General features: G+C 67.6%; 53 protein-coding genes and 1 pseudogene (2 of these 54 running past the window's edge). 27 read left to right on the top strand and 27 right to left on the bottom strand.

Translation table 11 applies throughout. From position 1 onward, the window contains the following. From ABIC21_RS11600 to coaE, 4 genes are all read right to left on the bottom strand, one after another. A protein-coding gene (locus tag ABIC21_RS11600; protein WP_354350551.1) for an MFS transporter crosses the window boundary here: on the bottom strand, positions 1–442 show its beginning. 968 nt of this gene lie to the left of the window's left edge; only the first 442 of its 1410 coding nucleotides appear in the window; it begins with the start codon at positions 440–442; the stop codon falls past the left edge of the window. A gap of 27 nt (positions 443–469) precedes the next feature. Then, entirely contained in the window at positions 470–1498 is a 1029-nt protein-coding gene (locus tag ABIC21_RS11595) for a TerC family protein (protein WP_354350550.1), read from the bottom strand. Positions 1499–1681: 183 nt separating this feature from the next. Further along, on the bottom strand, positions 1682–3763 hold the full coding sequence (gene uvrB / locus ABIC21_RS11590) for an excinuclease ABC subunit UvrB (RefSeq protein ID WP_354350549.1): 2082 nt from the start codon (positions 3761–3763) through the stop codon (positions 1682–1684). A gap of 40 nt (positions 3764–3803) precedes the next feature. Continuing rightward, a complete protein-coding gene (gene coaE / locus ABIC21_RS11585) occupies positions 3804–5069 on the bottom strand; it encodes a dephospho-CoA kinase (RefSeq protein WP_354350548.1) in 1266 nt (421 codons plus the stop codon). Between the two features lie 22 nt (positions 5070–5091). Here coaE and ABIC21_RS11580 point away from each other — a divergent pair, with 22 nt between their 5' ends. Together ABIC21_RS11580 and ABIC21_RS11575 are read left to right on the top strand one after the other, a co-directional pair. Further along, on the top strand, positions 5092–5793 hold the full coding sequence (locus ABIC21_RS11580; protein ID WP_354350547.1) for an IMPACT family protein: 702 nt from the start codon (positions 5092–5094) through the stop codon (positions 5791–5793). Further along, entirely contained in the window at positions 5777–6301 is a 525-nt protein-coding gene (locus ABIC21_RS11575) for a GNAT family N-acetyltransferase (RefSeq protein ID WP_354350546.1), read from the top strand. The genes ABIC21_RS11580 and ABIC21_RS11575 overlap by 17 nt, the downstream gene beginning before the upstream one ends. Before the next feature lie 747 nt (positions 6302–7048). On the opposite strand, the gene ABIC21_RS11570 is transcribed toward ABIC21_RS11575, so the two are convergent. The 4 genes from ABIC21_RS11570 to polA form a co-directional block, all read right to left on the bottom strand. Continuing rightward, complete coding sequence (locus tag ABIC21_RS11570; protein ID WP_354350545.1) at positions 7049–7447, bottom strand: nucleotidyltransferase domain-containing protein; 399 nt, start codon at positions 7445–7447, stop codon at positions 7049–7051. 423 nt (positions 7448–7870) lie between these two features. Beyond that, positions 7871–9352 (bottom strand): 30S ribosomal protein S1, encoded by a 1482-nt coding sequence (gene rpsA / locus ABIC21_RS11565; protein ID WP_024367487.1) that lies wholly within the window; start codon positions 9350–9352, stop codon positions 7871–7873. A gap of 199 nt (positions 9353–9551) precedes the next feature. After that, positions 9552–10841: a GNAT family N-acetyltransferase gene (locus ABIC21_RS11560; RefSeq protein ID WP_354350544.1), complete on the bottom strand. Its 1290-nt coding sequence runs from the start codon at positions 10839–10841 to the stop codon at positions 9552–9554. Positions 10842–10914: 73 nt separating this feature from the next. Next, positions 10915–13560 (bottom strand): DNA polymerase I, encoded by a 2646-nt coding sequence (gene polA, locus ABIC21_RS11555; RefSeq protein WP_502935989.1) that lies wholly within the window; start codon positions 13558–13560, stop codon positions 10915–10917. Positions 13561–13783: 223 nt separating this feature from the next. Here polA and ABIC21_RS11550 point away from each other — a divergent pair, with 223 nt between their 5' ends. After that, complete coding sequence (locus ABIC21_RS11550) at positions 13784–14248, top strand: hotdog fold thioesterase (protein WP_354350542.1); 465 nt, start codon at positions 13784–13786, stop codon at positions 14246–14248. A 52-nt stretch (positions 14249–14300) separates the two neighbouring features. Here ABIC21_RS11550 and ABIC21_RS11545 read toward each other — a convergent pair whose 3' ends face one another. From ABIC21_RS11545 to ABIC21_RS11515, 7 genes are all read right to left on the bottom strand, one after another. Beyond that, complete coding sequence (locus ABIC21_RS11545) at positions 14301–14852, bottom strand: dihydrofolate reductase family protein (protein WP_354350541.1); 552 nt, start codon at positions 14850–14852, stop codon at positions 14301–14303. 79 nt (positions 14853–14931) lie between these two features. Further along, positions 14932–15153, bottom strand: coding sequence for a hypothetical protein (locus tag ABIC21_RS11540; protein ID WP_307464053.1), 222 nt, complete (start codon positions 15151–15153; stop codon positions 14932–14934). Next, on the bottom strand, positions 15154–16362 hold the full coding sequence (locus tag ABIC21_RS11535) for an inorganic phosphate transporter (protein WP_354350540.1): 1209 nt from the start codon (positions 16360–16362) through the stop codon (positions 15154–15156). It abuts the gene before it with no gap. Positions 16363–16550: 188 nt separating this feature from the next. Beyond that, on the bottom strand, positions 16551–17234 hold the full coding sequence (locus ABIC21_RS11530; RefSeq protein WP_354350539.1) for a hypothetical protein: 684 nt from the start codon (positions 17232–17234) through the stop codon (positions 16551–16553). Between the two features lie 103 nt (positions 17235–17337). Continuing rightward, entirely contained in the window at positions 17338–18207 is an 870-nt protein-coding gene (locus ABIC21_RS11525) for a universal stress protein (protein WP_354350538.1), read from the bottom strand. 202 nt (positions 18208–18409) lie between these two features. Continuing rightward, positions 18410–19723 carry an erythromycin esterase family protein gene (locus ABIC21_RS11520; protein WP_354350537.1) on the bottom strand — a complete coding sequence of 438 codons (1314 nt, stop codon included), beginning with the start codon at positions 19721–19723 and terminating at the stop codon, positions 18410–18412. Then, positions 19720–21102 carry an MBL fold metallo-hydrolase RNA specificity domain-containing protein gene (locus tag ABIC21_RS11515; RefSeq protein WP_354350536.1) on the bottom strand — a complete coding sequence of 461 codons (1383 nt, stop codon included), beginning with the start codon at positions 21100–21102 and terminating at the stop codon, positions 19720–19722. Before ABIC21_RS11515 ends, ABIC21_RS11520 begins: the two co-directional genes overlap by 4 nt. A 253-nt stretch (positions 21103–21355) precedes the next feature. Here ABIC21_RS11515 and ABIC21_RS11510 point away from each other — a divergent pair, with 253 nt between their 5' ends. Then, complete coding sequence (locus ABIC21_RS11510) at positions 21356–23155, top strand: long-chain-fatty-acid--CoA ligase (protein ID WP_354350535.1); 1800 nt, start codon at positions 21356–21358, stop codon at positions 23153–23155. Between the two features lie 30 nt (positions 23156–23185). On the opposite strand, the gene ABIC21_RS11505 is transcribed toward ABIC21_RS11510, so the two are convergent. Next, the gene (locus ABIC21_RS11505) at positions 23186–23710 is read right to left on the bottom strand and encodes a TspO/MBR family protein (protein WP_354350534.1); all 525 of its coding nucleotides are present in this window, start codon (positions 23708–23710) and stop codon (positions 23186–23188) included. Then, a complete protein-coding gene (locus ABIC21_RS11500) occupies positions 23707–24549 on the bottom strand; it encodes a dienelactone hydrolase family protein (protein WP_354350533.1) in 843 nt (280 codons plus the stop codon). Before ABIC21_RS11500 ends, ABIC21_RS11505 begins: the two co-directional genes overlap by 4 nt. 213 nt (positions 24550–24762) lie before the next feature. Between ABIC21_RS11500 and ABIC21_RS11495 the strand changes: the two genes are divergently transcribed. Beyond that, a complete protein-coding gene (locus ABIC21_RS11495) occupies positions 24763–27114 on the top strand; it encodes an FdhF/YdeP family oxidoreductase (RefSeq protein WP_354350532.1) in 2352 nt (783 codons plus the stop codon). Between the two features lie 235 nt (positions 27115–27349). Here the strand turns inward: ABIC21_RS11495 and ABIC21_RS11490 are convergent, their stop codons facing one another. Continuing rightward, positions 27350–27667 (bottom strand): DUF6457 domain-containing protein, encoded by a 318-nt coding sequence (locus ABIC21_RS11490; protein WP_354350531.1) that lies wholly within the window; start codon positions 27665–27667, stop codon positions 27350–27352. Between the two features lie 118 nt (positions 27668–27785). Then, a complete protein-coding gene (locus ABIC21_RS11485; RefSeq protein WP_354350587.1) occupies positions 27786–28766 on the bottom strand; it encodes a LysR family transcriptional regulator in 981 nt (326 codons plus the stop codon). Between the two features lie 120 nt (positions 28767–28886). On the opposite strand from ABIC21_RS11485, the gene ABIC21_RS11480 reads away from it, so the two are divergent. The 11 genes from ABIC21_RS11480 to ABIC21_RS11430 are packed head-to-tail and all read left to right on the top strand — an operon-like array spanning position 28887 to position 39360. Then, positions 28887–29765 (top strand): FAD binding domain-containing protein, encoded by an 879-nt coding sequence (locus tag ABIC21_RS11480; RefSeq protein ID WP_354350530.1) that lies wholly within the window; start codon positions 28887–28889, stop codon positions 29763–29765. Positions 29766–29770: 5 nt separating this feature from the next. Beyond that, on the top strand, positions 29771–30331 hold the full coding sequence (locus tag ABIC21_RS11475; RefSeq protein WP_354350529.1) for a (2Fe-2S)-binding protein: 561 nt from the start codon (positions 29771–29773) through the stop codon (positions 30329–30331). After that, positions 30328–32721: an aerobic carbon-monoxide dehydrogenase large subunit gene (locus tag ABIC21_RS11470; protein WP_354350528.1), complete on the top strand. Its 2394-nt coding sequence runs from the start codon at positions 30328–30330 to the stop codon at positions 32719–32721. Before ABIC21_RS11475 ends, ABIC21_RS11470 begins: the two co-directional genes overlap by 4 nt. 1 nt (position 32722) lies before the next feature. After that, on the top strand, positions 32723–33685 hold the full coding sequence (locus ABIC21_RS11465) for an XdhC family protein (RefSeq protein WP_354350527.1): 963 nt from the start codon (positions 32723–32725) through the stop codon (positions 33683–33685). Continuing rightward, positions 33669–34349: a nucleotidyltransferase family protein gene (locus ABIC21_RS11460; protein ID WP_354350526.1), complete on the top strand. Its 681-nt coding sequence runs from the start codon at positions 33669–33671 to the stop codon at positions 34347–34349. Before ABIC21_RS11465 ends, ABIC21_RS11460 begins: the two co-directional genes overlap by 17 nt. Continuing rightward, complete coding sequence (locus tag ABIC21_RS11455) at positions 34346–35269, top strand: AAA family ATPase (protein ID WP_354350525.1); 924 nt, start codon at positions 34346–34348, stop codon at positions 35267–35269. The genes ABIC21_RS11460 and ABIC21_RS11455 overlap by 4 nt, the downstream gene beginning before the upstream one ends. Positions 35270–35274: 5 nt before the next feature. After that, on the top strand, positions 35275–36531 hold the full coding sequence (locus ABIC21_RS11450) for a vWA domain-containing protein (RefSeq protein WP_354350524.1): 1257 nt from the start codon (positions 35275–35277) through the stop codon (positions 36529–36531). Further along, the gene (locus tag ABIC21_RS11445; protein ID WP_354350523.1) at positions 36531–37364 is read left to right on the top strand and encodes an SRPBCC family protein; all 834 of its coding nucleotides are present in this window, start codon (positions 36531–36533) and stop codon (positions 37362–37364) included. The genes ABIC21_RS11450 and ABIC21_RS11445 overlap by 1 nt, the downstream gene beginning before the upstream one ends. After that, entirely contained in the window at positions 37357–38484 is a 1128-nt protein-coding gene (locus ABIC21_RS11440) for an XdhC family protein (protein ID WP_354350522.1), read from the top strand. The genes ABIC21_RS11445 and ABIC21_RS11440 overlap by 8 nt, the downstream gene beginning before the upstream one ends. 9 nt (positions 38485–38493) lie before the next feature. Beyond that, positions 38494–38730 (top strand): DUF5134 domain-containing protein, encoded by a 237-nt coding sequence (locus tag ABIC21_RS11435; protein WP_354350521.1) that lies wholly within the window; start codon positions 38494–38496, stop codon positions 38728–38730. Between the two features lie 9 nt (positions 38731–38739). Then, the gene (locus ABIC21_RS11430) at positions 38740–39360 is read left to right on the top strand and encodes an L-threonylcarbamoyladenylate synthase (protein ID WP_354350520.1); all 621 of its coding nucleotides are present in this window, start codon (positions 38740–38742) and stop codon (positions 39358–39360) included. Between the two features lie 15 nt (positions 39361–39375). Here ABIC21_RS11430 and ABIC21_RS11425 read toward each other — a convergent pair whose 3' ends face one another. Next, complete coding sequence (locus ABIC21_RS11425; RefSeq protein ID WP_354350519.1) at positions 39376–39666, bottom strand: hypothetical protein; 291 nt, start codon at positions 39664–39666, stop codon at positions 39376–39378. A 323-nt stretch (positions 39667–39989) separates the two neighbouring features. On the opposite strand from ABIC21_RS11425, the pseudogene ABIC21_RS11420 reads away from it, so the two are divergent. From ABIC21_RS11420 to ABIC21_RS11390, 7 genes and pseudogenes are all read left to right on the top strand, one after another. Next, positions 39990–40760: pseudogene (locus ABIC21_RS11420) on the top strand (aldo/keto reductase); the annotation flags it as partial. Positions 40761–40875: 115 nt separating this feature from the next. Continuing rightward, positions 40876–41277 carry a flavodoxin gene (locus ABIC21_RS11415; RefSeq protein WP_354350586.1) on the top strand — a complete coding sequence of 134 codons (402 nt, stop codon included), beginning with the start codon at positions 40876–40878 and terminating at the stop codon, positions 41275–41277. A gap of 142 nt (positions 41278–41419) precedes the next feature. Beyond that, complete coding sequence (locus tag ABIC21_RS11410; protein WP_354350518.1) at positions 41420–41761, top strand: carboxymuconolactone decarboxylase family protein; 342 nt, start codon at positions 41420–41422, stop codon at positions 41759–41761. Between the two features lie 80 nt (positions 41762–41841). Continuing rightward, positions 41842–42183 (top strand): hypothetical protein, encoded by a 342-nt coding sequence (locus tag ABIC21_RS11405; protein ID WP_354350517.1) that lies wholly within the window; start codon positions 41842–41844, stop codon positions 42181–42183. 115 nt (positions 42184–42298) lie between these two features. Further along, positions 42299–42889 carry a dihydrofolate reductase family protein gene (locus ABIC21_RS11400; protein ID WP_354350516.1) on the top strand — a complete coding sequence of 197 codons (591 nt, stop codon included), beginning with the start codon at positions 42299–42301 and terminating at the stop codon, positions 42887–42889. A gap of 1314 nt (positions 42890–44203) precedes the next feature. Further along, positions 44204–44635, top strand: coding sequence for a LexA family protein (locus ABIC21_RS11395; RefSeq protein WP_354350515.1), 432 nt, complete (start codon positions 44204–44206; stop codon positions 44633–44635). Then, positions 44628–45920, top strand: a complete 1293-nt coding sequence (locus tag ABIC21_RS11390) for a Y-family DNA polymerase (RefSeq protein WP_354350514.1) — start codon at positions 44628–44630, stop codon at positions 45918–45920. Before ABIC21_RS11395 ends, ABIC21_RS11390 begins: the two co-directional genes overlap by 8 nt. 40 nt (positions 45921–45960) lie before the next feature. Here the strand turns inward: ABIC21_RS11390 and ABIC21_RS11385 are convergent, their stop codons facing one another. Together ABIC21_RS11385 and ABIC21_RS11380 are read right to left on the bottom strand one after the other, a co-directional pair. Further along, the gene (locus ABIC21_RS11385) at positions 45961–46824 is read right to left on the bottom strand and encodes an AfsR/SARP family transcriptional regulator (protein WP_354350513.1); all 864 of its coding nucleotides are present in this window, start codon (positions 46822–46824) and stop codon (positions 45961–45963) included. 469 nt (positions 46825–47293) lie between these two features. After that, positions 47294–48274, bottom strand: a complete 981-nt coding sequence (locus ABIC21_RS11380) for a S1C family serine protease (protein WP_354350512.1) — start codon at positions 48272–48274, stop codon at positions 47294–47296. Between the two features lie 182 nt (positions 48275–48456). On the opposite strand from ABIC21_RS11380, the gene ABIC21_RS11375 reads away from it, so the two are divergent. Next, positions 48457–48960, top strand: coding sequence for an HtaA domain-containing protein (locus ABIC21_RS11375; protein ID WP_354350511.1), 504 nt, complete (start codon positions 48457–48459; stop codon positions 48958–48960). Between the two features lie 36 nt (positions 48961–48996). Here the strand turns inward: ABIC21_RS11375 and ABIC21_RS11370 are convergent, their stop codons facing one another. Continuing rightward, positions 48997–49263: a hypothetical protein gene (locus ABIC21_RS11370; protein WP_354350510.1), complete on the bottom strand. Its 267-nt coding sequence runs from the start codon at positions 49261–49263 to the stop codon at positions 48997–48999. A 259-nt stretch (positions 49264–49522) separates the two neighbouring features. Between ABIC21_RS11370 and ABIC21_RS11365 the strand changes: the two genes are divergently transcribed. Then, positions 49523–49825, top strand: a complete 303-nt coding sequence (locus tag ABIC21_RS11365) for a DUF4193 domain-containing protein (protein ID WP_056426952.1) — start codon at positions 49523–49525, stop codon at positions 49823–49825. Between the two features lie 119 nt (positions 49826–49944). Continuing rightward, positions 49945–52179, top strand: a complete 2235-nt coding sequence (locus ABIC21_RS11360) for a putative bifunctional diguanylate cyclase/phosphodiesterase (protein ID WP_354350509.1) — start codon at positions 49945–49947, stop codon at positions 52177–52179. Between the two features lie 20 nt (positions 52180–52199). Here the strand turns inward: ABIC21_RS11360 and ABIC21_RS11355 are convergent, their stop codons facing one another. The 3 genes from ABIC21_RS11355 to ABIC21_RS11345 all read right to left on the bottom strand — a co-directional run bounded on the left by ABIC21_RS11355 (position 52200) and on the right by ABIC21_RS11345 (position 55549). Next, positions 52200–54065, bottom strand: a complete 1866-nt coding sequence (locus ABIC21_RS11355) for a glycoside hydrolase family 15 protein (protein WP_354350508.1) — start codon at positions 54063–54065, stop codon at positions 52200–52202. A gap of 69 nt (positions 54066–54134) precedes the next feature. After that, on the bottom strand, positions 54135–54482 hold the full coding sequence (locus ABIC21_RS11350; RefSeq protein ID WP_354350507.1) for a GNAT family N-acetyltransferase: 348 nt from the start codon (positions 54480–54482) through the stop codon (positions 54135–54137). Between the two features lie 68 nt (positions 54483–54550). After that, on the bottom strand, positions 54551–55549 hold the full coding sequence (locus ABIC21_RS11345; protein WP_354350506.1) for a pirin family protein: 999 nt from the start codon (positions 55547–55549) through the stop codon (positions 54551–54553). A 61-nt stretch (positions 55550–55610) separates the two neighbouring features. On the opposite strand from ABIC21_RS11345, the gene ABIC21_RS11340 reads away from it, so the two are divergent. Continuing rightward, entirely contained in the window at positions 55611–56282 is a 672-nt protein-coding gene (locus tag ABIC21_RS11340) for an alpha/beta hydrolase family protein (RefSeq protein ID WP_354350505.1), read from the top strand. A 13-nt stretch (positions 56283–56295) separates the two neighbouring features. On the opposite strand, the gene ABIC21_RS11335 is transcribed toward ABIC21_RS11340, so the two are convergent. Then, positions 56296–56784: the end of a class I SAM-dependent methyltransferase gene (locus ABIC21_RS11335; protein ID WP_354350504.1), read on the bottom strand. Its footprint extends 795 nt past the window's final position; the window shows 489 of its 1284 coding nt (coding positions 796–1284); its start codon lies off the right edge, out of view — the gene reads right to left on this strand; its stop codon occupies positions 56296–56298.

The raw sequence follows: 56784 nt of genomic DNA, 5'->3' as shown, positions 1-56784 counted from the left end.
GGCCGCGGTGCTCCGGGGCGGCGAGGTCGACGGCGGCGAAGCGGGCCTGCAGGTTGGCGGCCGTCCCGAGGCCCAGGAAGGCCGCGGCCAGTAACAGCACCGGGAAGCTGCCTGTCACCGTGGACACGATCACCAGCACCGCCCCGGCCATGGCGGCGAGCAAGCCCGTGACCAGGGACACCCGCCGGCCCCGCCGTCCGGCCAGTCCGGCGAGGGGCAGGGCGGCCGCCGCGGCTCCGAGGGTCATGGCGGTGGTGACCGAGCCGGCCCAGGCGTTCGAGCCGGAGAGCTGGACGGCCAGCAGGGACCCGACGGAGAGGCTGGCGCCGCTGCCCACGCCGCTGAGGAGCTGCGCGGTGCTCAACACCCAAACGGTACGGCGCTGGACCCGTTGCGGATCCAGCGCCGTACCGTTTGCTGCTGCAGTGTCGAAGATTTTCACGGTCCGAGCTTAGCCGAACCGTGGGGGCTACTCGGCGTCGGTGAGGCTCTTGCGGGAGTCCTCTTCGAGCCGGGCATCAAGCTTCGACTGTGTGGCCTTGGAGCTGACCAGGCTGGCGATCACGGCGACGATGATGGTGCCGATGATCACCCCGAGCGAGACGAAGGTCGGGATCTCGGGGGCCCACTCGATGTGCTGGCCTCCGTTGATGAAGGGCAGCTCGTTGACGTGCATGGCGTGCAGGACCAGCTTGACGCCGATGAACGCGAGGATCACAGAGAGTGCGTGCTTGAGGTAGATCAGTCGGGTCATCAGGCCGCCGAGCAGGAAGTACAGCTGCCGCAGGCCCATCAGGGCGAAGATGTTGGCTGTGAAAACGATAAATGCGCTCTGGGTCAGGCCGAAGATGGCCGGGATGGAGTCCACCGCGAAGAGCAGGTCCGTCAGGCCGATGGTGACAAAGACGATCAGCATCGGGGTGAAGACCTTCTTGCCGTCGACCACCGTGCGGAGCTTACCGCCGTCGAACTTCTCCGACATCGGCAGGACCTTGCGGATCCGCGCGATGAGCGGGTTTTCCTTGTCCTCCTCGTCCTCACCGTCGTCCTGGGCCTGCTTCCACGCGGTCCACAGCAGGAAGACGCCGAAGATGTAGAAGACCCAGCTGAACTGCTCGATCACGATGGCGCCGAGCAGGATGAAGATGCCGCGGAGGATCAGCGCGATGATGATGCCGACCATGAGGACTTCCTGCTGGTACTTACGGGGTACCGAGAAGCGGGCCATGATGATGATGAAGACGAAGAGGTTGTCGATGCTGAGGCTGTATTCCGTCACCCAGCCGGCGAGGAACTGCCCGCCGTATTCCGGGCCGGTGAAGGCGAACATGGCACCGGCGAAGAGCAAAGCGAGGGCAATGTAGAAGGACACCCACAGGCCGGCTTCCTTCATGGAGGGCTCGTGGGGTCGTTTGAGGACCAGCAGCAGGTCAATGGCGAGGATGATGCCGAGAACGACAAAGGAGCCGATCTCAAACCAGACGGGAAGTTCGGGCACGAAGATACCTTTCGCAGGGTGTGACGGTGCGGTGTAAGTCTCTCCGACTGGCCTGGCTCCGGTACTGAGGTACCTGGTACTTGGTACTGCCTGGCTGCCCGCTACGCCCGGCAGGGCATCTGTGCCGTGCGTGTTGACGATCGTAGCGCTTGGGATACTCCCCTACGTCCGCCCAACATTACCCTAGGCGTGGCCCGCGGACTGCATCTGGCGCAACTCCTTCTTGAGCTCCCCCACCTCGTCGCGGAGCCGGGCGGCGAGCTCGAACTGCAGCTCCCCGGCGGCGGCGTGCATCTGTTCGGTGAGCTGCTCGATCAGCCCCACCAGGTCCTCGGCCGGCGCGGCGGCCAGACCGTCCGCGCGGATCTTCGCGGCGCCCTTGCCCTTGCCGCGGGCCTTGCCGGCGCTGGCGAGGAGTTCGCGGGTGTCGGCGTCCTCCTTGGCGATCTGGTCCGTGATGTCGGCGATCTTCTTCCGCAGCGGCTGCGGGTCGATGCCCTTTTCGGTGTTGTACGCAACCTGGATCGCGCGGCGGCGGTTGGTCTCGTCGATGGCGTGGGCCATGGAATCGGTGATCCGGTCCGCGTACATGTGCACCTGGCCGGAGACATTGCGGGCGGCGCGGCCGATGGTCTGGATCAGCGAGGTGGACGAGCGCAGGAACCCTTCCTTGTCCGCATCCAGGATGCTCACCAGCGATACTTCGGGCAGGTCCAGGCCTTCCCGGAGCAGGTTGATGCCGACCAGCACGTCGAAGACCCCCATCCGGAGCTCCCGGAGCAGCTCCACCCGGCGGAGCGTGTCCACGTCGGAATGCAGGTATTCGACCTTCACGCCGTGGCCCAGCAGGTAGTCGGTGAGGTCCTCGGCCATCCGCTTGGTCAGCGTGGTGACCAGGACGCGCTCGTTCTTGGCGGTGCGGGTCCTGATCTCACCGAGCAGGTCATCGATCTGGCCCTTCGTGGGCTTGACGATCACCTCGGGGTCAATGAGGCCGGTGGGCCGGATGATCTGCTGGACGTAGCCGTCGGCCTTGCCGAGTTCGTACTTGCCCGGGGTCGCGGACAGGTAGACCGTCTGGCCCACGCGCTCGAGGAACTCGTCCCACTTCAGCGGCCGGTTGTCCATCGCCGAGGGCAGCCGGAATCCGTGGTCCACGAGGGTGCGCTTGCGGGACATGTCGCCCTCATACATGGCGCCGATCTGCGGAACGGTCACGTGGGACTCGTCGATCACCAGTAGGAAGTCATCCGGGAAATAGTCGATGAGGCAGTGCGGCGCCGTTCCGCCGGCCCGGCCGTCGATGTGCCGGGAATAGTTTTCGATGCCGTTGCAGAACCCCATCTGCTGCATCATCTCAAGGTCGTAGGTGGTGCGCATCCGCAGGCGCTGGGCCTCGACGAGCTTGTTTTGGCTTTCCAGGACCTGGAGCCGCTCGGCGAGCTCGTCCTCGATCTTCGTGATGGCGCGGCCCATCCGCTCCGGACCGGCGACGTAGTGCGAGGCGGGGAAGACGTACATTTCGGTCTCATCCCGGATGACTTCACCGGTCAGCGGGTGCAGGGTGTAGATGTTCTCGATCTCGTCGCCGAAGAACTCGATCCGGATCGCCAGCTCCTCATACATCGGAATGATTTCCACGGTGTCGCCGCGGACCCGGAACGTGCCGCGGTGGAAGTCCATGTCGTTGCGGGTGTACTGCATGGAGACGAATTTGCGCAGCAGGTCATCGCGGTTCATTTCGGCGCCCTTGCGGAGCGTCACCATGCCGGCGATGTACTCTTCCGGGGTGCCGAGGCCGTAGATGCAGGACACCGTGGCCACCACAATCACGTCCCGTCGGGTCAGCAGCGCGTTGGTGGCGGAGTGCCGGAGCCGCTCGACTTCCTCATTGACCGAGGAGTCCTTCTCGATGAAGGTGTCCGTCTGCGGCACGTAGGCCTCGGGCTGGTAGTAGTCGTAGTAGGAGACGAAGTATTCCACAGCGTTGTTCGGCAGCAGCTCCCGGAACTCGTTGGCCAGCTGCGCGGCGAGGGTCTTGTTCTGCACCATCACCAGGGTGGGCCGCTGGACCTGCTCGATCAGCCACGCCGTCGTCGCGCTCTTACCGGTACCGGTGGCGCCGAGCAGCACCACGTCCTTCTCGCCGTTGTTGATGCGCTCGGTCAGTTCCGCGATGGCGGCCGGCTGGTCGCCCGCCGGCTGGAATTCGCTGATGACCTCGAAGGGCGCCACGACACGGTTGATCTGCTGGGCAAGACTCATGTAACTAATCTACCGCCGGCCCCCGACGCCGTGTCCTGATTCAGCTTTGGGCGGTACCGGCGGCGGCAGGGCCCGGCCCGGTCCCCGGCCCGGGGCTGGTGTACGACGGCGGGTGCCAGCCGGTGCGCTGCACCCACTCCTCCATCCGCGGGGCCGCGTGCCCGCTGAACCAGGCTTCCTTGTCGGCGGCGTAGCGCGCGGTGGATTTGTCCACGCCGTGCAGCTTGGCGACCCGGCGCTTCTCGGCGAGGTAGTCGGCCCGGGCGGTCTCGTCGCCGCGCAGCCAGTCCCGGAAGCAGAGAGCGAACAGCCAGCCCGGGGACCCCACGGCGCGGACGTGGAGGTTGACCGGGCGGCCGGGGTCCGCGTTGCCGTGCAGCCGTTTCGGCCAGTCCGATGGGTCCGGGTGGGAGGGCTTGGGATTGTCGGAGACGATGCCGGGCCAGGCGGGGAAGCCGGCGTCGGCCAGCAGCGGCGCGATCCGCTCCGCGGCAGCCATGTCCTCGACGCCGAGCTGGAGGTCCAGGATGTCCTTCGCGGGGAGCCCGGGGACGGCTGTGGACCCGACGTGGTCGAGGGCCAGAATGTCCCCGGGGGCGGCCGCCTGCAGGCGCGCGATGAGGCGGGCGGCCTGCGCGGGCCAGTCCGGGTTGGCGGGCGCCAGCACCGGCCCGCCGGTCCGCGGTGCGAGGCGGTGCCTGCTCAGGTTCATGGCGAACGGTGCCAGCCGGAACTTCCAGAGCCGGTCCACCGCGTCCCGCAGTTCCTCCTTGGCGCCTGAGTTGTCCAGGACGGCGTCGGCCGCTGCCAGACGGTCGGCCCTGCCGGCCTGGGCGGCCATCCGGGCCCGTGCGTCCTCGGCGGTCATGTGCCGGTGCTGCACCATGCGCTGCACCCGGACGTCGTCCGGGGCGTCCACCACGACGACCAGGTGGAAGTTGGCGCCCTGGCCGGTCTCGACGAGGAGCGGAATGTCCTGGACGACGACGGCGCCCTTCGGGGCGGCGGCGGCCAGCGCGGCGGCGCGCTCCCTGACGAGGGGGTGGATGATGCCGTTGAGCACCGCGAGGCGTTCCGGGTTGCCGAAAACGAGGGCGCCGAGCTTCGGCCGGTCCAGGCCGCCGTCGGGCGCCAGGATGGTCTTGCTGAAGGCGGCCACGACGTGCGCGAGTCCCGGCGTTCCGGGTTCCACCACCTCCCGGGCCAGGGCATCGGCGTCGATCACCACGGCCCCGAGTTCGCGCAGTCGTGCGGCGGCCACTGACTTCCCTGAGGCGATGCCGCCCGTCAACCCGATTTTCAGCACCCCTCCAGACTAAACTGATCCGGTGGCTGAAGATGCGGATTACCCGGAAAGCAGGGCCACCGTGTACACCACACTGGCAGCCGGGCCGGAGTTCCGCCACGAGATCGAAGTAAAGCGCTCCCGCTTCATCACCGTGCTGCAGCGCACGGAAAACGAGGAGGGTGCCCGCGCCGTCGTCGCCGGGTTGCGCAAGGAATTCCACGATGCACGGCATCACTGCTCAGCGTTCGTGCTCGGTCCTGACCGGGCTGTGCAGCGCTCCAACGACGACGGCGAGCCGTCCGGCACTGCGGGCCTTCCGATGCTCGATGCGCTGCTGAAACGCGAAACCGCGCCGGGTGTGGCGGACCTCAGCGATGTGACCGCCGTCGTTGTCCGCTATTTCGGTGGGATCCTGCTAGGGGCCGGCGGACTGGTCCGGGCCTACTCCGAATCCGTGTCCGCGGCCCTGGACCGGGCACCGCTTGTGCAGCGCCGCCGGCTGCGGATCTGCGCGGTGAGCGTCCCGCACACGGCGGCCGGCCGGCTGGAGAACGAGCTGCGCGCCGCGGGCTATGTGATGGCCGAAACCAGTTATGAGGCGCAGACTACTGTCCTGAGGCTTGCCCTGCCGGATGATCCGGCGGGTCTGGCCCGGGCGGGGGAACGTGTTGCTGCCCTGTCCGCTGGAACCGCCGGGTTGCTGCCCGGAGAAACGGAGTGGATCGATGTCCCCCTCGGCTGAACCTTCCCCTGCAGCCGTCCGGCTCGTGGACGTCTCCGAGCCGGTCCTGGAGCAGCTCCTGACCGTCGCAATCCAGGACGCCGACCCGGACGAGGTGACCCCTCCCCTGGGCAGCGCCTCCGGCTGGAATTCGGAGCGGATCAGCTGGTTCCGCGAGTACCACCACGCGGCCGCCGGGCTCGACGGGCCCGCGCAGCAGAAAAGCTGGGCGATCAGCTCCGACGGGAAACTGGCAGGATCCATCCGGCTCAAGCGGACCGGCGCGGACTCGCTGGAAACGGGAATCTGGCTGGGCCGCAGTTTCCGCGGCTACGGCATCGCACGGGAGGCCTTGCGTCTCGTGATTGACCGGGCCGCAGCGTCCGGGGCTGCCGTGCTGGAAGCCGACACCACAGCGGGCAACGCCGCGGCGCTGGTCCTCCTGCGCTCGGCCGGGGCAGAGTTTGAGCAGGGTGAAGCCTCCGGCGCCGGAGCGGTCCCGGTCAAGGCCAGGATCCTGCTGCGCTGAGCCCACCCCCCCGGCTGGACATGCCCCACCCTGGCCGCAACCACAGGACGTAATCCCATGGTGCCCATCCGCGCGGGCCAGGACTGGACATGCCCTATTTCCGGGCCCAGCGGCCACCGTTGGACATGCCCCACCTTGGCCGCAGTCGCTGGACACAATGCCCTTGTGTCCACTCGAAGGGCCCGCGGATGGACATGCCCCACGCGTGGTCACCCAACCTCATGGGGAAATGTCCCGCGCTGGCTGCAGCCCGTGGACATAATGCCATTGTGACCATCCGCGCGTGCCAGGACTGGACATGTCCAACCGTTGGCTAGGAGTGCACTGCCGCAAGTTTCCACATGCGGCCGACGTCATCGACCTCGATCTCCTGGCAGAAACGCTGGCCGCGGCGGCGTCACGGATTCCGGCGCGGACCTGCCGGAGTCGCCGAAGACTGCTCAGGGCGACGACGTGAACCACGAAAGAAACCCTCCATCAGGTATCCCCCGCTCCGCGCAAGCACCTTGGCCGCGACCTGGATGAGCTGCTCCGGGCTGCGCTCCGGGGAAGCTGCCCAGCCCCGTAGCTCTGCTGCACACTCATCCCCCGGAAGCTGGTCCAGCCGCCGGATCGCCCATTTGCCCTTGCCCAGCCACTTTCCGTGCTGCAGGAGCAGAAGCTCAACCGACTGCCGAAAGACGTCTGTGGCGATGGCGAACGTTTCGGCCGCAACTGTGGATCCCTGCAGGTCGTCGAGGGAACTGCTCAGCTCGTACCGGCGCAGGCCTCGGTCCTGGTCAGTCGCGGCTTGGGCCCGTGGTCCATGTACAACTGCGCCTCGCGTTGCCACGCTTCCTCCGGCCCGCGGTCGGTAAGCAGAACTCCCTGAGCACACAGGTCGCCGAGGACGGCGCAGCGGGCGTCACGCTCCCGTGCGTACCAGATCGCCAGGCTGGCCGGGGTGTGGATGAATGCTTCAACAATCCACCCTGCATAGCGGGTGGTTTCGGCATAGTTCTCCGCGCCGTCACGGTACAGGACCACGATGTCCAGATCCGAGGTGGGAGTACTGCGGCCCAGGGCGGCGCTCCCGCCGAGGATGGCCGCGTCGGCGTCCGGGTGTCTTTCCGCCACGAAGGCGCGGGCTGCACTGGCTGGATCCATCAGGCCATCATGCCGGAGCGTGTTCCTCGCAGCCTGACGCCACACTCCGAGGCGCCCGCGGTTTCGCAGGCAGGGGCATGCCCCGCGCCCAGGGCTGGACGTAATGCCAGTATGTCCACGCTGCCGCGGGACGAGTGGGCATGTCCCGCGGGACCCCGGGGCTCGGATGCTGGAGCATGCCCCGCGCACAGGCCCATGACTGGGCAGAGTGCCCATATGTCCAGCGGCCGCGGCCAGGACTGGGCATGTCCTCCCGGGCTGATCGCGCACCACTGGGCATGTCCCCGGGGATAAGCACCCGCGGGGCATGTCCCGCACGCAAAAAAGGTGGCCGCCCCCGTAGGGACGGCCACCTTCACGGTGCTACATCAAGCAACCAACTGCCAGGACCCAGGGAGCGGACTCCCCGGGGGCCAAGGGCAATTAGTTGCCGGTCAGCTTCTCGCGCAGTGCTGCAAGAGCCTCGTCGGAAGCGAGCGTGCCGCCACCGGTGTTGGACTCGGCTGCAGCCGGCTCGGAGGAGTAGCTGGTGGTGCCGGAGTCGCTCTCACCGGACGTTGCAGCTGCAGCGTCGTCGGCAGCGTGCTGGGCAACCTGCTTCTTGTGGGCTTCCCAGCGGGTCTGGGCGTCAGCGTACTGCTGCTCCCAGGCGGCGCGCTGCGTCTCGTAGCCTTCAAGCCACTCGTTGGACTCCGGATCGAAGCCCTCCGGGTACTTGTAGTTGCCCTCTTCGTCGTACTCTGCGGCCATGCCGTAGAGAGCCGGATCGAATTCGGTGGACTCGGCGTCGACGCCCTCGTTGGCCTGCTTGAGGGACAGCGAGATGCGGCGGCGTTCGAGGTCGATGTCGATGACCTTGACGAACAGTTCGTCGCCAACGGAGACAACCTGCTCGGCCAGCTCAACGTGGCGCACTGCGAGCTCGGAGATGTGGACCAGGCCTTCGATGCCGTCTTCAACGCGAACGAACGCGCCGAACGGAACCAGCTTGGTGACCTTACCCGGAACAACCTGCCCGAGGGCGTGGGTGCGGGCGAAGGTCTGCCACGGATCTTCCTGCGTAGCCTTGAGCGACAGGGAAACACGCTCGCGGTCCAGGTCGACCTCGAGAACCTCGACGGTGACTTCCTGGCCAACTTCGACAACCTCGGACGGGTGGTCGATGTGCTTCCAGGACAGCTCGGAAACGTGAACCAGGCCGTCTACGCCGCCCAGGTCCACGAAGGCACCGAAGTTGACGATGGAGGAAACGACGCCGGGACGAACCTGGCCCTTTTCCAGCTTGTTGAGGAACGTGGAGCGGACCTCGGACTGGGTCTGCTCGAGCCACGCACGGCGGGACAGCACAACGTTGTTGCGGTTCTTGTCCAGCTCGATGATTTTGGCTTCGATCTTCTGACCGATGTACGGAGCGAGGTCGCGCACACGGCGCATCTCGACGAGGGATGCGGGCAGGAAGCCGCGCAGACCGATGTCGAGGATAAGACCACCCTTGACAACCTCGATGACGGTACCGGTGACGACACCGTCTTCTTCCTTGACCTTCTCGATGTCGCCCCAGGCACGCTCGTACTGCGCGCGCTTCTTGGAGAGGATCAGGCGGCCTTCTTTGTCTTCCTTGGTGAGCACCAGGGCTTCGACGAGATCGCCAACGGAGACGACGTCTCCGGGATCAACATCGTGCTTGATGGACAGCTCGCGGGAGGGAATGACACCTTCGGTCTTGTAACCGATGTCGAGCAGGACTTCGTCGCGGTCGACCTTGACGACGGTACCTTCGACGAGGTCTCCGTCGTTGAAGTACTTGATGGTGGCGTCGACTGCTGCGAGGAAGTCCTCAGCGGTACCGATGTCGTTAATCGCGACTACGGGGGTACCGGGCTTCTCGGTGGAGGTGATGGTCATGTAGTAGGGGCTCCGTTGTGGATAGTTAGTCGGTCAGGCAAACCGCTGCGCCCGCGTCGGCGACACGGGCACAGAACACGGCATAACGCCGGGTCATCCTGATTTGTGGATTGTAGATGCGCGCACGTAGTACACGCCCGTTTAGTCTAGTCGTATACGGGAACGCCGGTCAAAGCGCAACGGGTGGGCCGGGACCCGCCTAGAAATGCGTCAGGCAGTGCGGTGCGCGCTCGACGGCGAACATCAGTCGCGCTGTCAGCGCCGCCCCGGGAGCGTGTTCGGTGATCCGACCGGCGGCGGCCAGGGTCACCGGGCAGACGGCGCCAAGATAGATCGACCCGAGTTCCGCGACGTCGAGGGTCAGCTCCGGGTCGGCGCCGGCCGGGGCCGCCGCAACGCTTGTTTCGCCGCCACTGACGTCCAGGGTGAAGACGCCGGCCGCGAAACCCAGGGTGTCGGTCACGCGCAGCACCAGGCGTCCGTCGGCGGAGTAGCGGCGCGCGCCCAGGGCCTTGACCGTGTCCAGGATCCGGAGCCAGAGCATGTCGGCGTTTTCGCTTGACGCGATGCAGCGCGGGTCCTCCAGCGCCCACGTCAGGGGGTCGTCCACGGGCGCTTCGGCCCAGGTGACCCGATCGATGAGGTCGAGGCTGCCGAGGAACTGCCACAGTTCCAGGTAGCCGGACTCGGTGGCCGCCACGAGGTCGATGACTTCCATGGTGTAGGGCTTGGTGTCCCAGCCGGAGAACTTGTAGGCGACATAGCCGTCGACGGCGCCGTCGGCGTCGTAGTGCAGGGCGCACCGGATCGATTCGTCCTCCGCGCCGTCGCGGCCGAGGGTTCCCGAGCTGCGCTGCCGGTACGCGTCCTGCCGCACGAGGGAGCCCGGGGTGGCCCGGTGGACGCGTTCGAACACGACCGGCGCCAGTTCCAGCAGGACCTTCCGGTCGGCGATCTCCACCGAGCCGGTCGGGCTGTGCCGCAGCCGGAACCGCGGGCCGGTGTCCACCTTGATCCTGCGCTCAAACGTTGCGACGCCGAAGCCGAACCGGCCGTAGATGGAGGCCTCCGATGCCGTCAGGGCGGCCATCGCCAGGCCGTCCGCCCGCGATGCGGCGAGGTCCTCGGTCATCATCCGGCGCAGGAGCCCCTGCCGGCGGTGGGTTCCGCGGACGGTCACGGCGGTGATCAGCTGCGCCTCGAGCTGCCGGCCGTAACCGACATTGAGGTGTTTGCGGAGGGTCCCGAAGGTGGCCACCGGGATATCGGCCGCCAGGGAGTGCGCGGCGACGGCGCCGGTCTGGTAGACCCCGGTCATCTCACGGTTGTCCGTCCGGTACATGGCCATGACCTTGTCCACGAACTCGTCCTTGTGCCGCTCGTCGTAGAACCCGACGCCGACTCCGCGCAGCCAGGAAACCCCCAGCGCGTAGTCCGGTTCGCCCTTTTCGGCCGCGCGGAACCGCCGGATTTCATACTTCTCTGCCACGTGCGCTCCCCCTGAGAATCCTGCGGCGCCGGAACCCCCGGAGGGGACACCCGGCACCGCGCTGGCTGGATGACTAGTGCCCGGCCTCGTACCAGCTGGAGCCGATGCCGATCTGGACGTCGAGCGGAACGGTCAGCCTGGCGGCCGAGCCCATCTGCTCGGTCACGAGCTTCTCCACGGCTTCGCGCTCGCCATGGGCCACTTCGAGGACCAGTTCATCATGGACCTGCAGCAGCATCCGGGATTTCAGGCCCTGTTCGGCCAGTGCGCCGGAGACGCCCAGCATGGCCCGCTTGATGATGTCCGCGGCCGATCCCTGGATGGGCGAGTTCAGCGCAATGCGCTCCGCGTTCTCGCGCAGCTGGCGGTCGGTGCTGGTGAGGTCCGGGAGGTACCGGCGGCGCCCTTCGATGGTGGCGGTGTAGCCGTCGATCCTGGCCTGCTCCACCACGCCGCGGAGGTAATCGCGGACGGCGCCGAACCGGTCGAAGTAGTCCTTCATCAGGGTCCGCGCCTCGTCGACGGAAATCTCGAGCTGCTTGGAGAGGCCGAACGAGGTCAGACCGTAGGCAAGGCCATAGGACATGGCCTTGACCTTCGACCGCATCGCACTGGTCACCTGGTCGGTGGGCACGTGGAAGATGTTGGAGCCCACGAACCGGTGCAGGTCTTCGCCGTCCTTGTAGGCCTGGATCAGGCCGGCGTCCCCCGAGAGGTGCGCCATGATGCGCATTTCGATCTGCGAATAGTCCGCGGACAGCAGGCAGTCATAGCCTTCGCTGACCACGAAGATGCCGCGGACGCGCCGGCCTTCCTCGCTGCGGATGGGGATGTTCTGCAGGTTCGGGTTGTTGGAGGAGATCCGGCCCGTGGCTGCGACGTTCTGCGCGTAGGTGGTGTGGATCCTGCCGTCCTCGGTGACGGACTTCTTGAGCGATTCCAGCATCTGGCGCAACTTCGAGGACTCGCGGTGCGCCATGAGCTGGACCAGGAATTCGTGCCCGGTCTTTTCCAGCAGGTTCTTGAGCGACGCGGCGTCGGTGGTGTAGCCGGACTTGATCTTCTTGGTCTTCGGCAGGCCCAACTCCTCGAAGAGCACGGTCTGCAGCTGCTTGGGTGACCCGAGGTTCACCTCGTGGCCAATCGCGGCGAAGGCAAGCTCCTGGGCGTTGTCGATCACCTTGGCGAGATCGGCCATCTGCTCGTCGATGCGCGGCATGTCGACGGCGATTCCCGCGAGTTCCATGTCGGCGAGGACGCGGCTGACCGGCAGTTCCAGGCTGGTCAGCAGCTCCTGCGCCTTGCGGACCTTCAGCTCCGTTTCAAAGTGGTGGCTCAGGGCATGCACGACGGCGGCCCGCTGGACGAGCGCGCCGGCGGCGGCGCCGTCGTCGTCCTCTCCCCCGAAGGCAAGCTCCAGCTGCCCGGTCTTCGCGGCCTCCGTGGAGACCGCCATCTTCAGGTGGTGCTGCGCGAGCTCGGCGAGTTCGTAGCTGCGGCGGTCCGGCTGGATCAGGTAGCCCGAAATCGACGTGTCGTCCACGACACCGTCGAGGCCGAGGCCGCGGGCGGTGAAGGCCTTCAGCGCGGACTTGAAGCCGTGGGTGACCTTGGCCGCCTCCGGGTCCAGCAGCCAGCCGGCGAGCACCGACTCGGCCGCCGCATCCAGCGCCGTCAGGTCGATGTAGGCCGCCGCGTCCTTGCGGAGTACTGCGATGGCGGGGGCGTCGTCGACGATGCGGCCGGGGGCGAAGTCCACGGCCAATGCCGAACGGTGGCCCTTACCGGCGTCGAAGAATGACTTGAGCCCGGCCGCGTCGCTCAGGGTCGAGAACTCCGGGACCTCGATGCTGTCCTGCTCAGCCTCAGCGGCCTCGTTGCCGTAGAGCGCGAACAGCCGGGTGCGGAGCGTTTTGAACTCCAGCCGGTCAAAGATCTCCTCGATGGCGTCGTGGTCCGGGCGGGGATCCTCCAGTTCCTTCAGCGAAACCGGCAGTTCCAGATCGGTCAGGAGCCGGTTCAGCCGGCGGTTCCGCTTGACGGAGTCAATGTGTTCCCGGAGCGCACCGCCGACCTTGCCGCCGATCGAGTCGAGGTTCTCCAGGATGCCTTCGAGGCCGCCGTACTGGTTGATCCACTTCGCTGCGGTCTTGGGTCCGACGCCGGGCACGCCGGGAAGGTTGTCCGCCGACTCCCCGACGAGCGCGGCGAGGTCAGAATACTGCGGGGGCGTGACGAAGTACTTGGTTTCGATGGCTTCGGCGTCCATCCGCGGAATGTTGCTCACGCCCGTCTTCGGGTAAAGGACGAAGACGTTGTCGGTGATGAGCTGGAAGGTGTCACGGTCGCCGGAGACCAGCAGGACCTCGAAACCAGCCTCGTCACCCTGGGCCGCGAGGGTGGCAAGAATGTCGTCCGCCTCGAAGCCGGGCATCTTGATGGTCTTGATGCCCCAGGCGGTCATGACCTTTTCGATGAGGTCGATCTGCCCGCTGAACTCGCGCGGCGTCTCGTTCCGGCCGGCCTTGTAGCCGTCGTATTCGGCTTTGCGGAACGTGGTGTCGTCGGAGACGTCAAAGGCGACGGCGACGTGTGTGGGCTTCTGTTCCTTGATGAGGTTGATCAGCATCGACGTGAACCCGTGGACCGCGTTGGTGTGCTGGCCCGTCGACGTGGCGAAATTTTCGGCCGGCAGGGCGTAGAACGCCCGGAAGGCCATGGAGTGGCCGTCGAGGACCAGCAGGCGGGGCTGGTCCGTGATGGGCACGACCGGCGCCTCGGTGGCGGAGACCTCCGCGACGGTGCGGCGGGTCTTCTTGGCAGGCCCGGCGACGAGCACGGACCCGGCTCCGGCAGCGGTGGCCGGGTCTGTTGCGGTGTCTGCAGAAGGAGGGGAAGGGGCCGGTTTGGTAGTTTCGCTCACAGGTGCCAGCCTAGTTCCCATGAAGGACAATTTCACGCCGGGCCCGTTCGCGGCCGAACTGGCGGCCGCCGGGGTTCCCGAGGAAATGCACGACTGGCTGGGGCAATACGGAGTGGGGGCCCTGGTGGTGAAGATGGGGATCCATTTCCTGGAGATGAGTCCGGAGCGCACGGTCGGCACCATGCCGGTGGAAGGCAACACCCAGGTGGCCGGGATTCTGCACGGCGGCGCCCATGTGGTCCTGGCAGAGACGCTGGGCTCGTTTGCCGCCGGTATGCACGCCGGGCCGAAGAGGCAGGCACTGGGGATTGACGTCAGCGCGACCCACCACCGGGCCATTACCACGGGCACCGTGACCGGCACGTGCACGGCAATCCACCTTGGCCGCACCCTGACCACGCACGAGGTCGTCATGACGGACGAGCAGGGCCGGCGGCTGTCCACGGCGCGCATCACCAACCTGATCCGCGACATCGCCGGTTAGGCACCGCACCGACGAGGCACCGCCCCGGCGAGTCGTTGCCCCGTGGCGGGGTCTACGCCGGGGCGCGTCCGAACCGGTACCGCAGCTCCACGATGCCCCGCCCCATGGTGTGCGAGGACAGCAGCTCCAGCGGCGCCGTCGGGCCCGTCATGGGAAGCACCGCCTTGCCGCTGCCCAGGACCACGGGAATGATCGAGATGATGATCTCGTCGAGCGCTCCCGCGTCCGCGAACTGGGCAGCGAGGATACCTCCGCCGACGATCCAGACGTTGCGTCCCGCCGCTGCGGACCTGAGGTCCTCGACGAATTCGGCCACTGGGCCGCGGACGAACGTCACGTCCGCGCCATGGGGGGCGGAGAGCTCGTGGTGCGTGAACACCCAGCACGGAGTATCGGGGTACGGCCAGTTCCCAGGTTCGTGTTTCCGCAGCCAGGCGTAAGTGTCGCCCCCCATGACGATGCAGCCGACGTCGCCCATGAAGGCGTCGTAACTGTCCTTGCCGCCGGCGAACCCGTCGAACTGGAGCAGCCAGTCGAGCTGGTCATCGGCGGTGGCGATGAATCCGTCCAGCGAGGACGCGACAAAATACTGGAATCCAGACATGGCCCCAGCCTAGCCAATCCCGCCCGGGGTGCCCATCCTCCGGGGCGTGCAACCGGGGCCCGGTCGGGGCCCCCGCCGGCTACTTGCTGAAGTAAGGAATGATCAGGTAGAGCCCGAACAGCACGGCCAGGCCGCACAGGGCGAAGCACACGTAGGCGAGCGGCCGCAGCCAGGCGGGCTTTCTTTCGCTGACGTCGCCGGCGATCGCCGTGAGACGGACCCCCAGGGAGTACAGGACCACAACGGTCACTGCCGAGACAAGCGTTGCGCCCGCCACTTGAACGAGTTCCAGCCACTTCATTTACAGGTCGTCCTTCGGCTTGTTGTTGGCGCGGCTGACGGCAAGCGCCTTCTTCTTGCGGAAGCGGACGGCCGCGCCGGCTTCCTCGACCTCGACGGCGTTGTGGTGTCCGACGTGCGACTTCTTGGAGTGGAGGAACATGTACAGCACCGCACCCGTGCCGGCCACGGCGGCAATGACAACGCCCACGACGCCGGTCTGCACCAGCATGGCGGTGAGGGCCCCCACGATCCCGGCGGCCGGGAGGGTGAAGAGCCAGCCGATGGCAATTTTTCCCGCGGTCCCCCAGCGGACGGTGGTGCCGCGGCGGCCCATGCCCGAACCGATCACGGAGCCCGAGGCCACCTGGGTGGTGGACAGCGCGAACCCCAGATGCGAGGACGCCAGGATGGCGGACGCCGTGCTGCTTTCGGCGGCGAAACCCTGGGCGGGCTTCACGTCGGTGAGTCCGGATCCCATGGTGCGGATGATCCGCCAGCCTCCGGAGTACGTGCCCAGCGCAATGGCGAAAGCGCAGGAGGCGATGACCCAGAACTGCGGTCCGGAGCCGGGCTGCTGGGTGCCGGCGGCGATCAGCACGAGGGTGATGATGCCCATGGTTTTCTGTGCGTCATTGGTGCCGTGCGCCAGGGCAACGAGGCTGGACGTGAAGATCTGGCCGTTGCGGAAGCCGCCGCGCTTCTGCGTGAGCTTGCTGCCGGTCTCCGGGTCGTGGCGGGAGGTCAGCGCGTAGGCCAGTTTGGTGCAGAGGTATGCCACGCCGCCGGCGATGATCGGCGCGAAGATCGCGGGCAGGATCACCTTCTGCATGAGGCTTTCGAAGTTGATCGAGTGGATGCCGATACCGGCGATGGCCGCACCGATCAGGCCGCCGAAGAGAGCGTGCGAGGAACTCGACGGAAGGCCTTTCAGCCAGGTGATCATGTTCCACAGGATGGCGCCCATCAGCCCGGCAAAGATGATGTCCGGCGTGATCTGGATCCCGTCGCCCTCCTTGATGATGCCGCCCGACACGGTCTTCGCCACTTCCGTGGACAGAAATGCCCCCACCAGGTTCAGCACCGCCGCAAGGGCGACGGCCGTTTTAGGTTTGATGGCACCGGTCGCGATGGGCGTGGCCATCGCATTGGCCGTGTCATGAAATCCGTTGGTGAAGTCAAAAAAAAGCGCCAGTGCAATTACCAGCGCCACCATGATGGTGATTTCCACCTGTTGCCCAATCTGCAGAGTCGACGGTCAGCAGTTTCATTCCCCGTTGCCGCAAAATTCATCCGGGATTCACCGGGAGGGAGTGCAGCGTTCAGCAAAGTAGCTTGACGGCTTAAATCGTACGGGGGAAAGAGGGCAGGTCAAAAACGGCCGGCAACCCCGCCGCCCACTGAGTTTGTGCACTTCCGTCAGCCCTGGTGGACGTCGGGTTTTCTGCCGGCGCCGATCATGCCGGCGATCTTCTCCTCAAGCGCGGCCAGTGTCGCGTCCGGCAGCACTATCAGTCCGTCCAGTTCCCGCCGCGCACGTTTGTAAGCGGTCTGCCGCTCCGCCGGGGTCGCCGCGGCGTCCGAGGCGATCCGCAGCAGTTTCCGGGCGGTGGCGAGGCGATCCCGCTCCGGTCCGGTGAAGTTGCTGTCCTTGATCCGCCGGGCTTCCCGCTCGGCGACGTCGAAGGCCAGCTCGAAGCTGTGGACTGCTTCGCGGTACTCCCCCAGCTGCGCCGCCGTCGTGATGTCCTCCGGGGTTCCCGGCCGCAGGCCGTCGGCCGTGCGCTTGGCCCGCAGGAACGCCACGGTCAGTGGTTCACGGACATCGGTCATGACCGGGAAATCGATGAGTTTCCCCACGTCAAGCTCGTAGTCGAGCCAGCGCCGGTTGACCGCGTCGTGGCTGTCCATGAGCTGCCGGACCTGGTCCCGGCTGGCCTTCTCCTGCGCTGCCGCCTGGTTACGGAGCTTATAGAGCTCCACCCGGCGCCGGTGCCGGCGTTCGCTGGCCCTGGACCACGAGCGTGCCCAGCCGCCGAACAGTCCGCTCAGGGGGAAGATGAGCCACCAGAAGTGGCCGACAAAATCCAAGATGGGCTCCACGGCATCATCCTCCCATCCGTCCCGGGCGGGCTCAAGGGCCGCGACGCAGGACAGCCCCCTTGCTCAAGGGGACTGTCCTGCTGCGGACTGACTGCCCCGCTGCTCAGTCCTCGTGCTTGACCTTATGCACCCGGGTGACGATGGTCGGGCACGGCACATTGAGGAGGACGGCATGGGCTGTGGACCCGAGAACCATCCGGGAGAAACCGCCGCGGCCGCGGCTGCCGATCACCAGGAGGCGGGCGTCCTTGGCCGCCTCGACCAGGGCCTTGGCGGGTTCGGTGTCGGGCTCAAGCTTCTGGTGGACGACGATGTCCGGATATTTGTCGCCCAGCCCGGCCACGGATTCGGCCAGGACGATCCGGTCCTCCTCGAGGATGGTCTCGGCGAGCCCGCTCTTTGGCAGCTGGTTTTCGATCCAGCGGGCGGGCCTGCGGAAGGCGAGGACAACGGTCAACTCGTCACCGCCCCGGTCTGCCTCAGCGGCGGCGAAGTCGACCGCCTGCAGGGATTCCTCGGAGCCGTCCACGCCAACCACGACGCCGTGGTTGCCCGCGCCGCGCTTCAACGGGATCACCGCCGCGGGGATTTCCGAGGCGGAGACGATCTGCAGGGCCCGGTCTGTCAGCGGACCGCCGTCCATCCAATGCTTGTCGTGCTCGCCGACGACCACGATGGAGGCTTCCTTCGAGACCTCGCGCAGCACGGAGCCGCCGCTGCCGTGACGCAGCTGGACCTCCACCTTCACATCGGGCGCCTGCTCGGCGGCGCTCTCCTGCGCCTTTTGGAGCAACTCCATGCCCGATTGCCTGATGAGCTCGTGGTACTGAAAATCCGGGGACATCCAGCGGTCATCCACGGCGTGAATGATGATGACCGGAAGCTTGTAGGTGCCCGCCCGCTCAAGGGCCCACGTCAGCGCGGCCTCGCTGCCGGCTGATCCGTTGAATCCCACGACAATTGGTTTATTCATTCTGAATCCTGCTCTTTTCCATGGCACGGTCTGTTCTGCATGGCATGATCCGGGCGGCAGCCCAGGCGTCCGCCGACACTTCAGTGTGCGCCGGGCCCTGACCCCCGGTTAGGGCCTTAAGCCCCGCACTGCCCAGGGCCGCCCTTGTTCCGGCCGCCGTCGTGATGCTGCGACGGTCCGATGCCCCCTCGCGGGCAGCGGCTTAGAAGCCGGTCGGTTCCGTCTCGAATTCCGGTTCCCGCGGGCGTCCTTCATGGTGCACCGGCCGCAGGGCGCGGGTGTGCTCGAACCAGATCAGCGCGTCGTAGCGCTCGCCGATGCGGGTCGGAACGTAGTTCCCGAGCTCCCGCTCGGGATGGTAGACCACCCCGATGGCCCGGTGGCCAAGCCAGGTGGAGAGCCACGGTCCGGACCTGTCCTCACCGAACTCCAGGACCGACGGCACACCCAAGGCCTCGTGCAGGAAATCCTCGTGGCTGCCCCGGCGGGCCGGCGGAACGCTCAGGATCCGCTCCGGGCTGCCCCAGGCGTCCGCCGCGATCACCTCGCCCCGGTGGGAGGCAAGGCCCACCAGCATGACGCCTTCCGCGGCGTGCCGCTCGCGCAGCAGCTGCCCCACGTTGACGAGTCCGTCCTGGGCCATATCGGTGGCCCGGGCATCCCCCACGTGGGTGTTGTGCTCCCAGATGAGGCCCTTCGAGTCGGGCCCCAGGTGCCTGCTGAGCCGGTCGATTGTGTCGGCCATATGGTGGTCCCGGACGTTCCAGGACTGCCGGTCGCCGCGGACCATGATCCGGTAATAGTGCTCGGCGTTAGCAGCCACTTCGGCGTTCTGCACCGCGTCGAAGGCGGCCTCGTCGTGCCCGCCCGGGGCGGACACGCGGCTCCTGACCTCGGTGAGGAGGGCGATGACGTCAGCCTCGCAGGACTGCGGCACCAGCCGCGTGCTCCAGGCGTACTTGTGCGGGTCCTCGCGGTGCGGCAGGAAGCACTGCCAGGCGCGCAGGGCGGCCGGGACGGCGTCGGGAACATTGCCCTCCAGCCAGCCGATGATCTCGCGCAGCGAATCCCAGAGCGAATACACATCGAGTCCGTAGAAGCCGACGCGCTGGCTCATCGGGCGGCCGAGATTCCAGGTGCGCAGCCAATCCAGGAACGCGGCAACCTCCTCGTTCGCCCACATCCACGTGGGCCAGCGTTCGAAGCCGGCGAGCAGGGCATGAACGCCCTGCCCCTGCCCCGTCTCGCCCCGCACCCAGTTGTTGATCCGCCAGCAATCGGGCCAGTCCCCCTCCACCCCGATCCAGTTGTAGCCCTCTTCTTCGATGAGGCGCCGGCTGAGGGTGTCACGCCAGGTATAGAACTCGTGCGTGCCGTGGGAGGCTTCACCGATCGCGACGAACCGGCAGCCCGCTGCCCGCCGGACGAGGCCGTTGAGGTCCCGGTCCGTCTTCAGCGGCCTGGCCAGTGAATGGATTTCGGCCAAAACTGCGGATTTGGCGACGCCGGAAGTCATCGGGGCTCCTCAATCGAGATTTGTTCCAGGTGTTCGGGGACCCGCGCGCGCCAGCCGAGCTCATGTTTGATCCGGATGCGCAGGGCATCCGAGGCGTCCGGTTCGCCGTGGGCGATATAGGTCATCCGGGGTTCCCGTTCCGCGGCCTGCATCCACGCGATGATGCCGTCCGCGTCGGCATGCGCGGACAGGCTTTCCATCTGGATCACTTCGGCCCGGACCTTGACGTCCTCACCGTAGATCCGGAGTTCGCGTTCGCCGGCGGCCAGCGTGGCGCCACGCGTGCCCCCGGCCTGGTAGCCGCTGAGGATCACCGCGTTCTTCGGGTCCGGCCCGTAGGCGGCAAGGTGGTGCAGGATCCTGCCGCCGGTGAGCATTCCGCTGGCGGAGATGATGATCATCGGGCCGCCGCGGAGGTTCAGCAGCTTGGACTCATCGACCGAGCGGGTGAGCTTGGCGACCTTGTACATGTTCATGTATTCCTGCTCCTTGAGCCGGTGCTCCTCAGGGTGCCGCTGGTACATCCCGGATGCGTCGATGGCCATCGGGCTGTTGAGGTACACCGGGATGTCCGGGATCAGGTGCTTGCTGCGGAGGCGGGACAGGTACAGCATCAGGGTTTCCGCCCGGCCGACGGCGAACGCGGCGAACAGCACAACGCCGCCGCGCTTCGCGACCCGGTTGATGATGTCCCCGAGTTGCTGTTCAGGGTCCACGGTGGAGTGCTTCCGGTTCCCGTAGGTGGACTCCGTGACCAGCACATCGGTCGCGACGAGCGGCCGGGGCGGGTACATCAGCGGGTCATCGGCCCGGCCCAGGTCGCCGGTGAAGTGCACCGAATGTGAGCCGATCCGGACGTGGACCTGGGCCGCGCCCAGGATGTGGCCAGCCGGCAGGAACGTCAGTTCCATCCCCCCGCCGAGGTCCCGCGGATCGTCGAAATCCTGGATCTCGAAGCTGTTGAGGGACTTCACCGCCTCGGCCGCGGTGTAGAGCGGAAGGGCCGGACTGTGCCGGGACGATCCCCGGTGGGTGGCGTACCGGGCTTCCTCCTCCTGCAGGTAGCCGCTGTCGGGGAGGAGCAGCTTGCACAGGTCCGTGGTGCCGTCGGTGGCGATGACCGGCCCGGTGAACCCGTCCCGCACCAGCGCGGGCACGTAGCCGGTGTGGTCCAGGTGCGCATGGGTCAGGACGACGGCGTCGATCGATCCCGGCCGGACCGGGAACGGCATCCGGTTCCGGTCGCGGGTGCGTTTGTAGCCCTGGAAGAGCCCGCAGTCCACCAGCACGCGCTTCCCGCCGGCCTCGAGCAGGTACCTGGAACCGGTGACAGTGTCGGTGGCTCCGAGGAAACGGAGGGTGGGCTGCTGGTGTTTCATAGTGCTCCCGATCCCGGATGTCCGGCCTGGACTGCCCCGCATCGTCACGAAACGGCACGGCTGATCCGCGCAGGCGATGTACCTAGCTTCCGCCCGGGCCCGGCCCGCCCCTAGGGCCAAAAGTCACGAGCCGCAACGCCGCCGCTCAGGCTCCGGCCGGGGCCCGGCACAGGCCCTGGCCCGGGCACCGGTAGGATTTTCCGGCGGGCCCTTTTGCCCGCGGACACCCGGCGGATTCCAGCGGCAAGGACAAATGATGAAGAAGAAATCCACGCGGACGACGCCCCACGGAAGGGCTTCGGACGGTACCGCCCGGGACCACGGGCAGCCCGGGCAGCCCTGGCGTGACCGCCCCTGGACCGGTTCCTACGGGCCGGGTGTTCCGGCGGACCTGGTGCTCCCCGAGGGATCGCTCGTGGACCTCATGGACAGCTCCGTGCGCCGCTACGGGTCGAAGACCGCGCTGGAATTCTTCGGCGCCCGCACCAGCTACCGCGAACTCGGCGCGCTGATCAGCCGGGCCGCCGCCGGGCTGGAGAAACTCGGCGTCAAGGCCGGCGACCGGGTTGCCCTGGTGATGCCGAACTGCCCGCAGCACATCATCGCCTTCCATGCCGTGCTGCGCCTCGGCGCCGTCGTCGTCGAGCACAATCCCCTGTACACGGACCGGGAACTGCGCCACCAGTTCGAGGACCACGGGGCCACCGTCGCCATTGTCTGGGACAAGGCGGTGGAACGGGTCCGCCAACTGCCGGCCGACGTCGGGCTCCGCAGCATCGTCTCAGTGGAACTCATCCCCGCGATGCCGCTGCTGCAGCGGCTGGCGCTGCGGCTGCCGGTTCCCGCGGCCCGCAAGGCCCGGTCAGCCCTCACCGTCGGCAGGGACGAGCCGAAGGGCCGGACGGCTCCCGCCCCGCGGCCCGTGCTGCCCTGGCGGAAGCTCCTCGACGCCGGAGAGCTCAAGAGGAAACATCCCCGCCCCGCGGCCACGGACCTCGCCGTCCTCCAGTACACCTCCGGCACCACGGGACTCCCCAAGGCCGCCATGCTCAGCCACGCCAATCTGCAGGCCAACGCCGCGCAGGGCCGGGCGTGGGTGCCGGGGCTCAAGGACGGCCGGGAGACCGTGTACGCGGTCCTGCCGATGTTCCACGCCTATGGTCTGACGCTGTGCATGACGTTCGCCCTGAGCATCGGCGCGAAGCTGGTCCTGTTCCCGAAGTTCGACGTCGACCTCGTGCTGAAGGCGCTCAAGAAGTCCCCGGCGACCTTCCTGCCCGCCGTGCCCCCGATTTATGACCGGATCGCCGCCGCCGCAGCGGAACGCGGCATCGGGCTGCAAAGCATCCGCTTCTCCATCTCCGGCGCCATGAACCTGCCGGCGGCTACGGTGGAGACTTGGGAGAAGGCGACCGGCGGCTACCTGATTGAGGGCTACGGGCTGACCGAAACGTCCCCGATCGCGATCGGCAACCCCTTCGGCCCCAGCCGCAAGCCGGGCACCGTCGGGGTGCCGTTCCCGCTGACCGACATCCGGGTGGTGGATCCCCGGAACGTCGCGCTCGACCGTGCCCCGGGCGAGGAAGGGGAACTCCTGATCCGCGGCCCCCAGGTGTTCTCCGGCTACTGGAACCGCCCGGAGGAGACCGAGGAGGCGCTGCTCGACGGCGGCTGGTTCCGCACCGGCGACATCGTCTCCGTCGACGACGACTACTTCGTGACGATCCGGGACCGGATCAAGGAGCTGATCATTACGGGGGGATTCAACGTCTCCCCCAGCGAGGTGGAGGACGTCCTGGCCACGTTCTCCGGCGTGTCGGAAGTCTCCGTGGTCGGGCTGCCGCGCCCCGGTGGGGGCGAGGACGTGGTCGCCGCCGTGGTGCCGATCCCGGGCACCACCATCGATCCTGCCGCGCTCCTGGCCTTTGCCCGGAAACACCTGACCGCATACAAGGTGCCGCGCCGGGTGGTGGTGCTCGATTCCCTGCCCCGCTCGCTCATCGGCAAGGTCCTCCGCCGTGAAATCCGGGACACCCTCATGGCAGGGCACTGAACTGAGGGACCGCTGGCGCCCGGGGTCCGGTTAGCGCCCGCGGCCCGGTCCGGGATTAAGCCGCGCAATCGCCGCCGACAGGACGGTGGCGAAACCGCACCACAGGGCGTAGGGGGCAAGGGACACGCCGGCGCTGCGGTTCAAATGGTACGTCCGCCGCACCAGGTCGGCGCTGCTCGCCGTCAACACGGCACACTCCACTGCGGCCAGCCACGGCCGGCGGGCGCGCCAGAAGAGCCAGCTCCACGCCGCATTCAGCACGAGGTTGGCGGCCAGGGCGCCCCGGTAGGCGGCCAGCTCCCGCCGCCGGGTGCTGCCGCCCGGGCTTTCGGGGGTGTCCGCGGCTGCGCCGCCGCTGTCCAGTGCCACGGCGGAACTCACGGCCAGGTCCGCGTAAAGCGCTGTCCACACCACGGGAAAAGCGATAGCGGGCGGCTGCCAGTCCGGTTTGTGCAGCCGCCGGTACCAGCGGCTGTCCGGATCCGTCGCTATCCCGCCGACCGCCGCCGTTGCCGCGGTCGCAGCTGCCGTCCACACTACTGTCCTGAGTTTCATTTCTGCTCCTCTGTTGCCGCCGCCGCCGTGTCCGGCCGCAGGCGCTCGTCGATAAACTCGATGGTCCGCTCCAGCGCCGCCTTCGTCGGGTGTCCCGGGGTGTCCACCAGGTCCACCGTCAGGACGCAGTGCGCGGTCGGGGCGATGCCGTACGGGTTGCCCGGCGACGAATCGACCTCGATGCCCTCGAAGCTCTCACCGAATTCCCGCCGCAGGGTGACGAAGCGCTCCGCCGGACACCCCCGGTCGTTACTGAACCGCAAGCCGAGCAGCCGAAGTCCCTGCCTGGTCCGCGCCTTCACCCGCGCCAGTTCGTCGTCGTCCAGCCCGACGGCGGCCCGCTTCCGGGCGGTCAGGCCCGCCGGCAGCGCGGGCTGGCTCATCACCGGCGCCAGGACTGCGGGTTCCAGGGCCATCGCGAGGGCGAAGCTCCCCGTCATGCACATGCCGATCGCCCCGACACCGGGGCCGCCGCACTCCTGGTGCGCCTGGGCGGCGAGGGCACGCAGCCAACCCGTGGCCGGGCTGCTCCGGTTCGCCAGCACGGCGAATTCGCGCGAAATGCACACCTTCGCGATGGACTTCACGATTCCCTTGCCCGCTTTTCCACCGGGCCGCCCGAACATCGAGGGAAGGTAGACGGTGAAGCCCCGGCCGATCAGCCGGCGCCCGAGATCCAGCACGCCCGGGTGGATCCCGGGAACCTCGTGGATCAGGATCACGGCCGGGCCCGCCCCGGCCCGAAAGACCTGGTGGCGGATGCCGCCGTGGCTGAAGGTCGATTCGGTGAAGCCCTCCAGCGTTTCCCGTTGCTCGGACGTTTCCCGGTGCTCCGGCATGGACGGCCCCCTCGATTCCGGGCGGCACTGCTGAAGTCACTAGGCCGCCCCGCGTACCGCACATGCTACGGAACTGTGGCGCCGCCGTCGACGCCAGATCCCTTGCGGCGCTCCGAACCAGCTGATAGGCCTGTAACAGGCCAAAAGGTAGTGTGCTGTGTAGTACAGACGCGCCGGCCTGAACAGGGCGGTGGTTGCAGAAGGGAAGTTCACGTGAGCCGCAAGAATCCCCAGGTCGAGGAAAACGACGAAAAGGACCTCGAGGTCGGCGGCGGTCCAAAGGACTGGGCTGCCGGCATCCCCGGGGTGCTGCACTCCATGAAGCCCGCGATCGAACACATGGGCCTGAACCGGACGCGCAAGACCGTGCTGGCGATGAACCAGAAACACGGCTTCGACTGCCCCAGCTGCGCGTGGCCGGACCCGAACCACCGCAAGGCCTTCGAGTTCTGCGAAAACGGTGCGAAGGCCGTCACCTGGGAGGCGACGCCCGTGGTCATCGGCCCGGAGTTCTGGGCCGAACATTCCGTCAGTGAGCTGCGGACGCATTCCGAGTACTGGCTGGGCATGCAGGGCCGGCTCACCGAGCCGGTCCACAAGCCTGCCGGCGAGGACCACTACAAGCCGGTGACTTGGCCCGAGGCGATCCGGATCATCACGGACAAGCTCAAGGGCCTGGACTCACCGGACGAAGCCGCCTTCTACACCAGCGGACGCACCTCCAACGAGGCTGCCTTCCTCTACCAGCTGATGGTCCGCGGCTACGGCACCAACAACCTGCCGGACTGCTCCAATATGTGCCACGAGTCCTCGGGCTGGGCCATGGGCCAGACCATCGGCATCGGCAAAGCCACCGTCAGCTTTGATGATTTTGCCAAGGCTGACCTGATTATCGTCATGGGCCAGAACCCCGGCACCAACCACCCGCGCATGCTGACCGAGCTGGAAGCGTGCAAGGAAAACGGCGGCGAGATCGTCGCCGTCAATCCCCTGCCGGAGGCCGGCCTGCGCCGGTACAAGAACCCGCAGAAGGTCAAGGGCATCATCGGCCGCGGGACGGAGATCGCGGACCAGTTCCTGCACATCCGCATCGGCGGCGACATGGCGCTGCTGCAGGCCATCTCCAAACGTGTGCTCGACGCCGAGTCCCGGAACCCGGGGACCGTCCTGGACCACGCATTCCTCGCCGAGCACTGCGAGGGCCTGGACGAACTCAAGGAACACCTCAGCCTGCTGGATGAGGAGGCGGTCCTGCTGGCGACCGGCCTGCGCACGGACGAAATCGATGAACTCGCGGCCCGTTACCTGAAGGCCGAGAAAGTCATCATCACCTGGGCCATGGGCATCACGCAGCAGAAGAAGGGCGTGGCCACTATCAAGGAGATCATCAACCTGCTCCTGCTGCGCGGGAACATCGGCAAGCCCGGCGCCGGCGCCTCGCCGATCCGCGGCCACAGCAATGTCCAGGGCGACCGCACCATGGGGATCTGGGAGCAGATGCCGCAGTCCTTCATGGACGCCCTTGGCGAGGAGTTCGGCTTCGAGCCGCCCCGCGACCACGGCGTGGACGCCGTGGAAACCATCAACAGGATGCGCGACGGCGGGATCAAGGCGTTCATAGCGCTCGGCGGAAACTTCGTCGGCGCCATTTCGGACACGAACGCCACCGAAGCGGCCATGCAGAACACCGAACTCTCCGTGCAGATTTCCACGAAACTCAACCGGTCCCACACCGTGACCGGCGCGGAGGCCCTGATCCTGCCCACGATGGGCCGGAGCGAGATCGATATCCAGGAGTCCGGCCCGCAGTTCGTGTCCGTGGAGGACACGGTCTGCGCAGTGCACCCCTCCTGGGGCAGTGTTGAACCGGTCTCGCACCACTTGCTCTCCGAGCCGGCGATTGTCTCCCGGCTCGGCAAGGCGCTGGTCGGGGACAAGGTCAAGGCCGACTGGGACGGTTTCGAGAAAAACTACGACCTGATCCGGGACCACATCTCGCGGGTCGTCGGCGGCTGCGAGAACTATAACGAGCGGATCCGGCAGGAGGGCGGCTTCATCCTGGCGAACGGGCCGCGGGATTCCCGCACCTTCCCCACACCGACGGGCAAGGCGGTGCTGACCGTCAATCAACTGGAGCACGTAGACAAGCCGGAGGGGACGCTGATCCTGCAGAGCATGCGCTCCCACGACCAGTTCAACACCACCATCTACGGCCACAACGACCGCTACCGGGGCATCAAAAAGGGCCGGCATGTGGTGTTCGTGAACCCGGAGGACATCGCCGAACTGGGCCTGGCGGACGGAATGTTCGTGGATATCCGCGGCGAGTACCAGGACGGTGTGGAGCGTATGGTCCGCAGGTTCCGGGTGGTCTCCTACCCGACGGCCCGCGGCTGCGCGGCGGCGTACTATCCGGAAGCCAACGTGCTGGTGCCGCTGAACCATACGGCCGAAGGCAGCAACACCCCGGTATCAAAGGCCGTGATCGTGCGGCTCGAACCCAGCGAGGACCAGACTCCGGACGGCTCCACCACCGTGGCATCCGGCGCGGCCCGCACGCAGTAGGAAGCAACCCCGCGGGCACGCTCCGCGGGACATGCCCAGCCTTGGCCGCGGCCACTGGACTTAATGCCATCATGCCCATCCGCGGGGGCGCACGGAGGACATGTCCCGCCGGGGTAGCCAAGGTCTCCGCGGGACATGCCCAGCCTTGGCCGCGGCCACTGGACATCATGCCACCATGCCCATCCGCGGGCGCGCACGGAGGGCATGTCCCGCCGGGGGTGCCTGGATCCTGGGGCTATTGGGCGCGCTTGGCCCAGCCCTTTTCGTCGGGGCCGCCGGATTCGCCGTGCTCACACAGCTCGAGGACCTTGTTGGACGCCGCGTGGACGGCCTCCTGTGTGCTCTTCCGGCCGTCCGTCGACGCGGTTCCCGCGGCGTATCCCACGATGAACGCGCTGATGGCATCGGCATGCGGCCCGACGGCTTTCAGCGACTCGTCCGCGACCTGGACGATCTTTTCGTGGTCCACCTCCAGATCAAGGATCTGCAGCGCCTGGATCAGGCGGGCACTCCAGTGCCGCAGCGAGCTGTCTTCGTCCCGGGGCAAAGTCATTGTTTCTCCTCTTCGTAGCGGGTTGTCAGTCGATCGTCTTCCCCACAAGGGGTAGCACCGACACCCGGGTTTCGCAACGCGACACAGGCAATTGCGCCCAGGGAAACCCGAAGCCTCCTCAGCTCCACAGGGCGACGTGGAACTTGGACCCCCGGCGTTCCAGTCCCCGGGAGCCGCCCGGGGCAACCATCGCGGCGGTCGCGTCGGCGGTGCCCGCGAAGCGCTGCAGGGTCTGCGCCATCGTCGTGGTCCGGCGGTGGTCCAGGGTGCTCGCCCACCACAAACCGGTGACCGGTGTCCCGACGACGGGCAGCCGCACGAGTGCGCCGCTCTGGAGCTCGGTGCGGACAATGTGGCCGAGCGCCAGCATGATGCCCTCCCCCGCCCTGACCGCCGCCAGGGCCTCCGTCTCGCTGCTGAGCCTGATGACCTCCGGCGCGACCCCCATCGACGCCAGCCACCGTCCCTCTTCCGAGCTGGCCTGGATCCCCGCCGGTCCGGCAAACCACGGCCGGTCCAGCAGCCGGGCCACGGCCACCGGCCCGTGCAGCCGGGCCAGCGGATGCCCGGCATCCGCCACCAGGGCACGCTGGTAGCGCAGGAAGGGGACGCACTCCAGGCCCAGCTCGGTGACGGCTCTCCCCGCCGGAGCCGTCGGCCGGGCACCCAGGGCGATGTCGTACGCGCGTTCCTGCAGGAGCGAGGCAAGGTCGTCGACGGACTCGACCACCACGTCCACCGCAGCGCCGGGAACCCGTTTGGTGAAGACGTCCAGCAGCCGGCCGGCGGCGTGTTCGGCGAAGGGCGCGGTCGACGCGACCTTCAGCCGGCCGGCGTCGTTCTTGGCATGGGCGACCTGCCAGCGCGCCCGGTCCGCGAGCCCGACAATGTCCTGGGCGTACTCGGCCAGTGCCCGGCCGCCCGGCGTCAGTGCGATGCCGCCCGCGGCGCGGACAAAGAGCGGGTCACTGAGGTCCTGGCGGAGCGCCGCCAGGGCAGCGGAAACCGCCGGTTCGCTGACGCCGAGGGTCTCCGCGGCAGCGTGCAGCGAGCCCAGACGGGCAACCAGGGCGAACGTGCGGAGCTGGCTCAATGTCATGGCCACGGCGTCATAACCTTTCGCTTATGACGATATTGACACTCAGTCTCCCCCGGGGCAAGACTTGCCTCAAACCGGTGCTGCGCGACGTTGCCAGCGCCCTGGAGTGAGGTAGGGACTATGCAGATTCCGGCGCCTTTCGACTACGTGCGGGCCACTTCCGTGGCGAACGCACTGGAACTCCTCTCCCGGCACGGCGCGGAGTCGCGGGTCGTCGCGGGGGGCCACAGCCTCCTGCCGATGATGAAGCTCCGGCTCTCCCGGCCCGAGTGGCTGATCGACATCAACGACCTGTACGAACTCGACTTCATCCTGCGCGACGGCGACAAACTGCGCATCGGCGCGCTGACGCGCCACACGACCCTCCTGGAGTCGGACGACATAGCGGCGCTCTTCCCCATCGTCCGGGACGCCGAGGCCGTGATCGCCGATCCGGTCGTGCGGAACCGGGGCACCATCGGCGGCTCGCTCTGCCAGGCCGACCCGGCCGAGGACCTGTCCACGGTCTGCGACGTGCTGGCGGCTGAAGCCGTGATCCGCGGGCCGGCCGGCGAGCGCACCCTGCCGATGGCCGACTTCCACCGCGGCCCCTACGAGACGGCGGTGGGCCAGGACGAACTGCTGTGTGAGGTCCGCATCCCCATCCGCCCCCGGTCGGGCAGCGCCTACGAAAAGGTTGAACGCCGGGTGGGCGACTGGGCGGTCGGCGCCGCGGGCGCGTCCGTAACGCTCGCCGCGGACGGCACCATCGCCGACGCCGCCGTCGGACTGACCGCCCTTGGGCTCGACCACACCGTCGCCGGGGCCGCCGAACTGCTCCGCGGCCGGCAGCCCGGGGAGGAACTGTTCGCGGAGGCCGGACGGCTCGCCGCGGCGGCCTGCGACCCCGTAGCCGACCAGCGCGGCCCGATTGACTACAAACGGCATCTCGCCGACGAACTCACCCGGCGGGTGCTGCGGCAGGCCTGCGCCCGCGCCGCCCAGACACAGGAAGGCTGAAGCGGATGCAGATCAGCATGACCGTCAACGGCAACGAAGTCACCAACGACATTGAGCCCCGCGTGCTCCTGGTCCACTACATCCGCGAAGTCCTTGGCCTGACCGGGACCCACTGGGGCTGCGACACGAGCAACTGCGGGACGTGTGTGGTCCTGATGGACGGCCAGCCGGTGAAGTCCTGCACCGTCCTTGCGGCAATGGCCGCCGGACACGACATCCGCACGGTCGAGGGCCTCGCCAGCGGGGGCACCCTTGACCCCGTCCAGCAGGGCTTCATGGAGGAACACGGGCTGCAGTGCGGCTTCTGCACCCCCGGCATGATGCTGACCGCCCGTGCCCTGCTCGACAAGAACCCGCACCCGGACACCACCGAGATCCGGCAGGCGATTTCCGGGCAGATCTGCCGGTGCACCGGCTACGCCACAATCGTCCGGTCGGTGCAGTGGGCCGCCGCCCACCCGGCCGGCGGCGACGCCGACGCGACGGTGGACGAGGTCATCGCCGGCACGGACACCGTCATCGAGGACATCCCGTCGGAAACAGCAGACACAGAGGTGAAGGCATGACCGTCATCCACGAACGGCCCAGCAACCCGGCGGCCGGCGACGAGGACCGCCCGATCGGCTACGGCCGGATCCAGCGGAAGGAAGATCCGCGCTTCGTCCGCGGCAAAGGCAACTACCTGGACGACATTGTCCTGCCCGGCATGCTGCACGGGGCCATCCTGCGCGCCCCCGTGGCCCACGCCCGGCTGGTCTCCATCGACACCACCAACGCCCTCGCCCACCCCAAGGTCCTCGCCGTCATCACCGGGAAGGACCTGCTCGGCCTCAAGCTCGCCTGGGCACCCACCCTCTCCGCCGATGTCCAGGCAGTCCTCGTGACGGACAAGGTCCGCTTCCAGGGCCAGGAGGTCGCGTTCGTCGTGGCCGAGGACCGCTACGCGGCGCGCGACGCGCTGGAGCTGATCGACGTCGAATACGACGTCCTGCCCCCGGTCATCGACGCCCGGAAGGCCCTCGACGCCGATGCCCCGGTGATCCGCGACGAGATCGAGGGCAAGACGGACAACCATATCTTCGACTGGGAGATGGGCGACAAGGCCGAAACCGAGGCCGTTTTCGCGAGCGCCGACGTCGTGGTCTCCCAGGAGATAGTCTACCCGCGCGTGCACCCGGCCCCGATGGAGACCTGCGGCGCGATCGCCGACTTCGACGCCGTCGACGGCAAACTGACACTCTACGAAACGACCCAGGCCCCGCACGCGCACCGCACCCTATTCGCGATCGTCGCCGGGATCCCCGAGCACAAGATCCGGGTGGTGTCCCCGGACATCGGCGGCGGCTTCGGCAACAAGGTCGGCATCTACCCCGGCTACATCCTCGCCGTCGTCGGGTCGATCGTCACCGGCAAGCCGGTGAAATGGGTGGAGGACCGCTCGGAGAACCTGATGTCCACCTCCTTCGCCCGCGACTACATCATGCAGGGCGAGATCGCGGCCACCAAGGACGGCAAGATCCTCGCGGTGCGCACCAACGTCCTGGCGGACCACGGCGCCTTCAACGCCACTGCCCAGCCCACCAAGTACCCCGCCGGCTTCTTCTCCATCTTCACCGGCAGCTACGACATCAAGGCCGCCTACTGCTCCGTCACGGGCGTCTACACCAACAAGGCGCCCGGCGGCGTCGCCTACGCCTGCTCCTTCCGCGTCACCGAAGCCGTCTACCTCGTCGAGCGGATGGTGGACATCCTGGCCCGCAAGCTGGAGATGGACCCGGCGGAACTGCGGCTGAAGAACTTCATCAAGCCCGAGCAGTTCCCCTACGCCAACAAGACCGGCTGGGTCTACGACTCCGGCAACTACGAACCGGCCATGCGGCTGTCCATGCAGCTGGCCGGCTATGACGAGCTCCGCCGCGAGCAGCAGGAGAAGCGGGCGCGCGGCGAACTGATGGGGATCGGCATCTCCTTCTTCACCGAAACCGTGGGCGCCGGCCCGCGCAAACACTTCGACATCGTGGGCCTCGGCATGGCCGACGGCGCCGAACTGCGGGTCCATCCCACCGGCAAGGCCGTCGTCCGGCTCTCGGTGCAAAGCCAGGGCCAGGGCCACGAGACCACCTTCGCGCAGATCGTCGCCGAGGAACTCGGCATCCCGCCGGAGGACATCGACGTCGTCCACGGCGACACCGACCAGACGCCGTTCGGCCTCGGCACGTACGGGAGCCGTTCGACGCCGGTCAGCGGCGGCGCCGTCGCCCTCGTCGCCCGGAAGGTGCGGGAGAAGGCGAAGCTGATCGCCGCGGCCATGCTGGAGACCCGGCCGGAAGACCTGGAGTGGGAGAAGGGCCGCTGGTTCGTCAAGGGCGATCCCGGCGCCGGGAAGACGATCTCGGAGATCGCCATGGCGGCGCACGGCACCATGACGCTGCCCGAGGGCGTTGACGGCAACCTCGACGCCGAGGTCACCTACGACCCGCCGAACCTGACGTTCCCCTTCGGGGCCTACATCTGCGTGGTCGACGTCGATCCGGGCACAGGGCACGTCAAGGTGCGCCGCTTCATCGCGGTGGATGACTGCGGCACCCGGATCAACCCCATGATCATCGAAGGCCAGGTGCACGGCGGACTGACCGACGGCGTCGGAATGGCCCTGATGGAGATCATCGAGTTCGACGCCGACGGCAACTGCCTGGGCGGGTCCTTCATGGACTACCTGATCCCCACCGCGATGGAAGTGCCGGACTGGGAGACCGGCTTCACCGTCACCCCGTCCCCGCACCACCCGATCGGCGCGAAAGGCATCGGCGAGTCCGCCACCGTCGGGTCGCCCCCGGCGATCGTGAACGCCGTCGTGGACGCGCTGGCCCCGTACGGAGTGGTTCATATGGACATGCCCTGCACCCCGGCCCGGGTCTGGGCCGCCATGCAGGGCCGCGCAAGGCCGCCGATCTAACATGACCCCGACAGCAGACTCCCTCACGGCCCGGGCGAACGACCTTGCCTCCCGCCGTGAGCCGTTCGTGCACGCCACGGTGGTGCGCGCCCAGCATCCCACTAGCGCCCACGCCGGGGACACCGCCCTGGTGCTTCCCAGTGGGGAGATCCAGGGTTTCGTCGGCGGAAACTGCGTCGAGTCCTCGGTCCGGGAGTACAGCCAGCAGGTCCTCGCCTCGCAGGAACCCCTGCTGCTGCGCGTGGTCCCGGGCGAGCCGTCCCGCACCGCCGGCGAAGGCGCTGTCGAGGTCTCCAACCCGTGCCTGAGCGGCGGCGCGATCGAGATCTTCCTCCAGCCGCACATCCCGCCGCCCCGGGTCGTCGTGGTCGGCACCACGCCCGTGGCCCAAGCCCTGGAGACGCTCGGCTCCGGCGTGGGCCTGGCCGTGGAACTCACCGACGGGGAGTCAGCGGCGCCGCGGGCCGACGACGCGGCACTGATCGTGGCCTCGCACGGCAAAGCGGAGGAGGTCGCCCTCGAGGCGGCCCTGCACGCCGGAGTGCCCTATGTCGCGCTTGTGGCCAGCGGGACGCGGGGAGCCGCGGTGCTGGAATCCCTCGACGTCGACCAGGCCCAGCGCGACCGGGTCTTTACCCCCGCCGGGCTGCACCTGGGCGCCCGTACCCCCGGCGAGATTGCGCTCTCGATCCTGGCCCAGCTCATCCAGGAGCGGTCCAGGTCCCGGCCCGCCGCCCCGGCTGCGCCGGCCACGGTGTCCCCCGGCCGGGTGTCCCCTGACCGGGCCGAGACGGCTGCGGCGGACTCGCCGGCGACGGCCATCGACCCCGTGTGCGGGATGACCGTTGCCGCCGCGGAGTCCTCGCTGCAGCTCGAGTACAACGGAGTCACCGTGTACTTCTGCTCGCCCGGCTGCCGTGCGGCCTTCCGCAAAGATCCGGAGCGTTATGCCCTCACCCTCTGAACGCCCGGCCCCCGCGCACCGGACGGCGGGGCTGATCCTGGCGGCCGGGGCGTCACGGCGTCTGGGCCGGCCCAAGCAGCTGCTCCCCTACGGCCACGGGGTCCTCCTCGACGCCGTGCTGGCAACCGCCCGGGACTGCGGCTTCGATCAGACCGTGCTGGCCCTGGGAGGTGGCGCCGCGGAGGTGCAGCGCACGGTCGACACCACCGGCTGCGAGATCGTGCTCAACCCGGACTTCGGCGACGGCTGTTCCTCCTCGATCGCGGCCGGCATCGCCGCGCTCCGCCCGGACACGGACGCCGTCGTCCTGCTGCTCGGGGACCAGCCGGGCGTCCGGGCCGCCTCCGCACGGGCCCTGCTGGAACTCCTGTTCACCGGCAGTCCGGTCACTTCAAAGCCGGGCACTTCAAAGCCGGGCAACGGCATTGGCGCCCCCGGCATCGCCGTCTGCCGGTACGACGACGGCGTCGGCCACCCCCTGGCGTTCACCCGGCGGATGCTCCCGGAGCTGGCTGCCCTGCACGGCGACAAGGCCGTCTGGAAGCTGCTGGAGCAGCGGGCGGGCGACGTCGTCGAACTCCCCGTTCCGGGCCCGGTTCCGCTGGACGTTGACACGGAAGAGGACTACCGCCGGGTCCTGGCCGGGCTGGAAGGCGCGCTGTGAACACCGCGGCGCGCACCGGGGCGGAAGAGGATGTCCGGCGCAGGGTTCCCGACGTCGCCTCACTCATGGAGGCGCTGGACGGCAAGGACTACCTGGCCGACGTCGGGCTGGCCACGGCGCTGTTCCTGGCCGTCCGGCTGCCGCAGCCCATCCTGCTGGAGGGCGAGGCGGGCGTCGGCAAGACCGAGGCGGCGAAGGCCCTGGCCGAGCTGCTGGACACGCCCCTGTACCGGCTGCAGTGCTACGAGGGGATCGACGCCGGCGAGGCCCTCTATGAGTGGAACCACCAGCGGCAGCTGCTCGGGATCCGGCTGGCGGAAGTCCGGGACGCCGCCGTCACCGAGACGGACCTCTTCGGCCCCGAGTACCTGCTGCGCCGGCCGCTGCTGCAGGCGATCGAACATCCCGGCCCGCGCCCCGCGGTCCTCCTGCTGGACGAGATCGACCGGGCCGACGCCGAGTTCGAGGCCTTCACCTTCGAACTCCTCGCCGAGGCCGCGGTCACCATCCCGGAGCTGGGCACCATCCGGGCCACGCACCCCCCGATCGTCATCCTGACCTCCAACCGGACGCGGGACCTGCACGATGCCCTGACCCGGCGCTGCCTGTACCACTGGATCGACTACCCCGGCCCGGAACGGATCGCGGAAATCGTGCGCCGCCGCGTGCCCGCCAGCAGCGGCCCGCTGGCGCTCCAGGCCGCCGCGGTGATCACCAAACTGCGCACCCTGGACCTCGCCAAACCGCCGGGGATCTCCGAGGCCATCGACTGGGTGTCCGCCCTGGCCGTGCTGGGCATCGACCACATCGACGCCACGACGGCGGACCGGACGCTCGGCTCGATCGTCAAGAACCGCGATGACCTGGAGCTGGTCGGCGCCCGCGGGGCCGACTGGCTCGTGGCCGGCACGGGCGGGTGAGCCCGGTGACCACCCGGGACACCCGGGACACGGCCGCCGCACCCCCCACGGTGGAGGCAGCCACTCTCTCCGCGGCGTTCGTCACCGCCCTGCGCCGGGCCGGGCTGACGTGCTCGCCCGACCGGGCCGTCCGGCTGGCCGAGGCCCTCCGCCTGGTCCCGCCCACCGACGTCGAGCGGCTTTACTGGGCGTCCCGCGTGGTGCTGGTGTCCGCGCGCGGACAGCTGCCGGCGTTCGACTCAGTGTTCGCCGCGGTCTTCCGCGGCGGCTTCGACCCCTCCGCGCACCGCAGCACCCCGCGCCCGTCCCCGCACGGCAGCCCCGAGCAGGCACGCACCCGGCCCTCCCCGGCCGGGGACCGAGCCCCCGGACAGGGAACGGGCCCACGGCAGACGGCGCCGGCGGTTGCCACCCCGGGACCGGACGGCGGGGACTCCAACGCCCCGGAACGGGAAGCCGTGCTGGCCATGGCCTCTACCGAGGAACGGCTGCACGGGATGTCCTTCGCGCAGCTCACCGAGGCGGAAGTCCTGCAAATCCGGCGGCTGGCGTCCCGGCTGCTGCTCGCCACCCCCACCCGCCTGAGCCGCCGCACCCGCAAGTCCGCCCACAGCAGCGCCCGGCTGGACGTCCGCGCCACGGTCCGCGCGGCCCGGCGCTCGGGCACCGACACCACGCGGCTGTTGTATGCCCGGCGCCGGGAGCAGCGCCGCAAGCTGGTGATGCTGTGCGACGTCTCCGGCTCCATGGAGCCGTATTCGCGGATCTTCGTCTCGCTCCTCCAGGGCGCCGTGGCAACGGCCGGCGCCGAGGCTTTCGTGTTTTCGACCCGGCTGACGCGCCTGACCCGGCAACTGGCGCTGCGCGATCCGGACGCGGCCCTGGCCCGAGCCGCCGGGGCCGCGCCGGACTGGGCCGGCGGCACCCGGATCGCCGACAGCATCCGGCACTTCGTCGACGAACATGGCCGCCGGGGCCTGGCCCGGGGCGCGGTGGTGGTGATCTTCTCGGACGGCTGGGCGCAGGAGGACCCCGGACAGGTGGCGGCCCAGATGGCGCGGCTCCGGCGCCTGGCGCACCGCATCATCTGGGTCAATCCGCGCAAGGCCGCCCCGCACTACCAGCCACTGGCGGGCGGCATGGCAGCGGCCCTGCCGTACTGCGACGCTTTTGTCAGCGGACACAGCTACACGGCTTTGGCAGAGGTGGCGGCCGCAATACGCGGCGACGGCCAGTCATCACTCAAGGGAAGAGGGAACTAATGCAGATCAACAGCACATTCTCGGTCGTCGCACCGATCAATACCGTCTGGGACACCATCATGGACTTCGAACGTGTGGCCGGCTGCGTCCCCGGCGCTCAGATCCTGAACAAGCTTTCCGACGACGCCTACCAGGTTGGCATGACCGTGAAGCTGGGCCCGGTGAACATGCAGTACAAAGGGCTGCTCAACGTGATCGAGCGCAACGCCGCCGAGCACCGCGCGGTGCTCGGCGGCAAGGCCCAGGAAACCCGCGGCCAGGGCACCGCCGAGGCCACGGTGACCCTGCAGCTGTCGGAGGAGGCCGGCGGCCCCACCCGTGGCACCGTCAATGCCGATCTGTCGCTGTCCGGCAAGGCCGCCGCGATGGGCAAGGGCGTCATTGGCAGTGTCACCGAACAGATGATGGCCCTGTTCGCCAGCAACCTGCAGGGCATGATCACCGCGCCCGGCGCCACCGGAACGGCAGAAGCGGGAGGCCTGCCGGAGCCCGTGCCCGCGGCCGGGCTCGACGCTGAGGCGGAGGCGGCGGCCGCCGCGGCCAAGGTCGCCGCGGCGACGGCCCCGGCACCGGCGGCGGAACTTCCCGGCCTGCCGGCGGGCGCCGTTCCCGCGGCGCCTTCGAAGGTGCCTGCGACTGCCACGGCGCCTGCGCCCGCCGGCAGCCTGGACGCCCTCAGCCTGGCGAAGGGGATGGCGGCGGAGCAGCTGTCCAGCCCGGGGAAGGTCCTGGCACTCGTCGCGGTGGTGGCGTGTGTCTCCTACTGGGCAGGCCGGTGCTCCGCATTCCGGCTTGTCCGGGCGATCGGAAGGCTGAAGATCGACCGTGCGTGATGTCCTGGCAGCCATGATGCCGGGCTGGGAGCAGGGTGACACCGCCGGCCTGGCCACCGTGGTGAGCACCTTCAAGTCAGCCCCGCGGCTCCCCGGCGCGTCCATGCTCGTCACCGCCGACGGCGAAGCGGTCGGCTCGGTCTCCGGCGGCTGCGTCGAGGGTGCCGTGTACGAGCTGGCCACCCGGGTCAAGGAGGACAGTACTCCCGTCCTGGTGCGCTACGGGATCAGCGACGACGACGCGTTCGCCGTCGGCCTGACCTGCGGCGGCATCATCGACATCTTCGTCGAACCGGTGTCACGGCACAGCTTCCCGGAGCTCGACGCCGTCAGCCGGGACATCGCCGGGGAGCGGCGCGTGGGGGTCGCCACGGTGATCGAGCACCCCGACACCAGCTGGCTGGGCCGGCACCTGGTGGTGCGGCCGGACGGCTTCGAGGGCGACCTCGGGTCCGCGCGGGCCAACCAGGCCGTGGGCGATGACACCCGGGGCCTGCTGGCCGCCGGCCGGTCCGGCGTCCTGAGCTACGGCCCCGACGGGGAGCGGCTGGACACCGGCATGCGGATCTTCTTCTCGAGCTACGCCCCGCCGCCGCGGATGCTGGTCTTCGGCGCGATCGACTTCGCCTCCGCGCTGGCCCGGCTGGGCACCTTCCTGGGCTACCGCGTCACGGTGTGTGATGCCCGGGCCATCTTCGCAACCCCCGCACGCTTCCCCGACGCGGCCGAGGTAGTCAACGCCTGGCCCCATCGCTACTTGGCCGAGCAGCTGGACAAAGGCCTGGTGGATGAACGCACCGTGATGTGCGTCCTCACACACGATCCCAAGTTCGACATCCCTCTGCTGGACGTTGCACTGCGCGGCCCGCCGATCGCCTTCATCGGCGCCATGGGGTCGCGCCGGACCCACGCGGACCGGATCGCCAGACTGCGCCAGGCCGGCCTGGGCGAGGAGTCGCTGGCGCGGCTGCACAGCCCGGTGGGCCTCGACCTGGGCGCCCGGACGCCGGAGGAGACAGCGGTGTCCATCGCCGCGGAGTTCATTGCCAAACAGTGGCGCGGCAGCGGGGAGCCACTCCGGCAACTCGACGAACGGATCCACCACGACGAGCAGCGTTGACCGGGCAGCGTGATTGGAAACGATGTCCTGCGTTGGGCGCTGACGGCACTGCTGCTGGCAGCATCGCTGTACGTTGCGTTCCGCGCCGGCCGTAAGTCGCCGCCGGCCACCAGGGTCGGCTCATCACTCCACGCCGCGATGCTGGCCGCCATGGCCTACATGCTGGCGGCCATGGACGTGCACAGCGCGGGTGCCACGCTGGCGGGTCCTTCAGCCGCGGGCATGCCGGGCCGCCGTCGGGCGTAAGCTCGTCCCATGGCGAGATACTTCGATGTGCACCCCGAAAACCCGCAGCCGCGCTCCATCAGCCAGGCGGTGGAAATTGTCCGTTCCGGCGGGCTGATCGCCTACCCCACCGACTCCTGCTACGCGCTTGGCGCGCAGATCGGGAACAAGGAGGCCCTCGACCGGATCAGGGCCATCCGCCACCTCGACGCCAAGCACCACTTCACCCTGGTCTGCAAGGACTTCGCCCAGCTGGGCCAGTTCGTGCAGATCGACAACGATGTGTTCCGCAGCATCAAGGCCGTCACGCCCGGGAGCTACACGTTTATCCTGCCGGCCACCAAAGAGGTTCCCAAGCGGCTGCTGCATCCGAAGAAGAAAACGGTCGGTGTGCGCATCCCGGACAACCTGGTGGTCCAGGCGTTGCTGGCCGAACTGGGCGAGCCGCTGCTCTCCAGCACGCTGCTGCTGCCGGACGAGGAAGAGCCGCTGACCCAGGGCTGGGAAATCAAGGAACGCCTCGAACACGTGGTGGACGCCGTGATTGACTCCGGGGACTGCGGCGCGGAGCCGACCACCGTGATCGACTATTCCAGCGGCGTGGCCGAAGTCGTCCGGCGCGGCATGGGCGACCCGTCCCGGTTCGAATAGGCGCTCCGGGGGCCCCTACGCGGACTCGGCTGACGGTGCGCCGGTCGCCCGGTTCCGCAGCCAGCGGCGCGACAGGTCCACCGCCGCCACCAGTCCCGCCAGGGGCGTGAGCACGGCCGCGGCGTAAACGAACAGCAACCAGCTGAGCGTGGTCAGCAGCGTCTGGTGGTTGCTCAGCAGGGACAGCCCGCCGAAGAGCCCGATGCCCCAGAACAGGACCACGCCGGCCAGCACCGCCGCCGACGGAAAGTACTCGTTCGTGACGGTGCTTTTCACGGTGCGCTGCAAAATACTCAAGGTTTTCATGGACCCTCCTCATACCTGGCGGTGGGGACATGTCCGCCGGGGTCATTCCAAGTATGAGGCCCGCCGCGCCCGGATTTTCGAGGAATGACCGACACGTGACGAAGCTAACTCCTCGGAGGGATAAGGGGCCGGAGACGCGGCCGAAACAGTCCGTTTTCCTTTTTCGAAAGGACACCATGTCTGTGTCTACTGCCATCCGCCCGGCAGTTGCGGCCGACGGACAAATCGCGTCGTGGCTCGAGCCCGTTACCGAGCAGGACAATCAGGCAGCCCATTCCCAAAGCCACGCTCAAATCTCCAGCGAACAACGCTAAGGAAAAATCATGAAAAATGTCACGCTCAACAACGGCGTCGAGATGCCCATTCTCGGCTTTGGTGCATTCCAGATCCCTGAAGAGGAGACGCAGGCCGCCGTCGAAGCCGCCTTGGCCGCCGGGTACCGGCACCTGGACACGGCTGCATCCTACAGAAACGAAGAGGCCGTCGGTGCCGCCCTCAAAGCCAGCGGCATCAAACGCGAGGATCTCTTTATCACCACCAAACTCTGGATCCAGCACGCACCCACGGGCAGCGTCTACGACGACAGCAAGGGCTCGTTTCAAAATTCACTGAACCGGCTTGGACTCGACTACATGGACCTTTACCTGATCCACCAGCCACTCGGGGACTACTACAGCGAGTGGCGCGCGATGCAGGACCTGAACAAGGAGGGCCTGGCCCGGGCCATTGGTGTCTCAAACTTCCATCCGGACCGGCTGGTGGACCTCATCGACCATAACGAGACTGTCCCTGCGGTGAACCAGATCGAAACCCACCCGTTCCACCAGCACGCCGCCGACCAGGAACTCATGAAAGAACGCGGGGTCCAGATCGAATCGTGGGGTCCGTTCGCCGAGGGCAGGAACAATCTCTTCACCGATCCGGTCCTCAGCGCCATCGCCGACACCCACGGCAGGTCCGTCGCGCAGGTAGTGCTGCGCTGGCTCATCCAACGCGACGTCGTCGTCATCCCCAAATCCGTCCGGCCAGAGCGCATGGCCCAGAACCTCGACGTCTTCGGCTTCACCCTTACAGACGAGCAGATGACCCGGATCGCGGCACTGGACACCGGCGCCAGCCTCTTCTTCGACCACCGCGACCCCGCCATGGTCAGCTGGCTGGGCGGACGCCGATACAACCAAGCGCCGGACAGTCTTGACCACCAATCCCATGAGCGTCACCCGGCGGTCCGCCCTTCGCGGGGCAGCCGCCGGCCTGACCGGTGCCCTGCTGGCCGCCGGAACAGCAGGCCGCACACTAAGAGGAACAGAAACGATGCCCCCACCGGATCAGGCTTCATCGCCAGGCACCGCCGGGCCTGGCCAAAGCGGCCGCCGCATCCCGATCAGCAACCCCCTTCCCGCCATGGACCAGTACGACACCGTGATCCTGGCCAGCGGCATCTGGAACGTCAGGGCACCGATGATCATGACCACCTTCACCGAAAGCTACGACTTCACCGGCAAAATCGTCTATCCGATCACCACCCACGCCATGAGCGGGCTCGGCACCACCGCCCGCGACTACAGACAGTCCTGCCGGGGGCAACGATCGGGGAAGGCCTCGCGGTGAAAGGCGAGGAAGTCCGGGATGCAGGAGCCGACGTCCAGTCCTGGCTCAAAAGCACGGGACTCCTCCCGACTGGATAACCCGCAAGGCAGTACGCCGGGCCGCCCGGACCTGCGAACCGGCACAACACCGAACGGACATAAACATGAGCGATTCACACCTGACCAGGGCCCAACAACTCATCGGCGACTTCGCCCCTAAACTCGTCGAACTCACGGACGACGTGCTCTTCGGCGACATCTGGGAACGGGAGGAGCTCTCCCCACGGGACCGCAGCCTCGTCACCGTCGCCAGCCTCATCACAAGCGGCAGCACAGAACAGCTCCACGGACACGTTGCCCGGGCGCGGGCCAATGGACTGACGGAGACTGAACTCAAAGAGGCGATTATCCATCTTGCGTTTTACGCCGGATGGCCCAAAGCGATGTCGGCTATCACCGTCGCCAAGGCAGTTTTCGCCGCCGCCGAACTAGACGCGAGGTTCTAGGTGGTGTGAATTCCTTGACGCGCCTGCCGAGCTCCCCTGGCGCGTATTTGGCCGCCTCCTCAGGCTAATCCAGCCGGCCCGTGGTGGAGGCAGAAGTCCCTGAAGGCGTTGGCCCGGTGCGTGAGGCGGGCCTGCCGGATGCTGGCGACGACGACGTAGTGTGGGGGCACTCGGTCGCTGATCGGAACGGCGACGAATCCTTACATGATGGAGAGTTCGATCCGACCGTCCAGCAGGGCCTGTTGCAGCTCCGCCTGACCGCCTTCGAGGAAGTCGACCTCGACGTCCGGATGGCGTTGGTGGAAAGCACGGTTGACGAGGCGGTCACTAAGGCGAACGCCCTCGAATTCGGCTTCGAGGGCCTCAAAGCCCTCGGGGTCCCCCAGCTATTCAACGGCCGTTCCCGACCATGCCAGCCGTAGCACAAGGTGCGGTGGCCCGCACCCGCCCTGCACGGCGGAACCTGCAGGACTTCCAGAGTTCCACCACGGCCAGTTCAGCCGGACCTGAACCGCCGAGTGGTGACATGATTGGCGCATGAGCCGAGTCACGTGCGATCTGACCATCTCCCTCGACGGATTCGTCGCCGGCCCGAACCAAAGCTTGGCCGACCCCCTGGGCGAAGGCGGAGAGCTCCTGCACAGGTGGCAGTTCGAGGAACCCGAATCCAACGAAGCCGAGCTCGAAGGCATCCTCGCGGCCGGCGCCTACATCATGGGACGGAACATGTTCGCAGGGCCCGGGGCATGGGATGAGGAATGGCGGGGATGGTGGGGTGAGGAACCGCCCTATCAAGCACCCGTGTTCGTTCTCACCCATCATCACCGCGAGCCCCTGGAGATGCATGGCGGCACCACGTTCAACTTCGTGACCGAGGGGATCGAATCGGCGCTGGCCCAGGCGCGGACGTCCGCCGGCAGCAAAGACGTGGCCATTGCCGGAGGGGCGCAGACCGTCCGCCAGTTCCTGTCGGCGGGGTTGATCGACGAGTTGCGGCTCCACATCGCGCCCATCGTCCTGGGAGCGGGCGAGCGGCTGCTGGACGGCGTCGCGAACCTCAAGCTTGAGCCGACGGAGGTAAGCGGCACCCGGCTCGTAACCCATGTGCGCTATCGGGTAGTCCACTGAAAAGCTGGCGCTCAGTGGTCCGAGGCCCTCATTACGAAGGCTCCCATCGTCCGGAACTGCCCGTTCAATTGGTGAAGGCAGCATCGCCCTTGCGGGACTTTGAAAAGGTGCCCCCTGCTCGGTCCTTTCCACTTCGGTTGCAGGGTGATCGCCGAATTCATGAGAGACAAAGCGCGGACATTTCCGGTGCACCCAGACCCAGCCGCAGTTACTGCTCTGCGCCTGTGGCACTGCAAATACGAGTCGATGGCCAACCTATCGGCTTTCGGAAGTTTAAGGACGCTCGTAATTGCGTCATATCCGGATGCGGATCTGGCACCGCTAAGGGGACTGAGCCGCCTCGAGTACCTCAGCATCACACACATGCCGAAGGTCTCTGACCTGGCCCCGCTCAGCCAAGTGCAAAGTCTGAAGACGATCAGTCTCAGCACTTTGCCGAGTTGGGACGCGTCTGGGAGGCGGACGACTGTTCGCTCACTGGCGCCATTGGCGGAGTTACCGGCGTTGGCTCATATCCAGCTTTTCGGTGTGCTCCCCGAGGATGGCACACTTCGCGCCTTGGAGAACAGTCCGTCCCTGAAGACAATTCGCGTGAGTAAGTACAGCAAAAGCGAAATCAACCGCTTTTACAAAGTGACGCAACTGCCAGACTCTTTCGCGCCCTCACCAGGAGTGCACGACTGGACCTGATAAACGGCGAGAGTGCCAGGATCGCCCGGCTGGGAGCCTTCGCCGATTACCAGCACGAACAATCAAGCGTGGCGGTCCGAGACCCCGGAGCTCGCCGCGCTCGTTTCAGAGTCCGACCAGAGCGGACTCCACGGAGCAGCGGACTAGGGCCTGTTGATGTCGCTCCGCGACGACCACGGCTTTGCGGGATTGGCGGCTGCCACCTTCGCGCCGCTTTTTGGCCGACGTGCAGATGGACACCATCTGGGGCCACATCCACGGGGAAACCGCTCTCGTTGCGCACGGCGCAGAAACTGGGCCGCCAGTACTTCACCTCGGGTTCCGAGATGCCGGCTTCAGCGCCCTGTGGTCCGGGATCCCATGGACCAGGAACAGGCGCGGCTGGGACGGGTCCCTTCCGGCTCCGTTTCAGATCGCGCGGCGGGAAAGTGGAATTGTGCTGCACAACCCGGAGTGGGGAGCCTCTCTCTTCCGCACCACCCCCTATGAGGCCATCAGATCCGCAGTCCCGCTTCCATGAGCATCAGCACCTCCATCGACCCTCCAGTTGCGCAAAGTCTGCTCAATGTCAGCGCCCGGAGCTACACTGGATGTATCGAACATATATTCGAATAAAGGTGTGTTGTGGGCGTAATCATCGGGCCCCGCGTGATAGATGCGGGCACTTCTCTTCTATCGGTCCCGATCTCGCCGGTGCCGGTCGCGGCCGGCTTCCCTTCCCCGGCCCAGGACTACTTTGACGGCCGCATCGACCTCAACGAACACCTCATCAAGGACATCACCAGCACCTACGTCGTCCGGGTCTCCGGCGACTCCATGGAGGGCGCGGGAATCAGCGACGGCGACGAGCTGATCGTCAACCGGGCCCTCGAGCCCCGCGATGGCTCCGTCGTCGTTGCAGTCCTCGATGGCGAACTCACGATCAAGAGGCTGCGCCTGACGGCTTCGGGTGTGGTGCTGCAGGCGGACAACCCGCGCTATCCGGATATCCGGGTCCCGGGCCTGTCGGATCTGATCATCTGGGGTGTCGCGACCCGATGCCTGCACCATGTCTAAGGCGGTGCACGGCCGGGGCAGCATCGCCCTGGTTGACGTGAACTGCTTCTATGCCAGCGCCGAACGCGCCTTCGATCCCTCCTTGGAAGGCCGCCCGCTGGTCGTGCTCTCCAACAACGACGGCTGCGCCGTCACCCGGTCCCCCGAGGCCAAGGCACTCGGGATCGCCCTCGGCGAGCCCTGGTTCAAGCTCGCACCCCGGGCCAAGGAATGGGGGCTCGTCGCCCTGTCAAGCAACTACGAGCTGTATGGGGACATCAGCGCCCGGGTAATGGAACTCCTCGGTCGCTACTCGGCTTGGCTGGAGGTCTACAGCATCGACGAGGCATTCCTGGGCGTCAGCGGCACGCCGAAGGAGCTTCACCTGCTGGGCCACACCATGAAGGCGGCGGTCCGTCGGAACGTCGGCGTCCCCGTCTGCGTTGGCATCGCCGGCACCAAGACGCTGGCGAAGCTGGCCAACAAGTGGGCCAAACACAACCCAGCGTTCAACGGCGTCTGCCATTGGGACGCCGTGCCCGCCGCCCGGCAGGAAAAGCTCATGGCTGGCCTGTCCGTGGTCGACCTCTGGGGAGTCGCGAGGCGACTGACCGAACGGCTAAATGCCCTGGGCATCCATTCCATCCTCGACCTGGCGCGCGCGGACCCGGTCACGATCCGCGACCGCTTCTCCGTGGTGCTGATGCGGACCGTGCTGGAACTCCAGGGAACTGCCTGCATCCCCCTGGAAGAGGAGCGGACCGGCCGCGACCAGCTGATCTTCAGCCGATCCTTCTCGACCCCGATCACCACTGCCGCCGGGCTGCGCCAGGTCCTTGGCGTTTATGCCCAGCAGGCCAGTGCCAGGCTGGCCAGACACGGACTGCAGGCTAAGGTGCTCACCGCGTTCGCCGCGACGTCCTACTACAGCCCGCAGGCCGGCTCGTACCCCTCGGTGTGTGTACCGTTGCCGATGCCCACCTCTGACCCGGTTCTCTTGGCGAGGGCGGCGTACGCCCTGCTCCCCAGGATCGACGACGGCCTCCGTTACGTCCGCGCGGGGATTATGGTCACCGATCTGCGGCCCACCGGAAACCAGGCACCGCTGGCGATCTTCGAGAACCCGCACGAGGAACGCGGCATAGGCTCGCTACTGGAGGAGGTCAGCCGGCGGTACGGGCGCGGCGCCATCGGGCTCGGCCACGCCGGGATCCGTGGCGGGCCGGACTGGAGCATGAGACGCGACATGCTGTCCCGCCGATACACCACCCACTGGGCCGAGCTCCCGGTCGTTAAGGCGGCGTGACGGCCCACGCCAGCCGCCCATGCCAGGTTACGATTGCAGATCAGACGGCGACGGCCCGGGCCTGTTGCAGGAAGGTGTCGAGCACCCGTCCGGCATTTTCCTGCATGCGCCGGGAATCCTCCGCGGCAAACTTTGTGCACTTGGGACTATGAAGCCGTTCGCCCAGATAGAGCAGGGCCGCCAGGACCTCAGAGAGCTCGGTGTTTCCCTCTGCGCGCTGCCTCAACAGCCTCAGGTGGGTAGCCTGCAGGGCCGGCCCCGGAGCGCACCCGAGGTCGCGGTCGAATAGCCGGCGGCAACGCTCATACGCGGAAAGCCCCTCGACCGGCAGGCCTGCCTGTTCGTATCCCGCGATAAGGATGGTCCACGCACGTTCGTTGAGCGGCTCAGACCGGATGGCGGCCTGCGCCAGCGACACGGCGAGCTCTGGTTTATCGAGAAACGCGGCGGTCTCGGCCGCGAAGATCTGGGCGGAGACTTTCTCCGCTGCGTGGCGAGTCCGCGCCTCCTCTGCCCAATCTGCCACGAGTTCAAATCCCAGCAGCGGCTCTGAGGCCAGTTCCAGTGCCTGCATCGAGAGTACATGTGCCTCGGCCGGCGCGGACTGCCGGGCCGCGCGGACCAGCTCGTGGAATTCCGAGAGGTCGAGTTCCACGAGCTGCGGATCGAGAACGTATCCCGCGTTCGCGGTGCGAAGCGGACCCGACTTGGTGTGGCCGGGCTGGATTGCCCGGCGCAGGCCGCTGACATAGCTTTCCAACGTGGCGACAGCGCCGTCGCTGGCTTGGGATCCCCACAGGATTTCCACGAGACGCGTCTTCGAAACGGGTGTCCCCAGGTTCAGCAGGAGAATTTCCAGAATGTGCCGCGGCTTGCACCCTCCCAGGTCTGCGGCCCTGAGCACCGCGCCATTCCGCCGGACCTCGAATGTTCCGAATAGCCGAACCGAAATTGTCGGCCCTGGAACGCTCAAATTATCCATGTTGATCCCCTCCCCAGGTATCACTCAATCGCAGTTCGAAGAGCCGAAGGAACTTTAGGAAAGATACGTTGAGACTCATTCCATCCGGCTTCTAAGAAAACCGTGACACGCAGGACAAGGCACAACAAGGAATGTAGCTACCTGATCCTTTCGGTCTGGGAAAGTCGGGTACAACCGCGACCGCCACCAAGTAACCTTCGAGAGGATACTGAGTACCTGGAAGGCGGGGCAAGTATCGCCACCCGCGGGTTGCGGCAGACCCAGCACCTGACGGCAGTCCCACACATTTCTTCCGACAATTTCCTCAACGTTGAGATACGTCAATCCGCGCCAACCCCGCAAATAGGCCATTACTGATTACCGCGCCATACTTTCCGATACACCGCAAACGCTACTTCTCGCTCATTTCCTCCGGAAATGTCAGTACACGGATTTTCGAACCGTCGCGCATTACGGCCAACTCCAGCGGCACACCAATTGCCTCTGAAAAAAGAAGCTTTTGCAGGCTCTCGGCATTGGAAACTGCCTTTTCGCCCACACTGAGAAGCACATCACCCGCCCGGAGTCCTGCCCGCTCGGCGGGAGAGCCGGCAAGGACTTCGACCACCAGGAGACCTTGGCGGTGTCCGGTCCGGACCACAGCGCTGGGCTGCAGTTGGATGGGGGTGTTAACGAGCCCAAGATAGGCGCGCCGGACGCGACCGTCCTTGAGCAGCGCCGCAATGATCCGCCGCGAGGTGGCGTTGACCGGAACCGCCAGGCCCAGCCCGGCGCCGGCCACCGCAGTATTGATGCCAACGATTCTCCCCCTCGCATCCGCGAGCGCCCCACCTGAACTCCCCGGATTGAGGGCCGCATCGGTCTGGATAACGTCCTCGATCATGCGGCGATTGCGCCCGGACCAGACAGGGATTGAGCGGCCCAGGCCACTGACTACTCCGGCGGTAACGGAGCCTGAGAGTCCCAGTGGGTTTCCGACCGCGACGACCAGCTGCCCGACCTTGAGCGACTCTGCATCGCCGAGTTCCGCCGGTGTCACGGTCGGAGCCTTGCCGTGCACTACGGCCAGATCCGAGAGGGGATCCGAACCGACTACTTCCACGGCGGTGCGCGTCCCGTCGGAATACACCGCGCTGCCGCCCTGGGCGCCGCCCACCACATGGGCGTTGGTGAGGAGATACCCGTCCGAAGTGAACAGGACGGCCGAGCCGGCGCCCATCCGGAATCTACCGTTGCGGCCCGTGCCGGTCACTTCAAGTGCCGCCACATGGGGAGTCACCGCAGCCGCGACGCGAATTACGGTTGCGGAGTAGGAATCAAGGGGGTCCTCGGACGCCTCGGGGTCAGGGACCCTGCTGATTGCAGTGACCACAGCGCACCTCCTGAACTGGTACTTATCTAAGTCAACCACCGGCTCCGGAGGCGTAGTCCGGCGCCCGCTACGCCTTCAGAGAAATACGCCGGATGCCACGCAACCCGGACGGCAGTTCATCCGGCAGGCATTCCGCCGCTAGGCTCAGAGAAGATCAGCCTTTCAGCCACAGGAGAACTTTCGTGAATCCAGCGTCCGCTTCACCCGATCCGCTGCCTGCGCCGGGCCTGAGCTGGGGCATCAAGCGCAGCTTTATCGACTACATCACCAGCCTGCCGGACAGGTCCGTTTCGGCCACCGACGGGGCGACTGTCGCCGAATCTTTCCTGTTCTGCTTCAGCCCTGAATCGTCCGACTACGACGCCGCACGGGGCACCGGTGTGCTGCGCTTCCGGGGTGACGTCCGGCTCGCCGGCCACCACGGCATGCTGCTGGTCCGGCTGCTGGACCCGTGGATCACGTTCACGAGCGGCAGCGGCGTGCTCTCGATCAGCAACGGCGGCGGCGGGGGCCAGGACCGCACCGTCGTCGCCTTCCTCAGCCCGTCAAAGCCCCGGCACGCCGATGGCTCCCTGGTGTGGGACCACGTCGACGTCGTCATCTCCCCGGAAGGGTCAGAACTCTTCGACGGCCAGTATGCCGCCGGTCAGCCGATGGATCCGCTGTTCATCCGGGTCACCGGCTAGGCCAACCGCTAGGGAGGAAATCAGCCCGCGTGGCTCCTAACCGTCTCCATGGGATTGCGGAACCTGGGACGTGGAACCAAAGAGCCAGCCCGAGACGTCACTGCGCAGGACAAAGTGGGGTCCGCCCGTGGAACTGACGCTTCCGGTGGGAACGTAGTACCCGCGGCCGGCGCCCGGACCGCCGGCTGCACGGTCCAGGGCCTCGGTGAGTTGCCTTGGCAGATGCCCCGACGGGCCGAGGGCCCGGAGTCCGTCAAATTCCTCTGGCGTGAGCCTTCCGAGTACTGCGGCGATATCGGCCATCACGGATCCCTTCTGGCGGACGGTGCTTGAAGAATCAGCCTAGGACCGTGGTATGAACGGCACGTGAAATCCGGACGACGATCACCGAACACCTGCGCGGGCCGGCACGGCCACTCACCGGCGGTGTGAGTGCCAGCGTTGTGAGGGCGTGTTGCGAGTGTCACTGCACACAGTCCCTCTACACCCAGCCAATTAACGGATAGATGCTGTACCGTTCAATCCCGGGAAACTCAGAACAACGGAATCGAGAATTAACCAGGTGGCAACCGACTATGACGAAGTCCGATCCGACGTTGCGGAATCACGCAACGCCTCGCTGGAGGCCCTTCGCTCCGCGAACGCGCCGGACGCGCGCAGCGTAACCCGTGAGCTCGATGAGGCTGATACCTCTGAAGGCGTGGAACTGCCGGGCGCCGACCTGTCCGGCGAGGAACTGACGGTCACCGTCATTCCGCAGAAGGAAGACGAGTTCACGTGCTACTCGTGCTTCCTGGTCCGGCACCGCTCGCAGCTCGCCCGCGAGAAGGCAGGGCACTCGTACTGCGCTGACTGCATGAGCTGACCGGCGACCGGCTTCACATTTCTGTTGCCACGCCGCCCGGCGTGCCCTGCAGGGCACGTTCCGATACGCTCCTCTTTGACGATGCGGCGCGTGCCGGCACGTAGCCGAAGGCGGGAATCATGCGGAACTGGACCACCAAGCCGCAGGACCATCTTCGGACGGCGGCTGGCGCCGGCGCGGACGAACAGTCCGCTCTTGACAGCTCCGGCACCGGCACATCCGGTTCCGGGGCTGTTGGCGTCGGCACCAGAGCCCGTCCGGGGCGCAGCTGGAGCCTCAAGACCGAATGGTCGAGGGCTTTCGCCCTGATGCTGACGGCTCTTCTCGTGGGGGCCCTGGCAACAATTGTCGGCGTCAGGGGCGTTGGGGACCAGGTCCAGGAAACGGCCGCCCAGCTCCAGGGCGCGTCGGATACCGTTGCGGAGCTGCGCTCCGCCCTCGACGCCCACGAACTGGCCGGCCACCAGCTCCTGTCCGGCGCCCCGGGCGACCGCCCGGCGTTCCTCCAACAGCAGCAGGACCTCGCCCACCGCTTCGACGACGCGATCAGGTTCCTGCCCGCCGAAAGGGACATGCGCGCCGCCGCGGGAAAGGCCCGCGCCGAGTGGCAGTACGGCCTCGCGGAACACGGCCTTTGGGACAGCCCGGTGCAGGCCCTCCCGGGAAACCGGGTGGCCGAGTCTCCGGGTCTTGCCGCGTCCGGCGCCAGCGTCCGTTCCCTGCTGGACGGGATCCAGCGGTCAGCCCTGGAGTCGATGGAATCCGGACTGGCCTACAGTGCCGAACTCCAGCAGATCGTCATTGCCGCCCGCAGCGCCTTGTTCGGGCTGGCGGCCGCGGGCGTCGTCTACTTCCGCAGCAGAATGGTCAGGTTCCTGATCAGGCCCATCGAGGGCCTGCACAGCGGCGTCCTCAAACTGCAGGCCGGCGACTACAGCCACCGCATCGACGTCGTCCGGCGCGACGAACTTGGTGAGCTGGCCGTGGCATTCAATTCCATGGCCGCCACGGTCCACGACAGCCACCAGGCGCTGACCCACCGCGCCACCCACGATCCGCTGACCGGGCTGGCCAACCGCGCGGCGCTGACGGAGCGTCTTGCGGCCTCCTTCAAGCCCGGCGCAGGACGCAGGCGCCGGCACGAGGGGCTGCTGATGATTGACGTGGACGACTTCAAGGACGTCAACGACTCACTCGGGCACGAAGGCGGCGACGCGCTCCTGATCCAGCTCGCCCGCCGCCTGCAGGGCTGCGTGCGGGCCGGCGACCTCGCCGCCCGCCTCGGCGGTGATGAGTTTGCGATCGTGGTCGGGGACGACGCCGACGGATCCGTCACGGCGGCGATCGCGGAACGCATTCATGACGCGCTGCGGCCACCGTTCTCCGTCGGCGAAGTCCGCTTGAAGGTCTCCGTGAGTATGGGTGCCGCGCTCCGCCAGCCGGAAACCCGAGAGCCTGCCGAGCTCTCGCGGCAGGCAGACTTCGCTATGTACATGGCCAAGCAGGGCGGCAAGGGCCGCTACCAGCGCTTCGACGCCGAAGGCTACGACAGAATGGCGCACCGGGCGGCCCTCCGTGCCGATCTTGCCACCGCCGTATCCGGGCGGCAGCTGCAGCTCGAATACCAGCCGGTGGCCGAGCTGCGCACCGGGGAAATCCTGGGCGTAGAGGCGCTGGTGCGTTGGAACCACCCCCGGCTGGGGCTGCTGCAGCCCGCGGAATTCATCCCGCTGGCCGAGGAGACCGGAGACATCGAAGCGATCGGCCGCTGGGTGTTGAGCACCGCCATCCGGCAGGCCGCAGGCTGGCGGGCCGCGATGAGCCACTGCGGAAACCTTTGGGTTTCCATCAACCTCTCCACCCTCCAGCTGCCCAGCCAGCGGAACCTGGCCGCGATTGAGAGCATCCTGAGGGATCCCGCTTCGCAGGCGGACAAGGTGGTCCTGGAGGTCACCGAAACGGCACTGACCAGCAGCATCGACGGGGGCATCACCGCCCTCAACCGGCTGAAGAGCTTGGGCGTCCGCATCGCCATCGACGATTTCGGGACCGGCTACTCGTCGCTGAGCACGCTGGCCGAACTACCCGCGGACATCCTCAAGATCGACCGCTCGTTCCTCTCCGCGGACGCCGCCGACGCGCCGTCCGCAGCCCTGCTGGAGGGCATCCTGGGGCTGGCGAACAAGCTCAACCTGGAGGCGATCGCCGAAGGCATCGAGGACTCCGGGCAACTGGCTCTGCTCCGCGGCCTGGGTTGCCGCCTGGGACAGGGCTACCTGCTCGCCCGCCCCGGTCCCGCGCCGGCGATCGAGGCCCTCCTCGCCTCCGGTGCCCGGCTCCAGCCACCGGCTTAAGCGCAGGCTGAGCGCAGGCTTCAGACCCCTGAGGCGGCCCGCCGTCCGGCTTTGAGCAGGCGCAGCCCGCTGGCCAGGACGCCGACGTGGCTAAAGGCCTGCGGGAAATTCCCCAGGAACTCGCCCGTCCCGGGATGGATCTGTTCCGGCAGCAATCCCAGCGGGTTAGCGCGGCCACAGAGCGTCTCGTACAGCGCGTACGCCTCGTCGAGCCTGCCCTGCCCGGCCAGGTTGTCCACGAGCCAGAAGCTGCACAGCAGGAAGGCCCCCTCGCCTCCGGGCAGTCCGTCCGGGGACACCTCGGGAAGGTAGCGGTAGAGCAGTCCGTTGCCGGCGTCCAGGCCCTCGGCAACGGCTTTGGTGGTGGAGACCATCCGCGGATCGTCGAAGGCTATGACGTTGCGGACAGGCAGCGTCAACAGTGCCGCGTCCAGGCCGCCGGTGCCGCCGAGGTGTTCGGTGAACGTCTGCAGTTCCGGGTTCCACGACTGCGTCAGCGCGGCTTCGCGGATCTCCTTGGCGGCGGCTTCCCACCTCCCCTTCGGGTAGGGAAGCCCGTGCTTGCGGGCAATCTGGAGGGCCCGGTCCACGGCCACGTAGCAAAGCGCCGCCGAGTAGGTGAAGGGCCGACCTGTGGACCGGATCTCCCAGGGACCGCTGTCCGGGGTCCGCCAGCTGGTGATCGCCAGTTCCACGATGGGAACCAGCGCCGCCCAGAGCCGTGCGTCCACGCGCGCGCCGCTGCTCGACCACTGGTAGGCGATATCGATGATCTCGCCGTAGACGTCGTGCTGCTGCTGGTGGATGGCACCGTTCCCCCACCGGACCGGGGCCGAGCCGCGGTAACCGCGCAGAACCGGGTCCAGGACCTCCTCGGGCGGCTGCGAGCCGTCCAGGGCGTACATCACGTGGGGCGCGCCATCCCGTTCAACATTCGTCAGCACCCAGGCGAGGAACACCTCCGCGTCGCTGCGGTCACCGATGCGCCGGAAGACGTAATTCGAGAAGGACGCGTCGCGCACCCAGGTGTAGCGGTAATCCCAGTTGCGCGGCGCCCCCGGCCACTCGGGCAGGGACGAGGTCGCGGCTGCCATGATGGCACCTGTCTCGGCGTGGTCCAGCAGCTTGAGGGTCAGCGCCGAGCGTTTCATCAGCTCCGCCTGGGACCCCTGGCAGTCCAGTGCGGCGGCCCAGCGCCGCCAGGCGGCCACCGTCTGGTCGATGAGTTTCCTCGTATCCGGATGCTGCCGGAGCCGGAACCGCCCTGACCAGTGGAGGGTTGCGGTGATGGTCTCCCCCGCGCGCAGCGTCAGCTCCGTGGACAGACCCCGCCCGTCCGGAGCCAGCTCCACTGAAGACCACAGATACACCTCCGAAACGCGGCCGCTGACCCAGTCGAAGCGCCAGCCGCCGGCGAGCTCATCAAAGGTGACGCCGGTTTTGGGCACCAGCCGGATACGGAGGCGCACGTCGCCCCCCACGGCCTGGACGTGCCGGAGCAGTTCGCTGCGGCCGGCGGGGACGGGTTCGGCCAGGTCGGCCCCGGAGCGCAGGGTCAGGCAGTCCGTGATCTGGAGTGTGCCGCGGTCCGAGGCAAGGGTCGTGACCAGCACACAGGAGTCCTCCATGTACCGCTGCGCGGCGGAGTGGATGGAGACCGGGGCGATTTCGAAAAGGCCGCCGTTCTCCAGGTCAAGGATTCCGGCGAGGAACGGCGGGCTGTCGAATTCCGGGATGCAGAGCCAGGAGATCGCGCCGTCCCTGCCGACGAGGGCGCACGTGGACCCGTCGCCGATGAGACCATGATCCTCAATGGGCAGGTACCCGTCCCGGCGAACCACCGCGCGCATGTGCGCCGCAGGGAACACTGTTGCGGACTCCTTCATACTCCTGAATGCCTTGCCCTATCTATTCTCCTCCTGACGGGCCCCGTAGACCACAAATTCGACGGCGGCTCAGCGGCGGGAGCGCTGTCCCAGGGCGGTATCGAGAACCGCGAGCAGTGCCGGCGTAGGCCGCTGAACACTCACCGCGTACCGGGTGTTCTTTCGGACGTACTTCTTGATGAACGGGCACACCGGGACAATCTTCAAACCGGCGGCCACTGTCTCGTCGAGTGCCTGTGCCGCGAGCCGGCCGGCGAGCCCCTGGCCGCCGTACTCCTTGTCAATGACGGTGTGGTAAAAAATCCGGTGGCCTTCGCCGTCGTCGACGTAGGCCGCCTGGCCGATAACCGTGTCGCCGTCGAGCACCTCAAAGCGCGGCCGGTCCGGGTTGTTGCGGATGGTGATGGCGGTCTGCATCGGTCTCGTTTCATGGTGGGATTTGGGTCGGGCAGCGTCCGGCTGCCCAGTGGACAGTGCCACCGGTCTCAGTCCCGCGGGCGGAGCCGCGCATTCGGGAGCGCGGGCGCCGGCAGTGGCGCGGGTTCGCCCGCGGGGAAAGTCCCGAAGCGCAGGCCCGCGGTTCCCGTCCCGGCAGCGACGGGTGCGTCCCCGGCGCCGATTTCCGCCTGCCACTGCGCCCGGTACATGACGATTTCCTCATGGCTGCGTCCCACGAAGTTCCACCACATCACGATCTGCTCGCCCAGGGGCTCGCCTCCGATCAGGAGCACGCGCAGCGGTTCGACGCCGGCCGCCAGGGTCAGGGAGGGGCGCCCCGCCGGCAGATACGCGAGGTGGTCCTTGGCGACCGGGTGGCCGTCCACCAGGAGCGCTCCGGTGTCAACCAGCAGCCCGTGTTCGAAGGTCGGGTCGGTGTCCAGGCCCAGGGTGGCCCCGGCTTCCAGCAGGATTTCAGCGCCGAGCAGCGGGGTGTGGGTGGTGACCGGCGAGGTGGAACCGGCCACCGATCCCAGGAAGACCCGCATGGTCCAGCCGGGTCCGGACAGCGGATCGGGGCGGTAGTTCTCAAAGGTGGGCTCCATCTGGCGGGCACTGTCCGGCAGAGCCACCCACAGCTGCGCACCGTGCAGCACCTCGGTCCCAGGGGTGGAAAATTCCGAGTGGCTGATGCCCCGTCCGGCGGTCATCAGGTTGACCTCGCCGGGCCGCACGGCGGCGTGAAAACCGGCCGAGTCGCGGTGCTCAATCTCGCCGGTGAACAGCCAGCTGACAGTCTGCAGGCCCGTGTGCGGGTGGCGCGGCACGTGCATGCCCCCGGACTCCCCCACCCGGTCCGGGCCGTAGTGGTCCAGGAAGCACCAGGCGCCGATGAGGCTCCGCTGGCGCTGCGGCAGCGTCCGTCTGACGTCCATGGCACGAGGCCCGCCCAGCGGAACCTGCCGGGGCGTGAGAACCTCCACGCCCACGCAGCTGTCGTCCGTTTCGCACAGGATCTCCTGGGGTGCCACCTCAGTGTTGCTCATAACCACAGCCTAGCCATCGAAAGGCGGTATCCGCAGCCTGCGCAGGCGTCATGATGGAGTCATGACCATCCCCGAGTTGCCCGTCACGATCAGCGTCGGCGAATCCGCCGTTTCAGGGGTCTACGCCCGCCCCGGGATGCCGACCGCGACCCTGGTGGTCGCCCACGGGGCGGGGGCAGGCATGGAACACCCGTTCCTCGCCGGATTCACCCGCGCCCTGAACGCGCTGGGGATCGCCACGCTCCGCTTCAACTTCCCCTACCGGGAGGCCGGACGGAAGTTCCCCGACAGGCCGCCGGCAGCGATTGCGGCCTGGCGCGCGGCGATGGCTGACGCCGCTGCCCGGTCGGCCGGCGAGCCGCTCTGGGCTGCGGGCAAGTCCTTCGGCGGACGGATGGCCTCGATGGCGGTTGCCGACGGGATGCCCGCAGCCGGACTTATCTACCTTGGCTACCCGCTCCATCCGCCGGGCAAGCCTGAGAAGCTCCGTGACGAGCACCTCTACGGGCTGGCCCTGCCGATGCTCTTCCTGCAGGGCACCCGCGACCCCTTCGCCACGCCGGAACTGCTGGAGGCCGTGGTGGCCCGGATCGGGCCGACGGCGACGCTTGAGTGGCGCGACGGCGGCGGCCACACCTTCGAGGTCACAGGGACGAAGCACGGCACGGAGGAGGTCGGGGCCTCGCTGGCGGGATCCGCCGCGGCGTTCATCGCGGCGCATCGCCCCAGCTGAGGCATCCGCGGCGTCAAATCCAGGCGGTCCTGCGCAGCGGAGGTTCGGCACCGCCGGGCCGTTGCACCAGGATCTGGTTGACGCCGGTTATTCCGGATTCGAAGCCCAGGGCACTGGCGGCCATGTAGAGCCGCCACACGCGGGCCCGCCCTTCACCGGCCAGCTGCACCGCCTCGCGCCAGTGTTCCTCGAGGTTCCGCACCCAGGCCCGCAGTGTCAGGGCATAGTGCCGGCGCAGGGCCTCGACGTCGAGGACTTCCAGTCCCCCGGACTCCAGAGCTCCCACCATCTCAGCGAGGGCCAGCATCTCGCCGTCCGGGAAGACGTAGCGTGGGATGAAGGAGTTCGGATCCGGGGCGGCGGGCCCCGCGTTCCACGAAATGGCGTGGTTGAGCAGCCGGCCGCCGGGCCGGAGCAGCCCGTGCAGCCTGGCGACGTACTCGGGCATCTGACCGCGGCCCACGTGCTCGGACATACCGATGGAACTGATCGCATCAAACGG

Origin of the sequence: Pseudarthrobacter sp. PvP090, assembly GCF_040547365.1 — a bacterium.
Taxonomy (GTDB): Bacteria; Actinomycetota; Actinomycetes; order Actinomycetales; family Micrococcaceae; genus Arthrobacter.
Note: the sequence above shows the minus strand (reverse complement) of the source record. Positions and strands in the feature narration are given on the sequence as shown.

Excerpts from the sequence above, each read along its gene's own strand:
- uvrB (WP_354350549.1), bottom strand. The coding sequence starts at position 3,763 with ATGAGTCTTGCCCAGCAGATCAACCGTGTCGTGGCGCCCTTCGAGGTC.
- ABIC21_RS11575 (WP_354350546.1), top strand. The coding sequence starts at position 5,777 with ATGTCCCCCTCGGCTGAACCTTCCCCTGCAGCCGTCCGGCTCGTGGAC.
- ABIC21_RS11570 (WP_354350545.1), bottom strand. The coding sequence starts at position 7,447 with ATGGATCCAGCCAGTGCAGCCCGCGCCTTCGTGGCGGAAAGACACCCG.
- rpsA (WP_024367487.1), bottom strand. The coding sequence starts at position 9,352 with ATGACCATCACCTCCACCGAGAAGCCCGGTACCCCCGTAGTCGCGATT.
- polA (WP_502935989.1), bottom strand. The coding sequence starts at position 13,560 with ATGGCCTTCCGGGCGTTCTACGCCCTGCCGGCCGAAAATTTCGCCACG.
- ABIC21_RS11550 (WP_354350542.1), top strand. The coding sequence starts at position 13,784 with ATGAAGGACAATTTCACGCCGGGCCCGTTCGCGGCCGAACTGGCGGCC.
- ABIC21_RS11545 (WP_354350541.1), bottom strand. The coding sequence starts at position 14,852 with ATGTCTGGATTCCAGTATTTTGTCGCGTCCTCGCTGGACGGATTCATC.
- ABIC21_RS11540 (WP_307464053.1), bottom strand. The coding sequence starts at position 15,153 with ATGAAGTGGCTGGAACTCGTTCAAGTGGCGGGCGCAACGCTTGTCTCG.
- ABIC21_RS11525 (WP_354350538.1), bottom strand. The coding sequence starts at position 18,207 with ATGAATAAACCAATTGTCGTGGGATTCAACGGATCAGCCGGCAGCGAG.
- ABIC21_RS11520 (WP_354350537.1), bottom strand. The coding sequence starts at position 19,723 with ATGACTTCCGGCGTCGCCAAATCCGCAGTTTTGGCCGAAATCCATTCA.
- ABIC21_RS11515 (WP_354350536.1), bottom strand. The coding sequence starts at position 21,102 with ATGAAACACCAGCAGCCCACCCTCCGTTTCCTCGGAGCCACCGACACT.
- ABIC21_RS11510 (WP_354350535.1), top strand. The coding sequence starts at position 21,356 with ATGATGAAGAAGAAATCCACGCGGACGACGCCCCACGGAAGGGCTTCG.
- ABIC21_RS11505 (WP_354350534.1), bottom strand. The coding sequence starts at position 23,710 with ATGAAACTCAGGACAGTAGTGTGGACGGCAGCTGCGACCGCGGCAACG.
- ABIC21_RS11500 (WP_354350533.1), bottom strand. The coding sequence starts at position 24,549 with ATGCCGGAGCACCGGGAAACGTCCGAGCAACGGGAAACGCTGGAGGGC.
- ABIC21_RS11490 (WP_354350531.1), bottom strand. The coding sequence starts at position 27,667 with ATGACTTTGCCCCGGGACGAAGACAGCTCGCTGCGGCACTGGAGTGCC.
- ABIC21_RS11485 (WP_354350587.1), bottom strand. The coding sequence starts at position 28,766 with ATGACATTGAGCCAGCTCCGCACGTTCGCCCTGGTTGCCCGTCTGGGC.
- ABIC21_RS11480 (WP_354350530.1), top strand. The coding sequence starts at position 28,887 with ATGCAGATTCCGGCGCCTTTCGACTACGTGCGGGCCACTTCCGTGGCG.
- ABIC21_RS11475 (WP_354350529.1), top strand. The coding sequence starts at position 29,771 with ATGCAGATCAGCATGACCGTCAACGGCAACGAAGTCACCAACGACATT.
- ABIC21_RS11470 (WP_354350528.1), top strand. The coding sequence starts at position 30,328 with ATGACCGTCATCCACGAACGGCCCAGCAACCCGGCGGCCGGCGACGAG.
- ABIC21_RS11465 (WP_354350527.1), top strand. The coding sequence starts at position 32,723 with ATGACCCCGACAGCAGACTCCCTCACGGCCCGGGCGAACGACCTTGCC.
- ABIC21_RS11460 (WP_354350526.1), top strand. The coding sequence starts at position 33,669 with ATGCCCTCACCCTCTGAACGCCCGGCCCCCGCGCACCGGACGGCGGGG.
- ABIC21_RS11445 (WP_354350523.1), top strand. The coding sequence starts at position 36,531 with ATGCAGATCAACAGCACATTCTCGGTCGTCGCACCGATCAATACCGTC.
- ABIC21_RS11430 (WP_354350520.1), top strand. The coding sequence starts at position 38,740 with ATGGCGAGATACTTCGATGTGCACCCCGAAAACCCGCAGCCGCGCTCC.
- ABIC21_RS11425 (WP_354350519.1), bottom strand. The coding sequence starts at position 39,666 with ATGAAAACCTTGAGTATTTTGCAGCGCACCGTGAAAAGCACCGTCACG.
- ABIC21_RS11415 (WP_354350586.1), top strand. The coding sequence starts at position 40,876 with ATGAGCGTCACCCGGCGGTCCGCCCTTCGCGGGGCAGCCGCCGGCCTG.
- ABIC21_RS11410 (WP_354350518.1), top strand. The coding sequence starts at position 41,420 with ATGAGCGATTCACACCTGACCAGGGCCCAACAACTCATCGGCGACTTC.
- ABIC21_RS11400 (WP_354350516.1), top strand. The coding sequence starts at position 42,299 with ATGAGCCGAGTCACGTGCGATCTGACCATCTCCCTCGACGGATTCGTC.
- ABIC21_RS11390 (WP_354350514.1), top strand. The coding sequence starts at position 44,628 with ATGTCTAAGGCGGTGCACGGCCGGGGCAGCATCGCCCTGGTTGACGTG.
- ABIC21_RS11370 (WP_354350510.1), bottom strand. The coding sequence starts at position 49,263 with ATGGCCGATATCGCCGCAGTACTCGGAAGGCTCACGCCAGAGGAATTT.
- ABIC21_RS11360 (WP_354350509.1), top strand. The coding sequence starts at position 49,945 with ATGCGGAACTGGACCACCAAGCCGCAGGACCATCTTCGGACGGCGGCT.
- ABIC21_RS11355 (WP_354350508.1), bottom strand. The coding sequence starts at position 54,065 with ATGAAGGAGTCCGCAACAGTGTTCCCTGCGGCGCACATGCGCGCGGTG.
- ABIC21_RS11350 (WP_354350507.1), bottom strand. The coding sequence starts at position 54,482 with ATGCAGACCGCCATCACCATCCGCAACAACCCGGACCGGCCGCGCTTT.
- ABIC21_RS11345 (WP_354350506.1), bottom strand. The coding sequence starts at position 55,549 with ATGAGCAACACTGAGGTGGCACCCCAGGAGATCCTGTGCGAAACGGAC.
- ABIC21_RS11340 (WP_354350505.1), top strand. The coding sequence starts at position 55,611 with ATGACCATCCCCGAGTTGCCCGTCACGATCAGCGTCGGCGAATCCGCC.